49 protein-coding genes are annotated in these 47645 nt (G+C 72.7%); 23 read left to right on the top strand and 26 right to left on the bottom strand.

Annotated elements, in window-relative coordinates:
- Positions 1–649: 649 nt before the first annotated feature.
- Positions 650–2407 carry a cytochrome c oxidase subunit I gene (gene ctaD, locus AB0F68_RS32335; protein WP_357345161.1) on the bottom strand — a complete coding sequence of 586 codons (1758 nt, stop codon included), beginning with the start codon at positions 2405–2407 and terminating at the stop codon, positions 650–652.
- Between the two features lie 128 nt (positions 2408–2535).
- Positions 2536–3642 (bottom strand): FAD-dependent monooxygenase, encoded by a 1107-nt coding sequence (locus tag AB0F68_RS32340; RefSeq protein WP_357345163.1) that lies wholly within the window; start codon positions 3640–3642, stop codon positions 2536–2538.
- 339 nt (positions 3643–3981) lie between these two features.
- Here AB0F68_RS32340 and AB0F68_RS32345 point away from each other — a divergent pair, with 339 nt between their 5' ends.
- Entirely contained in the window at positions 3982–5130 is a 1149-nt protein-coding gene (locus AB0F68_RS32345; protein ID WP_357345165.1) for a cellulose binding domain-containing protein, read from the top strand.
- Positions 5131–5183: 53 nt separating this feature from the next.
- Here AB0F68_RS32345 and AB0F68_RS32350 read toward each other — a convergent pair whose 3' ends face one another.
- Together AB0F68_RS32350 and AB0F68_RS32355 are read right to left on the bottom strand one after the other, a co-directional pair.
- Positions 5184–5585 carry a hypothetical protein gene (locus tag AB0F68_RS32350; protein ID WP_357345168.1) on the bottom strand — a complete coding sequence of 134 codons (402 nt, stop codon included), beginning with the start codon at positions 5583–5585 and terminating at the stop codon, positions 5184–5186.
- A gap of 36 nt (positions 5586–5621) precedes the next feature.
- Positions 5622–6404, bottom strand: coding sequence for an aldo/keto reductase (locus AB0F68_RS32355; protein WP_357345170.1), 783 nt, complete (start codon positions 6402–6404; stop codon positions 5622–5624).
- Positions 6405–6522: 118 nt separating this feature from the next.
- Between AB0F68_RS32355 and AB0F68_RS32360 the strand changes: the two genes are divergently transcribed.
- Together AB0F68_RS32360 and AB0F68_RS32365 are read left to right on the top strand one after the other, a co-directional pair.
- A complete protein-coding gene (locus AB0F68_RS32360; protein ID WP_357345172.1) occupies positions 6523–7557 on the top strand; it encodes a DNA polymerase ligase N-terminal domain-containing protein in 1035 nt (344 codons plus the stop codon).
- 8 nt (positions 7558–7565) lie between these two features.
- The gene (locus tag AB0F68_RS32365; protein ID WP_357345174.1) at positions 7566–8753 is read left to right on the top strand and encodes a threonine synthase; all 1188 of its coding nucleotides are present in this window, start codon (positions 7566–7568) and stop codon (positions 8751–8753) included.
- Positions 8754–8793: 40 nt separating this feature from the next.
- On the opposite strand, the gene AB0F68_RS32370 is transcribed toward AB0F68_RS32365, so the two are convergent.
- The 4 genes from AB0F68_RS32370 to AB0F68_RS32385 form a co-directional block, all read right to left on the bottom strand.
- On the bottom strand, positions 8794–10161 hold the full coding sequence (locus AB0F68_RS32370; RefSeq protein WP_357345176.1) for a pectate lyase: 1368 nt from the start codon (positions 10159–10161) through the stop codon (positions 8794–8796).
- A gap of 277 nt (positions 10162–10438) precedes the next feature.
- A complete protein-coding gene (locus AB0F68_RS32375) occupies positions 10439–10831 on the bottom strand; it encodes a cupin domain-containing protein (RefSeq protein ID WP_357345177.1) in 393 nt (130 codons plus the stop codon).
- A 324-nt stretch (positions 10832–11155) separates the two neighbouring features.
- Positions 11156–11431 (bottom strand): hypothetical protein, encoded by a 276-nt coding sequence (locus AB0F68_RS32380; protein ID WP_357345179.1) that lies wholly within the window; start codon positions 11429–11431, stop codon positions 11156–11158.
- Positions 11432–11461: 30 nt separating this feature from the next.
- Positions 11462–11932 (bottom strand): septum formation initiator, encoded by a 471-nt coding sequence (locus tag AB0F68_RS32385; RefSeq protein WP_357345181.1) that lies wholly within the window; start codon positions 11930–11932, stop codon positions 11462–11464.
- Positions 11933–12035: 103 nt separating this feature from the next.
- Here AB0F68_RS32385 and AB0F68_RS32390 point away from each other — a divergent pair, with 103 nt between their 5' ends.
- The 4 genes from AB0F68_RS32390 (at position 12036) to AB0F68_RS32405 (ending at position 15927) form a co-directional block, all read left to right on the top strand.
- Positions 12036–12728, top strand: coding sequence for a response regulator transcription factor (locus AB0F68_RS32390; RefSeq protein WP_357345182.1), 693 nt, complete (start codon positions 12036–12038; stop codon positions 12726–12728).
- Complete coding sequence (locus AB0F68_RS32395; protein WP_357345183.1) at positions 12725–14011, top strand: HAMP domain-containing sensor histidine kinase; 1287 nt, start codon at positions 12725–12727, stop codon at positions 14009–14011. The genes AB0F68_RS32390 and AB0F68_RS32395 overlap by 4 nt, the downstream gene beginning before the upstream one ends.
- A 58-nt stretch (positions 14012–14069) precedes the next feature.
- Positions 14070–14666: a PepSY domain-containing protein gene (locus AB0F68_RS32400; RefSeq protein ID WP_357345185.1), complete on the top strand. Its 597-nt coding sequence runs from the start codon at positions 14070–14072 to the stop codon at positions 14664–14666.
- A gap of 157 nt (positions 14667–14823) precedes the next feature.
- The gene (locus AB0F68_RS32405) at positions 14824–15927 is read left to right on the top strand and encodes a hypothetical protein (RefSeq protein ID WP_357345187.1); all 1104 of its coding nucleotides are present in this window, start codon (positions 14824–14826) and stop codon (positions 15925–15927) included.
- A 1-nt stretch (position 15928) separates the two neighbouring features.
- On the opposite strand, the gene AB0F68_RS32410 is transcribed toward AB0F68_RS32405, so the two are convergent.
- The gene (locus tag AB0F68_RS32410; protein WP_357345189.1) at positions 15929–16210 is read right to left on the bottom strand and encodes an iron-sulfur cluster biosynthesis family protein; all 282 of its coding nucleotides are present in this window, start codon (positions 16208–16210) and stop codon (positions 15929–15931) included.
- A 322-nt stretch (positions 16211–16532) separates the two neighbouring features.
- On the opposite strand from AB0F68_RS32410, the gene dacB reads away from it, so the two are divergent.
- Positions 16533–18116 carry a D-alanyl-D-alanine carboxypeptidase/D-alanyl-D-alanine-endopeptidase gene (gene dacB / locus AB0F68_RS32415; protein WP_357345192.1) on the top strand — a complete coding sequence of 528 codons (1584 nt, stop codon included), beginning with the start codon at positions 16533–16535 and terminating at the stop codon, positions 18114–18116.
- A 6-nt stretch (positions 18117–18122) separates the two neighbouring features.
- Here the strand turns inward: dacB and AB0F68_RS32420 are convergent, their stop codons facing one another.
- From AB0F68_RS32420 to AB0F68_RS32445, 6 genes are all read right to left on the bottom strand, one after another.
- A complete protein-coding gene (locus tag AB0F68_RS32420; RefSeq protein ID WP_357345194.1) occupies positions 18123–18434 on the bottom strand; it encodes a hypothetical protein in 312 nt (103 codons plus the stop codon).
- A 169-nt stretch (positions 18435–18603) separates the two neighbouring features.
- Positions 18604–19041: a nitroreductase family deazaflavin-dependent oxidoreductase gene (locus AB0F68_RS32425; RefSeq protein ID WP_357345196.1), complete on the bottom strand. Its 438-nt coding sequence runs from the start codon at positions 19039–19041 to the stop codon at positions 18604–18606.
- Between the two features lie 79 nt (positions 19042–19120).
- Positions 19121–19999 (bottom strand): hypothetical protein, encoded by an 879-nt coding sequence (locus AB0F68_RS32430; RefSeq protein WP_357345198.1) that lies wholly within the window; start codon positions 19997–19999, stop codon positions 19121–19123.
- A gap of 119 nt (positions 20000–20118) precedes the next feature.
- Positions 20119–21282 (bottom strand): hypothetical protein, encoded by a 1164-nt coding sequence (locus AB0F68_RS32435; protein ID WP_357345200.1) that lies wholly within the window; start codon positions 21280–21282, stop codon positions 20119–20121.
- A 120-nt stretch (positions 21283–21402) separates the two neighbouring features.
- Positions 21403–21855, bottom strand: coding sequence for a pyridoxamine 5'-phosphate oxidase family protein (locus AB0F68_RS32440; protein WP_357345201.1), 453 nt, complete (start codon positions 21853–21855; stop codon positions 21403–21405).
- A gap of 53 nt (positions 21856–21908) precedes the next feature.
- Positions 21909–22502, bottom strand: coding sequence for a pentapeptide repeat-containing protein (locus AB0F68_RS32445; RefSeq protein ID WP_357345203.1), 594 nt, complete (start codon positions 22500–22502; stop codon positions 21909–21911).
- Between the two features lie 66 nt (positions 22503–22568).
- Between AB0F68_RS32445 and AB0F68_RS32450 the strand changes: the two genes are divergently transcribed.
- Together AB0F68_RS32450 and AB0F68_RS32455 are read left to right on the top strand one after the other, a co-directional pair.
- Complete coding sequence (locus AB0F68_RS32450) at positions 22569–23801, top strand: serine hydrolase domain-containing protein (protein ID WP_357345205.1); 1233 nt, start codon at positions 22569–22571, stop codon at positions 23799–23801.
- A 61-nt stretch (positions 23802–23862) separates the two neighbouring features.
- Positions 23863–24504: an NAD(P)H-binding protein gene (locus AB0F68_RS32455; protein WP_357345207.1), complete on the top strand. Its 642-nt coding sequence runs from the start codon at positions 23863–23865 to the stop codon at positions 24502–24504.
- 2 nt (positions 24505–24506) lie between these two features.
- On the opposite strand, the gene AB0F68_RS32460 is transcribed toward AB0F68_RS32455, so the two are convergent.
- Positions 24507–24971: a PPOX class F420-dependent oxidoreductase gene (locus AB0F68_RS32460; RefSeq protein WP_357345208.1), complete on the bottom strand. Its 465-nt coding sequence runs from the start codon at positions 24969–24971 to the stop codon at positions 24507–24509.
- A gap of 32 nt (positions 24972–25003) precedes the next feature.
- Positions 25004–25645 (bottom strand): hypothetical protein, encoded by a 642-nt coding sequence (locus AB0F68_RS32465; RefSeq protein WP_357345210.1) that lies wholly within the window; start codon positions 25643–25645, stop codon positions 25004–25006.
- Between the two features lie 342 nt (positions 25646–25987).
- Between AB0F68_RS32465 and AB0F68_RS32470 the strand changes: the two genes are divergently transcribed.
- Positions 25988–26764, top strand: a complete 777-nt coding sequence (locus AB0F68_RS32470) for a D-Ala-D-Ala carboxypeptidase family metallohydrolase (protein WP_357345212.1) — start codon at positions 25988–25990, stop codon at positions 26762–26764.
- Between the two features lie 126 nt (positions 26765–26890).
- Here AB0F68_RS32470 and AB0F68_RS32475 read toward each other — a convergent pair whose 3' ends face one another.
- The gene (locus tag AB0F68_RS32475) at positions 26891–27343 is read right to left on the bottom strand and encodes a hypothetical protein (protein WP_357345213.1); all 453 of its coding nucleotides are present in this window, start codon (positions 27341–27343) and stop codon (positions 26891–26893) included.
- A 228-nt stretch (positions 27344–27571) separates the two neighbouring features.
- Between AB0F68_RS32475 and AB0F68_RS32480 the strand changes: the two genes are divergently transcribed.
- Both AB0F68_RS32480 and AB0F68_RS32485 read left to right on the top strand, forming a co-directional pair.
- Positions 27572–28126 (top strand): heme-binding protein, encoded by a 555-nt coding sequence (locus tag AB0F68_RS32480; protein WP_357345215.1) that lies wholly within the window; start codon positions 27572–27574, stop codon positions 28124–28126.
- 68 nt (positions 28127–28194) lie between these two features.
- On the top strand, positions 28195–28689 hold the full coding sequence (locus tag AB0F68_RS32485) for a hypothetical protein (protein WP_357345217.1): 495 nt from the start codon (positions 28195–28197) through the stop codon (positions 28687–28689).
- 56 nt (positions 28690–28745) lie between these two features.
- Here AB0F68_RS32485 and AB0F68_RS32490 read toward each other — a convergent pair whose 3' ends face one another.
- Positions 28746–30869, bottom strand: coding sequence for a hypothetical protein (locus tag AB0F68_RS32490; protein WP_357345252.1), 2124 nt, complete (start codon positions 30867–30869; stop codon positions 28746–28748).
- 365 nt (positions 30870–31234) lie between these two features.
- Here AB0F68_RS32490 and AB0F68_RS32495 point away from each other — a divergent pair, with 365 nt between their 5' ends.
- Entirely contained in the window at positions 31235–31774 is a 540-nt protein-coding gene (locus AB0F68_RS32495; protein WP_357345218.1) for a DUF1697 domain-containing protein, read from the top strand.
- 24 nt (positions 31775–31798) lie between these two features.
- Here the strand turns inward: AB0F68_RS32495 and tnpB are convergent, their stop codons facing one another.
- The 4 genes from tnpB to AB0F68_RS32515 form a co-directional block, all read right to left on the bottom strand.
- Positions 31799–33178: an IS607 family element RNA-guided endonuclease TnpB gene (gene tnpB / locus AB0F68_RS32500; protein WP_357345219.1), complete on the bottom strand. Its 1380-nt coding sequence runs from the start codon at positions 33176–33178 to the stop codon at positions 31799–31801.
- The gene (locus AB0F68_RS32505; protein WP_357345221.1) at positions 33175–33753 is read right to left on the bottom strand and encodes an IS607 family transposase; all 579 of its coding nucleotides are present in this window, start codon (positions 33751–33753) and stop codon (positions 33175–33177) included. Before AB0F68_RS32505 ends, tnpB begins: the two co-directional genes overlap by 4 nt.
- Positions 33754–33823: 70 nt before the next feature.
- Positions 33824–34807 carry an MBL fold metallo-hydrolase gene (locus AB0F68_RS32510; protein ID WP_357345224.1) on the bottom strand — a complete coding sequence of 328 codons (984 nt, stop codon included), beginning with the start codon at positions 34805–34807 and terminating at the stop codon, positions 33824–33826.
- A 152-nt stretch (positions 34808–34959) separates the two neighbouring features.
- A complete protein-coding gene (locus tag AB0F68_RS32515) occupies positions 34960–35841 on the bottom strand; it encodes a serine hydrolase (RefSeq protein ID WP_357345226.1) in 882 nt (293 codons plus the stop codon).
- A 48-nt stretch (positions 35842–35889) separates the two neighbouring features.
- Between AB0F68_RS32515 and AB0F68_RS32520 the strand changes: the two genes are divergently transcribed.
- From AB0F68_RS32520 to AB0F68_RS32530, 3 genes are all read left to right on the top strand, one after another.
- Positions 35890–36885: a LysR substrate-binding domain-containing protein gene (locus AB0F68_RS32520; RefSeq protein ID WP_357345228.1), complete on the top strand. Its 996-nt coding sequence runs from the start codon at positions 35890–35892 to the stop codon at positions 36883–36885.
- A 147-nt stretch (positions 36886–37032) separates the two neighbouring features.
- Entirely contained in the window at positions 37033–37887 is an 855-nt protein-coding gene (locus AB0F68_RS32525) for an aldo/keto reductase (protein ID WP_357345230.1), read from the top strand.
- 418 nt (positions 37888–38305) lie between these two features.
- Positions 38306–39469, top strand: a complete 1164-nt coding sequence (locus AB0F68_RS32530) for a glycosyltransferase family 2 protein (protein ID WP_357345232.1) — start codon at positions 38306–38308, stop codon at positions 39467–39469.
- 441 nt (positions 39470–39910) lie between these two features.
- Here AB0F68_RS32530 and AB0F68_RS32535 read toward each other — a convergent pair whose 3' ends face one another.
- On the bottom strand, positions 39911–41128 hold the full coding sequence (locus AB0F68_RS32535; RefSeq protein ID WP_357345234.1) for a transposase: 1218 nt from the start codon (positions 41126–41128) through the stop codon (positions 39911–39913).
- The gene (gene tnpA / locus AB0F68_RS32540) at positions 41129–41527 is read right to left on the bottom strand and encodes an IS200/IS605 family transposase (RefSeq protein WP_357345236.1); all 399 of its coding nucleotides are present in this window, start codon (positions 41525–41527) and stop codon (positions 41129–41131) included.
- A gap of 348 nt (positions 41528–41875) precedes the next feature.
- Between tnpA and AB0F68_RS32545 the strand changes: the two genes are divergently transcribed.
- The 3 genes from AB0F68_RS32545 to AB0F68_RS32555 all read left to right on the top strand — a co-directional run bounded on the left by AB0F68_RS32545 (position 41876) and on the right by AB0F68_RS32555 (position 44383).
- Positions 41876–42859, top strand: a complete 984-nt coding sequence (locus tag AB0F68_RS32545) for an aldo/keto reductase (protein WP_357345238.1) — start codon at positions 41876–41878, stop codon at positions 42857–42859.
- A 256-nt stretch (positions 42860–43115) separates the two neighbouring features.
- Positions 43116–44195, top strand: a complete 1080-nt coding sequence (locus tag AB0F68_RS32550; protein ID WP_357345240.1) for a glycosyltransferase family 2 protein — start codon at positions 43116–43118, stop codon at positions 44193–44195.
- 17 nt (positions 44196–44212) lie between these two features.
- Positions 44213–44383, top strand: coding sequence for a hypothetical protein (locus AB0F68_RS32555; RefSeq protein ID WP_357345242.1), 171 nt, complete (start codon positions 44213–44215; stop codon positions 44381–44383).
- 56 nt (positions 44384–44439) lie between these two features.
- Here the strand turns inward: AB0F68_RS32555 and AB0F68_RS32560 are convergent, their stop codons facing one another.
- Positions 44440–44940: a GNAT family N-acetyltransferase gene (locus AB0F68_RS32560; RefSeq protein WP_357345244.1), complete on the bottom strand. Its 501-nt coding sequence runs from the start codon at positions 44938–44940 to the stop codon at positions 44440–44442.
- A 132-nt stretch (positions 44941–45072) separates the two neighbouring features.
- Here AB0F68_RS32560 and AB0F68_RS32565 point away from each other — a divergent pair, with 132 nt between their 5' ends.
- The 3 genes from AB0F68_RS32565 to AB0F68_RS32575 are packed head-to-tail and all read left to right on the top strand — an operon-like array spanning position 45073 to position 47519.
- The gene (locus AB0F68_RS32565) at positions 45073–45627 is read left to right on the top strand and encodes an NAD(P)H-dependent oxidoreductase (protein WP_357345246.1); all 555 of its coding nucleotides are present in this window, start codon (positions 45073–45075) and stop codon (positions 45625–45627) included.
- 27 nt (positions 45628–45654) lie between these two features.
- Positions 45655–46668 carry an ATP-binding cassette domain-containing protein gene (locus tag AB0F68_RS32570; protein WP_357345248.1) on the top strand — a complete coding sequence of 338 codons (1014 nt, stop codon included), beginning with the start codon at positions 45655–45657 and terminating at the stop codon, positions 46666–46668.
- Entirely contained in the window at positions 46665–47519 is an 855-nt protein-coding gene (locus AB0F68_RS32575) for an ABC transporter permease (protein ID WP_357345250.1), read from the top strand. Before AB0F68_RS32570 ends, AB0F68_RS32575 begins: the two co-directional genes overlap by 4 nt.
- Positions 47520–47645 lie beyond the last annotated feature (126 nt).

The following is a 47645-nucleotide window of genomic DNA, read 5'->3' on the forward strand; positions in this document are numbered from 1 at the left end:
CGTCCTGTTCGCCATGCTCCGCGACAAGAACCCCTACCAACCCCGCCCCACAGCACCGATCGCCGCTTGACGAAACCCATAGGGACACCCCCCCTTGAGACCGGACACCCGCCCGCAGGACCCCACACCTCGCGAGCGGGGGTGCGGACGCCGGCGGAGCTGAGCCGAGGTTTCCGCCGCACCTTCCTCGCCCCGGACGTCCGCGTAGCGCGAGCCGGGCGCCAGCTCGGCGAGGTGAGGGTGTCAGGCGGGCCCGGATGCGCCCACCTCGCCGAGCTGGCGTGGAGGCGCCGCTCGCGCGAGGACCCAACCACGGCCCGCGCGAACTTGCACCCCCCGCAGGCCGGGCGTCAACGCCCCGCGGAGCCGAGCCCGCCGCCTCCGCCCGCCTCCCTCACCGCCAGCCGACCCCCGCACCCCACCCCGCCCGCGTCGCGCAGGCGCTGCCCACCACCTCGGCGAGGTGGGGGTCTCCGGCGGGTCGGGATACACCCACCTCGCCGAGCTGGTGCGGCGCCACGCGGTGCGCGCCGAGCGGGCGGCGCCACGCGGCGCGCGCCGCGCCGGGGAGCGGGCGGAGCCGGGCCGGAAAAGGCGACGGGCGCCGCACCCCCGGCAGGGGGTACAGCGCCCGTACGGGTCGCCTGGGTCAGCGCTTGTCGAGCCGGCCCTCGGTGTCCTCCTGGTAGCTGGCGCCACCGTCGGACTCGCTGGTCAGCGGCTTCGCGCCGCCCTCGGGCGGGCCGGCCAGGGAGTGGCCGGCGGCCAGCTCGGGGAACTTGTGGTCGAACGCCGGCCGCTCGGAGCGGATCCGCGGCATCCGGTCGAAGTTCCGCAGCGGCGGCGGGGAGCTGGTGGCCCACTCGAGCGAGTTGCCGTGGCCCCACGGGTCGTCGACCTCGACCACCGGGCCGGTCTTGTACGACTTCCAGCAGTTCCAGATGAACGGCAGGGTCGAGATGCCGGTGATGAAGGCGCCGACCGTGGAGAGCGTGTTCAGGAACGTGAAGCCGTCACCGGGCAGGTAGTCGGCGTAGCGGCGGGGCATGCCCTCGGCGCCGAGCCAGTGCTGCACCAGGAAGGTGGTGTGGAAGCCGATCATGGTCAGCCAGAAGTGAATCTTGCCGAGCCGCTCGTCGAGCATCCGGCCGAACATCTTCGGGAACCAGAAGTAGATGCCGCCGAAGACGGCGAACACGATGGTGCCGAAGAGCACGTAGTGGAAGTGCGCCACCACGAAGTACGAGTCGGAGACGTGGAAGTCGAGCGGCGGGCTGGCCAGCAGCACACCGGTCAGGCCACCGAAGAGGAAGGTCACCAGGAAGCCGACCGCCCAGAGCATCGGCGTCTCGAAGCTGATCTGGCCCCGCCACATGGTGCCGATCCAGTTGAAGAACTTCATGCCGGTCGGCACGGCGATCAGGAAGCTGAGGAAGCTGAAGAACGGCAGCAGCACCTGGCCGGTGGCGAACATGTGGTGTGCCCACACGCTCATCGACAGGGCGGCGATGGCGATGGTCGCGGCGACCAGGCCCTTGTAACCGAAGATCGGCTTCCGGGAGAAGACCGGGATGATCTCGCTGATGATGCCGAAGAACGGCAGCGCGATGATGTAGACCTCGGGGTGGCCGAAGAACCAGAACAGGTGCTGCCACAACATCGGGCCGCCGGTGGCCGGGTCGTACACGTGGGCGCCGATCAGGCGGTCGGCGGCGAGCGCGAAGAGCGCGGCGGCCAGCAGCGGGAAGACCAGGATGGCCAGCAGGCTGGTGACCAGCAGGTTCCAGGTGAAGATCGGCATCCGGAACATGGTCATGCCGGGGGCACGCAGGGTCAGGATCGTGGTGATCATGTTGACCGCGCCCAGGATCGTGCCCAGACCGGAGATCGCCAGCCCGACGATCCACATGTTCCCGCCGACGCCCGGCGAGTGCTCGGCGGTGCTCAACGGCGTGTACGCCGTCCAGCCGAAGTCGGCCGCGCCGCCTGGGGCGATGAAGCCGGCCGTGGCCATGGTGCCGCCGAACAGGTACAGCCAGTAGGCGAAGGCGTTCAGCCGGGGGAACGACACGTCGGGCGCGCCGATCTGCAGCGGCACCACGTAGTTGCCGAACGCGAACACGATCGGCGTCGCGAAGAACAGCAGCATGATCGTGCCGTGCATGGTGAAGAGCTGGTTGTACTGCTCGGGCGACAGGAACTGCAGGCCCGGCCGCGCCAGCTCGGCGCGCATGATCAGGGCCATCAGGCCACCGATCATGAAGAACGCGAACGCGGTGACCATGTACATGATCCCGATCTGCTTCGCGTCCGTGGTGCGCAGCAGCCGCGCGATTGCCGACCCCTTGACCGGCTCGCGGACCGGCCAGGGCCGGGTCACGACCGGCTTGGGTGCGACGGTGGTCACGAGTGGCCTCCGGTTCTGGGTTGTCCCGCTCGGCGCGCTGTTCATCTGCGCGGCCGTCATCCGCAAGGAGGATAGTCCCCGGTAGGTGGCCCCGCCGCGTGGGGTGGGCGGCTACGATCACCGGCCCGCTAGAGCGGGCCGGTCAGGAGCCGGTAGTGCTCCCGGAAGATCCGTCCGCCACGTCCGCGCAGCAACGGGTCGCGCAGCGCCGGCGGCACGTCGCGGGTGCGGTTGCGGTCCCGGGTCCGGTCCCGGACCCAGCGGGTACGCGGGCGGCGGCGACTCTCGTACGCGATGAGTGCCGCCTCGACGCTGCCGGCGGCCTTCAGCGACTCGGCGAGCACCACGGCGTCCTCCAGGGCCATGGCGGCGCCCTGGGAGAGCGTCGGTGCGGTGGCGTGAGCCGCGTCACCGACGAGCAGCACCCGGCCGTGGAACCACCGCCCCAGCTCGACCTCCTCGGTGAGCTCGACGTCCACCGTCTCTAGGGCGGCGAGCACCTCGGGCACCGGTCCGCCGTAGGCGGCGAACAGGTCGTGCAGCCGGGCGAGCGGGTCGGCCGGCAGGCTGGTGCCGGCCTCGTCGGCGTAGCAGTACAGCCGGCCGGCGCCGAGCGGCACCACCAGGAAGCCGGCGCGCTGGCCGAGCAGGGCGGTCCAGTCGGCCACCCGGGGGCCGCCGCGCACCACACTGCGGTAGACCACCTGGCCGGCGGGGCGGGGCGGGCCGCCGAGCGCGGCGAGGGTACGCACCGCCGAGCGGGGGCCGTCGGCGCCGATGACCAGGTCGTACTCGCCGCTGGTGCCGTCGGTGAAGCCGACCGCGACGCCGCCGGCGAGTGGCTCGACGGTGCTGACCTCGGCCCCGTGCCGGACGGCGCCGCCGGCCCCGGTGAGCAGCACCCGGTGCAACTCGGCGCGGGGCAGCGCGCGGCACTCCCCCACTCCGGCCCAGAGCGCGTCGAGGTCGACCTCGCAGAGCGGCGCGCCGGTCGCCTCCAGGAAGCGCTGCCGGTGGATGACCTGGCCGAGGGGGCGTACCGGGCCGTCCAGGTCGAGCCGGCGCAGCGCCCGGGCCGCGTTGCCCGGGAGGTAGAGGCCCGTGTCGGCGCGCTCGGTCGGGGGCAGCTTCTCGGTCACGTCGGGACGGAACCCCGCCAGGCGCAGCGCTCGGGCCACGGCGAGCCCGGCGATGCCCGCGCCGACGACGAGGATGCGCAGGGGGGAACCACCCATCGTGGGGTACGCCTCCGGAGGGGTTCGGAACGCGTTGGAGGCAAGACATTACTCGCCGCAACCAACCGGCGGAAGTGTCCATCAGCCCTGGCGTGAACGCCCGGTCAGCGACCGGGAGCCCTCCCACCGGCGGGAATCCCGCCCCGACCGGGTGATCCGGCCGTCGCCGCCGTAGCGCCCGGCCACCGACCACTCACGGACGGTCATCGAAACGATCGACTCGACCGGTACGGTTGCGCGACGGTTTCAGACATGTAAATGTGTTGCTCTAAGTTTGGGAGCGCTCCCGGCGTACCCCCGACCCGAATCGGCGCCCCCCGCGCCGAGCCAAGGAGCATCATGAAGCGTCCATTGAGGGCCCTCGCCGCGGCCGGTCTGCTGGCCGTCGGCTCGATCGTCGCCGTCGCCCTCGGCGGCACCGCCTCCGCCGACACCCAGATCTGCGAGCAGTACGGGTCGACCACCATCGGCGGCAAGTACGTCGTGCAGAACAACCGCTGGGGCACCACCGCCCAGCAGTGCATCAACGTCACCTCGACCGGCTTCTCCATCACCCGCCAGGACGGAGTGGGGAACACCAGCGGCGCGCCGGTCTCGTATCCGTCGATCTTCGTGGGCTGCCACTACACGAACTGCTCGCCCGGCACCAACCTGCCGATCCAGGTGAAGAACATCAGCAGCGCGCCGAGCAGCATCAGCTACAACTACGTCAGCGGCGCGGTCTACGACGCCGCGTACGACATCTGGCTCGACCCCACGCCGAAGAAGGACGGGGTGAGCCAGATGGAGATCATGATCTGGTTCAACCGGCAGGGCCCGATCCAGCCCATCGGCTCCGTGGTCGGCACCGCCAGCATCGCCGGCCGGACCTGGGAGGTCTGGCGGGGCAGCAACGGCTCCAACAACGTCATCTCGTACGTGGCGCCGTCCCCCATCACGAGCATGAGTTTCGACGCCATGGCGTTCATCAACGACACCCGAAGCCGGGGCGCGATCACCAGCGACTGGTACCTGACCAGCATCCAGGCCGGCTTCGAGCCGTGGCAGGGCGGTGTCGGCCTGGCGGTGAACTCGTTCTCGCAGAGCGTCAACACCGGCGGCACCACGCCGACCACGCCGCCGGCCACCACCCCGCCGCCGCAGACCAGCACCCCGCCGCCGCCCGGCAACGCCGCCTGCTCGGTGAAGTACACCACCAACGTCTGGAACAACGGCTTCACCGCCGACGTGACGATCACCAACACCGGCTCCAGCACCGTCAACGGCTGGACCCTGAACTACAACCTGCCCTCGGGGCAGACCATCACCGGCTCGTGGAACGCCACCGTGACGCAGAGCGGGTCCGCGGTGACCGCGCGGAACCTGAGCTACAACGGCACGCTGGCACCGGGAGCCTCGACCAGCTTCGGCTACCAGGCGACGCTGAGCGGCGGATTCTCCGCGCCGAGCAGCTTCACCCTCAACGGCGCCACCTGCACCCGCCTCTGATCGGGCGGAGCGACCAGGGGGTGCGGTCCGAACCGGACCGCACCCCTCCGCGCTCAGCGCCGGCGCCAGGCCGCCTCATATGCCAGCCAGTGCAGCATTTCGTCCCGCCGTCGCCGGCTCGCGCGCGGCAGCCGGCGCAGTTCCTCGACCGAGACGTCCAGGTGGCCGTACCGGATCTTCCGGCCGGAGCCGCGCACCAGCACGCCCCCGGCGGGAAGCACGATCACGACACACTTCCAGGACGGCACCGGGGACATCTCGGGCGAATGCGGGAACAGCAGGTACTCCAGGTCCGACTCGACCGGCAGGTCTCTGACCCGCCGCCCGAAGCCGCTTGCCAGCTCGGTCTCGACCAGCTCGCGGAGCTGGGCGGCGGTGAGGACGCGGGCGACCGCCGGCACGGGCAACCCCCACCGAGACCGCACGGTGACGAGATCGCGGAGCCGGTCGAACACGGCAGCACTGTAGCGGGTGCCCCACCGGCAGGTGGCTCAGTGGCCGAGGGCGTCGATGTCGCGCATCTCCTCGGCGGTCAGCGAGAAGCCGAACACGTCGGCGTTGGCCCGGATCCGGTCGGGGGTGACCGACTTCGGGATGACCACGATCTCGTGGTCGATGTGCCAGCGCAGCACCACCTGCGCCGGCGAGACGTCGTGCGCCTGGGCTATCCGGATCAGCACCGGGTCGGTGAGGTCGCTGGTCTTGAACGGGCTGTAGCCCTCCAGCACCACCCCCCGGTCCCGGTGGGCGGCGTGCACCTGCCGGTCGTACAGGGACGGGCTCCAGCGGATCTGGTTGACCGCCGGGGTCTCCTCGGTGGCCTGGATCAGCTCGTCGATCTCGCTGATGCTGTAGTTGCTCACCCCGACGGCCCGGGCCAGGTTCTCGTCCCGGGCGGCGAGCATCTCGCGCCAGACCGGGATGCTGTCGCCGGGTGCCGACGGCGGCCAGTGGATCAGCCACAGGTCGACGTGGTCGATGTCCAGGGCGGCCAGGCTCGCCTCGATGGTCTCCCGTTCCCGGCCCACCCGGTCCGGCGGCAGCTTGGTGGTGATGAAGAGGTCCTCGCGGCGCAGCCCGCTCTCCTTGACCGCTCGGCCGACCTCCTTCTCGTTGCCGTACATCGTCGCGGTGTCGATGTGCCGGTAACCGGCGTCGAGGGCGGCGAGCACGGCGTCGTACCCGGCCTCGCCGGTGGCCTGCCAGGTGCCGAAGCCGAGCAGCGGCATCCGGACGTCGCCGGTGAGCGGGACGGTGGGCTGGTCGAGGTCCATACCGACGCTTCTACCCGTGATCGGCGGCGGCATGCCGGCGACCCGCCGAGCGGCGGCCGAACGGGACAGAAGCGGCGGGAACCGGGCGATCGACCCGGACCTGCCGGAGAATGCGAGGGTGGCTGACCGGCTGGAGGAGTACCGGCGGAAACGGGACGCGGCGCGTACCCCGGAGCCGGTGCCGGAACGGACCCCGCAGGGGAGGCGGGCCGCGCGGCGCAAGCCCCGGTTCGTGGTTCAGCAGCACCACGCCCGCAGCCTGCACTGGGACCTGCGCCTCGAGCACGACGGCGTGCTGGCCTCCTGGGCGGTGCCGCGCGGCCTGCCCCGCGATCCGGGCCGCAACCACCTCGCCGTGCACACCGAGGACCATCCGATGGAATACCTGACCTTCCACGGTGAGATCCCGGCCGGCGAGTACGGCGGCGGGCGGATGACCGTCCACGACACCGGCACCTATCGCGTGGAGAAATGGCGCGACGACGAGGTGATCGTGGTCCTGGACGGCCGGCGGACGAAGGGGCGGTACGTCCTCTTCGCCACCGGCGGCCGGGGCCGGGACTGGATGGTCCGCCGCACCGACCCGGCCCCCGAGGGCTGGACCCCGATGCCGGAGCTGGTCCGTCCGATGCACACCACCGCCGGCAAGGGCCTGCCGAAGGACGAGGCCGCCTGGGGGTACGAGCTGCGCTGGGACGGCGTGCGGGCGATGGCGTACGTCTCCGGCGGCCGGCTCCGGCTGCTGGGCTCCTCGGACGAGGAGATCACCGGGGCGTACCCCTGGCTGCGGGCGATGGCCGAGGAGCTGGCCCCGGTCGAGACCGTGCTCGACGGCGTGCTGGTCCGGATCGACCCGGGCGGGCGGGTCAAGCCGCCCACCAAGCGGGACGGCCAGTTCCTCGCCGTCGACCTGCTCTGGCTGGAGGGCGTGACCAGCCTCGACGTGCCGTACGCGCAGCGCCGGGAGCTGCTCGACGGTCTGGCGCTGACCGGCCCGCACTGGCAGACTCCGCCGTGGTTCCCGGGGGTCGGCGCGGACGCCCTGCGGACCGCCCGCGAACAGGGGCTCCCGGGGGTGGTGGCCAAGCGGCTCGACTCCCCGTACGAGCCGGGTCGGCGCAGCCGGCACTGGCTGAGCCTCGACCCGAGCTGAGGAGCACCGTGCACCTGACGCACCTGGACTGCCCGCGCTGCGGCGAGCAGCATCCGGCCGACAAGTTGCAGAACCTGTGCGAGTGCGGCTCCCCGCTGCTGGCCCGCTACGACCTGGCCGCGGTGGCCGCCGCGGTGACCCCGGAGCAGTTCGGGCTCCGCCCGGCCGACCTGTGGCGCTACCGGGAGCTGCTGCCGGTGGCCGATCCCCGCTTCGTCACCACGCTGGGCGAGGGCTGGACGCCGCTGCTGCGCGCGCCGGCGTACGGGCACGAGATCGGGATCCCGGACCTGATCGTGAAGGACGAGGGACTGACCCCGACCGGTTCGTTCAAGGCCCGGGGCGCGGCGGTCGGGGTGAGCCGGGCCCGGGAGCTGGGCGTCGAGCGGATCGCCATGCCGACCAACGGCAACGCCGGGGCGGCCTGGGCGACGTACGCGGCCCGGGCCGGGATGGGCGCGACCATCGCCATGCCGCTCGACGCGCCCACCATCTGCCGACGGGAGTGCGTCGCCGCCGGGGCGGACCTGCGGCTCGTGGACGGCCTGATCAGCGACGCCGGCCGGTGGGTGGCCAGCCTGGTCGCCGAGTCGGGCGGGCGGATCTTCGACGCCGGCACGCTGCGCGAGCCGTACCGCCTCGAGGGCAAGAAGACCATGGGGTACGAGATCGTCGAGCAGCTCGGCTGGCAGGTGCCCGATGTGATCATCTATCCGACCGGGGGCGGGGTCGGGCTGATCGGCATCCACAAGGCGCTGCACGAGCTGCGGGAGCTGGGCTGGGTGGAGGACCGGCTCCCCCGCCTGGTCGCCGTGCAGTCCACCGGCTGCGCGCCGATCGTCCGCGCGTTCGCGGCCGGCGAGCCGCGGGCCACCCCGTGGGCGGAAGCGCACACCCTGGCGTTCGGCATCACCGTGCCCGCCCCGCTCGGCGACGAGCTGATCCTGGCCGCGCTGCGGGAGAGCGGCGGCACCGCGATCGCCGTGGAGGACGCGGAGATCCTCGCCGACCTGCGCGACTTCGCCGCCCGGGAGGGGCTGCTGCTCTGCCCCGAGGGGGCGGCCTGCCTGACCGCCGCCCGGCAGCTGCGGGCCGGGGGTTGGATCCGCGCCGGCGAGCGGGTGGTGGTGCTGAACACCGGCGCGGGCCTCAAGTACCCGGAGACGGTGGACGTCTCCGGCGTGCCGACGGTGTGACGCGGGCTCCCCGGGACCGGGGAGCCCGCGTCGGAACGTCCTACCGGTAGGTGATGTCGGAGGCGGAGTAGAAGCAGTTCACCCCGTCGGCGCCCTCACCGATCTCCTTCGGTTCGCTGCCCTTCGGCACGCCCTGGTACTTGACGCAGATCCGGGTGGACCGGCTCGGGTCGTTGAGGATGGTGATCCGGCTGAACCGGGCCGTGTCGCCCCAGTTGGTGTTGATGCCGGCCAGCACCTTGGTGCCGGTGGCGGTGACGTTGTCCATCACCACGTGCCGCTGGTAGGAGGTGGAGCAGTTGCCGCAGGCCCGGTAGAGCTTGCCGGAGCTCTCCACCCGGAAGTTGCGGATGTGGACGGTGCCCGGGCCGTTGTGCTGGAACACCTTGTCGCTGGCCGACCGGGCGCCTCCGCCGTCCACCGTGTAGGTGGTGCCGCCGCGGAAGGTGGCGGCGTCCTCGCCGACGTCCTCCCACCAGACGTTGAGCAGCGTGCAGTCGCCCTCGCAGTGCACGCCGTCGCCGGCCGGCGCACCGATGATCACGTTCTTCAGGGTGGCCCCGGCGGCCAGCTCGAACATCGGGTCCTGGCTCTCACTCTGCCCACCGTCGCCGATGCCGTAGTAGCGCTTCATCCCGCCGTCGAAGGTGCCGGAGACCGGGATGGTGGCGTCCACCTTGACGCTGGCGGTGGGCGTCGGCCACGAGGCCGGCGGCGGTGTGGTGCCGGTGGGGGTCGGGGTGGGCGAGCTGGGCGGGGTGCTGGTCGGCGGCGTGGTGGGGGTGGTGACCGAGGAGTCCACGGCGACGTCGTCGAAGCTGCCGCCGGCGTACGCGGTGACCAGGCCGATCCGGCCGGCGCCCACCAGGCTGTTGCTGCCGCCGCCCACCTGGGCGCCGTTGACGTAGCCGCGGATGGTGCTGCCGCTGGCCTCGATCCTCAGCGTGTACCAGGTGCCGGTGGTCGCCCCGACCGACGCCGAGCCGAGCGAGGTGATCTGGCTGCCGTTGACCGCCTGGAGTTCGGCCCGGCCGGAGCCGAGCAGGGCCAGCCGGTACATCTTCGTGCTGCTGCTGGCCCGGGCGGCGAGCCCGACCAGGGCGCTGGACGAGCCGAAGGCGGTGGGGCGTACCCGGGCCTGCACCTGGTAGTCGGTCCAGCCGCTCTGGCCGGCGAACTGGCGGGCCAGCTCGCTTGCGGTGCTGGACTGGGTGAACGCGCCGTCGGCGACCGCCCAGGTCCCGCCGGACTTGGACCAGCCGGCGGCGTCGCCGTCGGAGAAGGTGTCGGAGAAGACGGTGGCGGCGAACGCCGACGTCCCCATCCCGGCGGCGAGTGCCGCCACTGTCGCTCCGGCGCCCACCGCCAGAAGCAGCGGGCGGCGGAGTCTGGCACGTGAGGTCTGCACGATTGTCCTCCTTGAGGCACGTGGTGGCGGACCGCCGCGGCGGAGGGTCGACGCCTGGCCACGGTCGCGACGGTCGGTGCCGCCCCGTCGGAGGCCCGGTCTCCGGAAGGGGGCGGCGAGGAAGCGAAGCCCAGGAAAGGGCTTTCCCGTACCAGCAGGCTAGGCCCGTGCAGTTATCAACGTCAATGGCTGCGATGTGCAGGATTGTTGCAGGTCGGGGGCACGCCTACGCGCTCCACCACGGCGATGGTGGAGCGCGTGAGCGGGTCGCCTCCGGTCAGGAGGTGGGCGGCTCGTCCTCGCCGGCGGCCTCGGCCGCGTCGGCCTCCTCCTTGGTCCGGTGCACCGCCCCGTCGGCGTGCTCCGGCGGACCGTAGACGGTGTAGAGGACGAGCGGGTTGGGGCCGGTGTTGACAAAGTTGTGCTTCGTGCCGGCCGGTACGACCACGAGGTCGCCGGCCACGACCTCCTTCTTCTCCCCCGCCACCCGCGCCTCGCCGGTGCCGCTGACGAAGGTCAGGATCTGGTCGATGTCCTCATGGACCTCCTCGCCGATCTCCCCGCCCGCCGGGATCGTCATGATCACCAGTTGGCTGTGCTCCCCGGTCCAGAGCACACGGCGGAAGTCGGGACTCTTCTCGGCGACGGTCGCGATCGTGAAATGCTCCATGACCCGCTCATACCCGGTCCCCGCGCCGCTCACGCCGCGACTCGCAAATGGTGGAATTCCCCACCCGCTCGGGGTTTGCATCCCCTCTGGACGGGCATCTGCTGCCAACAAGGCCGGTGCATGCCGGGCCGGCCGGAGCCAGGTCCCCGCTTTCGTACCGCCGTACGGCTGCGATGGTGGGAGACGGCCAGAGCGCGGCGACGTTACGACCTCGGGTCGGACGGCGCCGTGCGCTCGTCTACGGGCCTCTTCCGTCCACCGGCAGCCGGCCAGCACGAGCCCCGTGCCGCCACAGGGCGTACGCCGGCCGCCGCCCCGCGCGGGTCAGGCGAGGACGGCCAGGTGGAACGGGCGGTCGGTGTGGCCGCTCGCGGCGTACGTCTCGACGAAGACCGCGTTGGGGATGCCGGTTCGCGGCGCGACGGTGATGGTCCCCTGCGGGGCGAGACCGCCGCTGGCGGGGCCCACGGTGCCGACGTAGGCGGCGCCGGCGACGTCCTGCTCGAAGGCGACCTGGTACATCCCGGCGGCCAGCCGGGTGACCGAGGTGGCGCCGAGCCCGCCACCGCCCGCCAACCAGCGGGAGCACTGTCCGATCAAGGACAGATGACGCCGCTGAGCTGGGAAAACTCAGTCGCGTGGGGTGGCCACCGGCTCGCTGCCGCGGCACCGCACCCGGAGTTCGTGTTCCCCCTCGGCGCCGACGAAGCGGACCTCGACGTGGTCGTCCGGCCCCCGGTCGGCGTCCTTCACCCGGTAGCCCTGGGCCGGGGACCAGGACACCAGGCGTACGCCGGCCGGCCCGCACTCCGCGACCGCGCTGCCCCCGTCCGTGACGAAGGTTCGCCGGGACCCACCCGCGGCCGGCGGGCGGCTCGTCGCGGCGGTCGGCGTCGCGGCCGTGGCGGATTCCGCCGGCGTCGCGGTCACCGGCGCGGGCGAGGCGAGCGCACGGGCGACGTCCCGCTCGTCGCGTACGCCGCCCGGGGTGCCGGTGATGCCCACGCCGACCAGTTGGATCGCGGCCAGCCCGACGAGGGTGGCGGCGATGGTGGTGGCCAGCCAACCGGCGGCGGCGGCGAGGAGCGGACGACGGCCCATGTCCCGAGTCTCCCCGACGCCGGGTTGAGCCGGGCTCGGGGCAACGCTAAGGCTGGGTTAACGAGGGCGGGGCCGGGCGGCGAGAGGGGCTAGCCTGCCAAGCGTGGCCCGGCTGCTGCTCATCGAGGACGACCTGACGATCCGTACGCCGTTGCTCCGGGCCCTGCGGGAGCGGGGGCACGCGGTGGCCGCGGCCTCGACCGCGCTGGACGGGCTGCGCGACGCGCTCGACGACCGGCCCGATCTGGTCGTGCTCGACCTCGGACTACCCGATCTGGACGGCGGTGAGCTGCTGCGGATGCTGCGCGCGGTCAGCTCGGTGCCGGTCATCGTGGCCACCGCCCGTGACGACGAGGCCGAGATCGTCCGGATGCTCGACGCCGGCGCGGACGACTATCTGGTGAAGCCGTTCACCGCCGCCCAGTTGGACGCCCGGGCACGGGCGGTGCTGCGCCGCTCGACCGGCGACGCCGCGACGGACCCGGTGCTCGTGGTGGGTGGGCTGCGCGTCGACCCGCGGGCCCGGCAGGTCACCCTGGACGGCGCGCCGGTCGAGTTGACCCCCCGCGAGTTCGACCTGCTGCACCACCTCGCCGGCCGGCCGGGCCAGGTGGTCACCAAGCGGGAGCTGCTCACCGAGGTCTGGCGGATCCCGTACGGCGGGGCCGACAAGACCGTGGACGTGCACCTGTCCTGGCTGCGCCGCAAGCTCGGCGAGAGCGCCCAGGAGCCGCGCTACCTGCACACCGTCCGGGGGGTCGGGGTGCGGCTGGACGTTCCGGGCGACGCCCGGTGAGGGGCCGGCTGGCGCTGCTGGTCGCCGCGGTCGGGGTGCTCGTCATGGTCGCGTTCCTGGTGCCGCTGGCCGTGCTGGTGCGCACCGTCGCCGCGGACCGGGCGACCGTCCGGGCCGCCGCCGACGCGCAGGGCCTGGTCCCGGTGGTCGGCACGGCCGAGCCGGACACCGTCCGGCTGACCGTCGATCAGCTCGCCGCCGAGTCGGGGCGCGAGGTGAGCGTGTTCCTGCCGGACGGCACCGTGCTCGGCGCGCGGGTGCCGCGTACCCCGGCGGTGGTCCTTGCCGCGCGGGGGCAGAGCCTCACCGTCGAGTCCGCCACCGGCCGGGAGGTCGTCATCGCGGTCCAGGGCCGACCGGACGGGACGGCGGTGATCCGCACCGTCGTCCCGCGGGCCGAGCTGACCGCCGGGGTGACCCGGGCATGGCTCGTGCTGGCGCTGCTCGGCGTGCTCCTGGTGCTGGTCGGGCTGGGCGTCGCCGACCGGCTGGCCCGCACCCTGGTCCGGCCGATCGCCGACCTCGGCGCGGTCTCCCAGCGGCTCGCCAACGCCGAACTGGACGCCCGGGTACAGCCGGCCGGACCGCCCGAGCTGCGGGAGGTCGCGGGCGCGCTGAACCATCTGGCCGAGCGGATCCAGGTGCTGCTGTGCGAGGAACGCGAGCAGGTGGCCGACCTGTCGCACCGGCTGCGCACCCCGCTGACCGTGCTGCGGCTGGAGGCCGAGTCGCTGCGCGACCCGGACGACGTGGCCCGGCTGACCACCGCCGTGGACGGCCTTGAACGGGCGGTCACCGGCGTGATCCGGCAGGCCCGCTGGCGCAGTGCGGCGGCGGAGGGCGGTGGCTGCGACGCGGCCGCGGTGGTCGGCGAGCGGGTGGCGTTCTGGTCGGTCCTGGCCGAGGACACCGGGCGGAGCGTCACGCGCGACCTCGCGCCCGGACCGTTGCCGGTGCGGGTGGCCGGCGACGAGTTGGCGGCCGCCGTCGACGCGTTGCTCGGCAATGTCTTCGCGCACACGCCGGACGGCACGCCGTTCACCGTCCGGCTCGCTCGGGAGGCCGGGCAGGTGGCGCTGACCGTGGCGGACGCCGGCCCGGGCCTGCCAACCGGGTCGGTCCGGCGGGGCGCCAGCCGGGCCGGGTCGACCGGGCTGGGCCTGGACATCGCCGACCGGGCCGCCCGGGCCGCCGGCGGCCGGTTGGAGCTGGACAGCGGTCCCGACGGCGGGGCGGCGGTGACGCTCCGGCTCGGCCTTAACCCGGGATTAGACCTCGGGTAGCGCGCCGCTAGCCGTCCCCGGCCGATCCTCGACGCACAACCGAGGAGAGGTGGAGACGATGCGACGAACGTCCCTGGTACTGGCGGCGATGGGTGGGGCCGCGGTGCTGGCGGTCACCGGCGCGGCGATGGGCGTGACCGCGGCCGACCGGCCGGGTCCGGGCACCGCGCCGGCCGCCGTGGCCGCCGACGACAGCCCGGAAACGGTGAGTGCGAGCACCGACGACAACCCCGGGACGGACGACAACCCCGGACCGGACGACTCCGCGACCGCCGGCACGGCCCGGCCGGGTGGCGCCCCGAGCGCCTCCGGGGCGTCGGACGGCGCGGCCACCCGGCAGCAGGCCGGCAAGGTCGCGCTGGCCCGGCTCGGCGGCGGTCGGATCGTGGAGATCGAGGCCGAGACGGAGCACAACCGCCCAGTGTGGAGCGTCAAGGTCGCCCGCGCCGGCAGCACGTACGAGGTGAAGGTCGACCGGGGTGACGGCGCGGTGGTCGAGGTGGAGCGGCGGCGGGCCGACGACGCCCGCCGCACGGACGACGGACGCGGCGGCGACGACCGGTACGACGACCGCGGCGGCGACCGCGGCGGCGACCGCCACGACGACGACCGGTACGACGACCACGGCGGGGACCGGTCCGGCAGCGACGACTGAACGCCGGGTCACGGGTCCGGGCGGACGGGGTGCCCCCCGGACCCGACGGCGTCGGTGTGCGCCGCGCTCATGCGCCGCACCGACACCCGGACGAATGGATCGGCGGCGATGCCCGGAAAGCCTGTGGCGGAACGCGATCGGGTCGCTACATTGAAGTATGGTGCCCGCCCACGGCGGTCGGGCGGCGGAACCGGTCTACCGCCCTGTGCTGGCCGGTCGCCGGGGTGAGCTGGAGGCGCTGGCCCATCTCGACGACGCCACCGCTCCGCTGCTCGCCCCGGTCATCGACGTCCACGCGGTGGATCCGTGCACCGTGGACCTGCTCGGCCGGCTGCCGGCCGGGCTCCTCCCCGCCGTCGACGTGTCGGTGCTGCCCGACGCGCCGGAGAGCGAGCTGGTCCGCTGGGGCGTACCGCTGGTGCCGGTGATCGGGCTCGCGGAGGGCAACCGGCGGTTGGTGGCACACGGCGCGGCCGCCCGGGCCTACGCGCGGCGCGCGGTGCTCCGGCTGCGGACCGGGCAGGACCGGACGGGTCCGGACGCGACCACCGCCGCGGTGGAACGGGTGTGGCGGCTGGCCCGGCTGGTGCCGGAGCAGTGCGACCTGCTCATCGACGCGGGGGACGTGTGCTGCCCGGCCGACGTCCGGCTGGCCGAGCCGCGGGTCCGGCGGCTGGCGGAGTGGGCCCGGCGGCACGCCTGGCGCTCGGTGACCGTGGCGGCCGGCGGGATGCCGCCGACGCTGGCCCGGCTTCCCACCGACGAGCCGGTACGCCTGGACCGCTTCGACTGGCAGCTCTGGCAGCGCCTGGCCGACCTGGGCCTCGGCTACGGCGACTACGGCGTGGGCTGCGCCGCGCCTGGGGCGGACGGGCCGGGCGACCGGCTGCCGACGCTGCGCTACACCACGACCGGGGCGTGGTGGGTCTACCGGTGGTCGCGCCGCGGCGGCCGGGGCGACGACCGCTTCGCCGACCTGTGCCGCACGCTCGTCGCCGCGCCGCACTGGCCGGTGGCGGGCGCGAGCTTCTCCTGGGGAGACCACGAGATCCTGCGCCGGGCGCGACGCGGCGCGGGCGCCGGCTCGTCGGCGAACTGGATCGCCTGGAGCACGTCGCACCACCTGGCGCACGTGCTGGGCACGCTGCTCCGCCCCGAGCGTGAGCAGCGCGGCGGGCCGTGGCGGGTCGACCACGACGTCCCCGAGCGGGGGCGAGCCGGCCGGCCGCAGCGCGGCGGTGAGACCCGCCGCGCCGGGTGAGTCACTCCTTCTCGGTGAAGCCGAACTGCACGACGCCCTCGTCGTCGACCACCGCGTCCACCGAGGTGTCATCGAGCAGCTCGGCGGCGTCGGCGTCGAGGAAGATCCGGGCCCCCTGGTTGTCCACCACCTTGTCGCCCTGGATCGGCTCCTCGACCAGTTCGATGGAGAGCGAACCGGCGTCGGTGTCGGCGGCGATGCGCAGGCCACCCGCCTCGGCGACGTCCTGCTGGTTGGCGAGGTCGCGGATCACCATTACGGCGTTGTCGGTCATGGTCAGCATGGCGGAACTCCTCGTGGCTTGGCTGGTTCGGGAATCGCGGGCGGGTCGACGCGGCCCACGCGGCCGGTCGGGGCCCCGGGAAGGCGAATCAGGCTTCGCCGTGCAAACCAGGGCAGGTCGAACGCCCCTCATGGCCTACGGTGCCCCCTGCCCGGGCATCCGTCAAATAGAGCAGGGTCAGTCGACACCGGACCGGTGACGTCGCGGCGAGGAATGTTTTTCCCGCCGCATTCGGGGTATTCCGGCGGGTTCCACCCACGTCCGGCAATAACTTTCGCGGTGCAGTCTTCTCTGGAGGAAATCTCCGTGACAGCATCGGCACATGCATCGTCGTCTCTTCCCCCGGGCGCTCGCGGTGCTGGCGCTGGTCGCCACCGCGGCCACCGCCGGTGCCCCCACCGCCACGGCCGAAGCGCCCACCCCAGCGCAGACCCGGCTGCACGCGACCATCGACGCGATCCTCGCCGACTCCCGGCTCAACGGAGCACAGGCGGGCGTGGTCGTCGTCGACACCACCACCGGGCAGACCCTCTACGACCGCAACGGGGACCGGCGGCTGATCCCCGCCTCGAACACCAAGCTGCTCACCTCGACGGCGGCCATGGAACTGCTCGGCCCCGGGCACCGCTTCACCACCGACGTGGCCGGCGACGGGGTGCGCCGGGCCGGGCTGCTCTCCGGCAACCTCTACCTGCGCGGCGGGGGCGACCCGACCATGCTGGCCGAGGACTACGACCGGCTGGCCGCCGAGGTGGCCGCCGCCGGCGTACGGGTGGTGACCGGGAACCTGGTCGCCGACGACACGCGGTACGACCGCACCCGGCTGGGCCCGGACTGGACCTGGGACGACGAGTCCTACTACTACGCCGCGCAGGTCTCCGCGCTGACCGTCGCCCCGAACACCGACTACGACGCCGGCACGGTCATCGTGCACGCCGCTCCGGCCGGGCAGGCCGGCGCGCGGCCGACGGTCACCATGACGCCCGCCAACGGCTGGCTGCGGATCGACAACCGGGCCGAGACGGTCGCCACCGGCGAGACGACGATCTCCTTCGAGCGCGAGCACGGTGGCAACACCATCGTGGTGACCGGCCAGATCGCGGTCGGCCAGGCCGAGACGAGCGACTGGATGACGGTCTGGGAACCGACCGGCTACGCCGCCGACGTCTTCCGGTCGGCGCTGCAGCGGCACGGGGTGCGGGTGCTCGGCCGGACCGTGCTCGGCCGGGCCACCCCGGACGACGCCAAGCCGGTCGCCCGGCACGACTCGATGCCGCTGGCCGACCTGATGGTGCCGTTCCTCAAGCTCTCCAACAACGGCCACGCCGAGGTGCTCACCAAGGAACTGGGCCGGGTGCTCTCCGGCTCCGGCACCTGGTCCGCCGGACTGAGCGCGATCGGCGAGTACGTCGGCGACTCCGGAATGGACACCGGCACGCTGCGCCAGCGCGACGGCTCCGGGCTGTCCCGGCGCAACATGATCCCGCCCGCCCAGTTCGTCGCGCTGCTGTCGGCGGTCCGCGCCGAGCCCTGGTTCGACACCTGGTACGCCGCCCTGCCGGTGGCCGGCAACCCGGATCGGTTCGTCGGCGGCACGCTGCGCAGCCGGATGCGCGGCACCGCCGCGGCCGACAACGTGCACGCCAAGACCGGCAGCCTCACCGGCGCGTCCAGCCTCTCCGGCTACGCCACCGACGCCGACGGGCACGTGCTGGCCTTCTCCGTCGTGCTCAACAACTACCTGACCTCGTCGGTCAAGGGGCTGGAGGACCAGATCGCGATCGCGCTGGCCTCGTACACCGAGAAGGGGACGACCACGGCGCGGCTGGCGGTCCCGACGGCGCCGGAGTCGCCGCGGGTGCCAGAGGGTCTGGAGTGCTCCTGGGTGAAGCCGGCGGTCTGCTGAGCCGGCTCAGGCGCCGGGCCGGGGCGGGCACGGCTCGGCGGCGGGGTCGCCGCGCTCGATCAGCGCGTCGATCTCGGCCGGCGGCAGGCCCCGCAGCGTGAGCACCCGCCGCCCCCACCGGTGCAGCCGGCACGGGTGAGGGCTGGCGTCGTTGCGGCAGATCGTCCCGCCCGACCAGCGCCGTGGCGCGTGCACCACCACCGCGCGCACCGCGAACTGGGCGTCCTCACCGGTCACGTACGGCGGCAGCGGGATGTCCCGCAGCACGTCGCCGTCGGACGGCGGGAGAGAACGGACGACGCGGGCACTGCTGCTCATCGGTCGAGCCTCCACAGCGGATGGTCGGACGGGGACATCGGAAACCTATGGCGTCCCCCGCCGGCCGCGACGGACAAACTGTCCCGGTGGTTCATCCGGGCCGCGGTGCGCGCGGCGTCGCATTCCGGAGCTAGGCCGTCGATGATGACCGTCGAGCCCTGTAAGGCGGTCAGATTCGTTCCAGCACCACCACCGGGATCTCCCGGTCGGTCTTCGTCTGGTAGTCGTCGTACGCCGGCCAGGCGGCCGTCATGGTGCGCCACATCCGCGGCTTCTCCGCCGCCGTCGCGGTGCGGGCCCGGACCGGGAAGGTGTCCGGCCCGACCTGGACCTGCGCCTCCGGGTCGGCGAGCAGGTTGAGATACCAGGCGGGATGCTGCGGGGCGCCGCCCTGGGAGGCCACCACCAGGTAGGCGTCGCCGTCCCGGCCGTAGATCAGCGCGGTGCGCCGCAGCTTGCCCGAGCGCCGGCCACGGGTGGTCAGCAGCAGGGTGAAGACGCCGGGCCGCCACTCGTGGCCCTCGGCGCCGCCGGTCTCCACGTATCGCCGGATGTGCTCGGCGACCCAACCCTCGGGGCTGTCCAGCACCTGCTCGCTCGTGGCCATGGTGTCCCTCCCGGATCATCGGTCGGCCCGCCCGGCCCACGCTACCCGCGGCCTGCGCCGGGCACCGGACGATCGGCGGTCAGCGCAGCGCGACCGCTTGGAGGCTGACGTTGCCGCAGTCCCCCAGGGACTCCTCCACCGTCCAGGTCATCAGCAGCTTCGCGCCGGGCGGGGCACGGAACCGGATGGTGAAGTCGGCGGTACGTGCGGTGTGCGGGTCCTCCAGGCGCAGGGTGCGAGCCGGCCCGCCGCCGGAGATCCGCACGTCGAGGCGGCCGCGGGCCATCCACAGCCCGGCGTAGAGGTGCACGGTGCGGAGCTGCCCGTCGGCGACCACGGCCAGGGTGAACCCGTTGCCCTGGTCGCAGGTGTAGACCCCGGACATGGTTCCGTCGGCCGAGCCGACCGGCGCGCCGTCGCGCCAGGCGTACGCCTCCGGGTTGTTGCTGTAGCTCTGCCGCTCGCCGCGACCGCCCTCGTCCCGGATGTCGCCGGAGCCGTGCCGCTTGCGCACCGGCGTGCGGGGGCCGAGCAGTCCCCACTGGACCCAGTCGACCGTGCCCACCGCGCTGAGGTCGACCCGGGCCGGCACGTCGGCCTGGCTCACGGTCAGCGTCGGCGGCACGGCGGGCGTGGACGGCGACGGGCTGGGCGAGGGTGGGCGCTGGCGGGGGCGCAGCCCCGGCGTGACGGCCCCGGCCTGCGCGCCGCCCGGGGGCGGCAGCACGGGGCGGCCGGTCGGCGGGGCGGGCAGCACCGCGCTCTCCTCGCGGGGCGCGTCGTGCCGCTCGCTGCCGAGGTAGGCCACCAGCGCGGCCAGGCAGGCGAACGCGACCAGCGCCTCCAGCAGCCAGCGCCGCCGTCGCTGAGTCCGCGCCAGCCGGCGCAGCGCCGACCGCGTCTGCCCGCGCGGGTACGACGTGCGGCCGCTGACCCGACCGTGGTCCTCCTGCCCCACCGAACCTCCGCTCACCGCCGCGCTCCGGCCGCCGGTTCACGTTTCCATCATGGGCGGCGGTGCGCCATATGTCGGCGCGGGGCATTTCCACTTCGTTACCAAGCGGTAGCGACGGTGCCTCAACTCACCGTGATCGCCTCCAGCGTCACCCCGTCGTTCTCCCCGCCCACCACGGTAAGCGCCCGCCAGGTGATCAGCAGCCGCTCCCCGCGGGGTGCGCGGAAGTGGACGACGTACTGGAAGAAGCGGTCCCCGGCGGCGAGGGCGACCTCGCGGACGGCCGGGTCGCCGCCGCCGGAGAGCCGCACGTCGAGCCGGGCGCCGGCCGAGAACGCGCCGACGAAGAGTCGGACGGTCCGCAGGTCATCGCTGCCGGCCACGCTCAGCGTGAAGCTCTTCCCCGCGCCGGGCTGGAAGACCCCCGACCGGGCCCCCTCCTGCCGGGCCGTCGGTGTGCCATCCGTCCAGGTGAGAGCGACGGCGCCGGCGTTGTGCTCCACGCGGTCGCCGCCCGGGTCGCCGATCTCGCCGGTGCCGCGCTGCTTGCGCTGGACGCTGGCGGCGCCCGCGCCACCCCAGTGCAGCCAGTCCCGGTCGCCGAGCACGGTCAGCGACACCGACGGCGGCACCGGCTCCTGGTCCAGGTTGAGCAGCGGTCCGCCGGGAAGGGCCGGGTCCGCGGTTACCGGCACGACGGTGGGCGGCGCGGCGGTCGGCGCCGGGGCCGGGACGGTGGACGCCGCCGCGGGCACGGTCGGGCCGCCGTCCGGTGCCGCGCCGCGGCCGGCGTACGCCAGCACCAGCACCAGCGCGGTCAGCGCTGCCGCACCCAGGACGGCCCGCCGGCGGCGGCGCCGGGCCCGGGCCACGCCGACCCGGGTGACCGGCCGGTCGGCCGCGACGGCGGTGCGGACCCTGGCCGCGACCGGGCCGACTAGCCCGGCGAGCCGGGTGCCGACGCCCTCCGGGGCGGAGTGCCGCACCGGCGCGGCCGGCTTCGACCCTGCCGGCGGCTCGTCCGGACCGGGGGCCACCAGCGCGTCAGGCCAGGGTTCGGTCGGTGGCGCCGCGGTGCCGGGCACCACCGGTTCGGGTCCCGCCACCGGCGACGGGATCGCAGGCGCGGCCGGGGGCGGCGGGCCGAAGGGCTCGGCCGCCGGGGCGTCGGGGTCGCCCGGCAGCCGGTGCGGCGGCGGCTCGGGCGCGCGGGCCGGCTCGGCCGGTACGGCGGGCAGCCAGCCCCCGACCCGGATACCGGTCTGCGTGAGTTCGTCCTCAGCCACCGACCCCTCCCTCGGCCACCGGCGCCGGCGGCCGTGCCGTGGCCCGCCGCAGGGAGGATGACACACAGCCCGATCTTCGAGAAGCCGTCGGCCGGAGGCATCTTCGCGACAGTGCCCCGGTCAGCGCCGCTCGCGCCGCCGCAGCCCACGGTCCGGGTGCCAACTCTCGATCACCAGATGGTCCGGCGGGTCGCCGACCCGGGTCAGCACCACCTCGGTCAACTCGATCCGGAACCGGTGCGAGCCGTCCTCGCCCGCCGGCTCCTCGTGCGCCCGGCCGGCGATCTTCGCGTCCCCGCCCCAGGAGGTCGGGTCGTCCTCCGGGGCGTCCTCGGACGGGCTGTGCAGCGCCACCCGCGGGTCGCGGCGCAGGTCGAGCGCCTTCAGCGCGCCGGCCATGCTGCCCAGCCGGAGTTGCCCGTCGTCGGCGAAGTCGAACTCCGTGCCGCTGATCCGCGGCGAGCCGTCCCGTCGCAGGGTCGCCATCGTGCCGTGCCTGCGGACGGCGAAGCGGGCGCGCACGCGCGCCGCGAAGTCGGGTTCGGACGCCACCAGGTCGGACCACCATGTCATGCGGCCAGCGTGGCAGGGAAAGCTGACATCCCGCGGCGCCTTTTCCCGTGGGGTCAGCGGATCTCGAAGCCCAGCGCCTGCGCCAGCACGACGGCCTGCTCGGCGTCGACGATGGCGCCGGCCCGCTCCACCGCCGTGGGGTCGAGCGCGGTCAGGTCGCTGCCGCGCAGGTCGGCCCGGATCAGCTTGACGGCGTGCAGCTGCGCGCCGGAGAGGTCGACGCCGGTGAGCACCGCGCCGGTCAGGTCGGCGCCGGTGAGATCCACCTCGCGCATGCGGGCGTCGGTGATCCGCACGCCGCGCAGGTCGGCGCCGGGCAGGGCGACGAAGGACCAGTCGCCGCCGTCGACCCGCAGCGGGCGCAGGTCGCACTGCTCGAAGCTGCTGCCGACCAGCTTGCAGCCGGTGAACTCCGCCTCGAAGAGGTTGCACCGCTTGAAGGTGCAGCGGTCGAACGCGGAGTCGGTGTGCCGGGAGGCGTTGAGGGCCACGTTGCCGAAGACGCACTCGGTGAAGGTGGCCCCCTGGCTGACCGCCTCGGTGAGGTCGACGTGGAAGAACTCGCACCGGACGAAGTGCCGGTCGACCAGCTCCTCGGCGTACCAGTCCTGGTGGCGGTAGGTGACGTCCTCGACGGCTTCCGGCATGCGGCCGAGACTAGTGTGACCGGCCGACACTTCCCGCTCCCCGTACCGGCCGGTAGGTTCGACGTCGTGAGCGTCGCAGTGAGCACGGACCCGGACCGTATCGGCTTCGACCCCGCCCGGCTGGCGCGGATCGACGAGCACTTCGGCAGGTACGTCGACGACGGCCGGCTCGCCGGCTGGCAGATCGTGGTGACCCGCCGGGGCGAGATCGGCCACTCCTCGACGTACGGGCTGCGGGACCGGGAGGCCGGCACGCCGGTCGAGTCGGACACCCTCTGGCGCATCTACTCGATGACCAAGCCGATCACCTCGGTCGCCGCCATGATGCTCTGGGAGGAGGGCCGGTTCGAGCTGAACGACCCGGTCAGCCGCTGGCTCCCGGAGTTCGCCGACGTCCGGGTCTACGACCGGGGCTCGGTGCTCAAGCCGTACACCGTGCCGGCGGTCGAGCCCGTCCGGATCTGGCACCTGCTCACCCACACCGCCGGCCTGACCTACGGCTTCGCGCAGGTCAGCGTGGTCGACGGCCTCTACCGGGCGGCGGGGTTCGACCTGGGCGTGCCGGCGGGCGCGGACCTGGCCGAGGCGACGCGCGGGATGGCCCGGCTGCCGCTGCTCTTCCAGCCGGGCACCAGCTGGAACTACGGCGTCTCCACCGACGTGCTGGGCCGGCTGGTCGAGGTGGTCTCCGGGCAGTCGCTGGACGCGTTCTTCGCCGAGCGGATCTTCCGGCCGCTGGGCATGACCGACACCCGCTGGTGGGTCGAGGAGCCGGACGCCAAGCGCCTCGCCGCGCTCTACGCTCCGCACCCGGCCACCGGCCAGGCGGTCCGCGCCGAGGCGATCGGCCGCTACGCGCTCACCGCGCCCGAGTGCCTCTCCGGCGGCGGCGGGCTGGTCTCCACGGCCGCCGACTACCACCGGTTCACCCAGTTCCTGCTGCGCGGCGGCGAGCTGGACGGGGTGCGGCTGCTCGGCCCCCGGACGGTGCGCTTCATGACCCGCAACCACCTGCCCGGCGGCCGGGACCTGGCCTCGTTCTCCCCCGATGGCTTCGCCGAGACGATCCTCGACGGGATCGGCTTCGGGCTGGGCTTCGCCGTGGTGCTCGACCCGGTGCCGTCCCGGGTGCCGAGCAGCGTGGGCGAGTACTACTGGGGCGGCCTGGCCAGCACCGCGTTCTGGGTGGACCCGGCGGAGGAGGTCACCGCGCTGCTCTTCACCCAGCTCATGCCGTCGAGCACGTACCCCCTCCGCTCCCAGCTCCGCCAGCTCGTCTACTCGGCCCTGGTCGACTGACGCCCGGCCGGTTCGTCGGAACGGCACCGGTCGGGCGGGCCCGCTCCCTAGCCTGGGGAGCATGAGCGACATCGTCGTGTTCGGCGCCGGCGGGACGGCGGGCTCGCGGATCGCCGCCGAGGCGGCCGAGCGGGGGCACCGGGTCACCGCGGCGGTGCGCCGCCCGGAGGCGACCAGCTACCTGCCGCCCGGGGTCCGCACGGTGACCGGTGACGTGACCTCGGCGCGGAGCGTACGCGAGCTGGCCGGGGACGCCGACGTGTTCGTGGTGGCCATCGGCGGCGGCGAGCGGGAGCTGTGGCGCGACGCCGCGCGGACCCTGGTCGACACGCTGCGTGAGCTGCCCGACCCGCCCCGGGTGATCCACGTGGGGGGCGGGGCGACGTTGCTGACCCCGAAGGGCACCCGCTACCTGGACGAGCCGGACTTTCCCGAGGAGTACCGGGACTCGGCCGAGGGCCAGGCCGACGCCCTGGACATCTACCGCTCCGCGGCCGACGGGGTGACCTGGACGTATGTCTCACCGCCGCCGTTGGAGTTCCACCCGGGCGAGCGGACCGGGCACTACCGCACCGGCACCGACCACCCGGTCACCGACGCGCAGGGCCGCTCGGTGCTCACCTACGAGGACCTGGCGGTGGCGATCGTCGACGAGATCGAGAACCCGCGGTTCGGCAACGCCCGGTTCACCGCGGCGTACTGAGGTCAGTCGGCCAGCCGGGCCGGGAAACCGCCGGTGGCGATCGGCCCCCAGCTGTCGATGGTCACCCGGATCAGCGACTTGCCCTGGTCGACCATGGCCTGGCGGTACTCGTCCCAGTCCGGGTGCTCGCCGGAGATGCTGCGGAAGTATTCGACCAGCGGTTCGAGCGCCGCGGGCAGGTCGAGCACCTCGGCGGTGCCGTCGACCTGCACCCACGGCCCGTTCCAGTCGTCGGAGAGCACGCACGCGGAGACCCGGGGGTCGCGGCGGATGTTGGTGACCTTGGCCCGCTCCGGGTAGGTGGAGATCACCAACCGCCCCTCGGCGTCGACCCCGCAGGAGACCGGGGAGGACTGTGGCCGGCCGTCGGCGCGGGTCGTCATGAGCACGACCCGGTGCCGGGGGCGGAGGAAATCGATCAGGGCGTCCCGGTCGACCCGGGTGTTGGTCGCGATGCTGCGTGCCATCCCTCGGTTCTACCAGGTGGGCCGGACGGGCCTCAGCGGGGACGGCCGGCGACCCGGCGCGGGGAGGTCTGCTCCGGCACGCGCGGGCGCACGCTCGGCCGCCAGGCGCGCCCGTTGGCGTAGATCACCCGGAAGCCGAGGTAGGAGGCGAGCGGCGCCCAGTGCGCCGAGCCCATCCGCAGTTCGGCGGCGTTGTGCCGCTGCCCGTTGGCCAGCACGTCGAGCAGCACCGTCTCGAAGGCGGCCGACTCGACCCAGTCGACCTCGCGGGTGAAGCCGCAGACCAGCGCGGCCCCGGTGACGTCGAGGAACTCGCGCAGCATGGCGTCGGAGGCGCGCAGCACCGAGCAGCTGCCGAAATAGAGGCGGCGCCCCTCGCAGCGGCCGGCCATCCGCTCGGCGACGTCGGCCAGCTCGACGGAGTCCCAGTCGGTGAGGCAGAGCCGGCTCGGCTCGCCGTGCATGGCGAAGAAGCCGACCCGGTAGTCGGCGTACTGCTTGAGCAGCCAGCGGTCGAGGAAGTAGAAGAGCTCGTCGCGGGTGGCGGCGTCCTTGTGGATGAAACGGATCCGGCCCAGCCGTTCGAGCAGTTCGAGGGTGGGCAGGACGGAGCCGCGCTCGTTGAGGTCCCGGTGCCACTGCCCTTCGATGCAGAAGACGCCACCACGCGCCAACGCCCACCTCCCCCGCCCGCGAAGGTCGCCCGGAAGGCCGTACCCGGCCTCGGAGGCAGACGTTACCGGGCCGGGGTGACGAGGGGACATCACCCTGGGTGTGGTCGGTTGGGCGAGTCCGTCACCGTCGCACGGTTCCGCCGTCATCGGCACCGGCCGGGCCGGAGTGGGCGATTCGCCATTCACCGCGATTCACAGGTAATGCCCAGCAAGGGCGTAATGCGAGAGCAATTCCGGTTATCCGCCACGAATCGGCAGGACGGCTGTCACGGTGGAAGGGACGGGATCTTCCGGTCGATGTCCCGCCCCAACCCCACATCACTCTCTAACGGGAGGAATTCTGTGCGCGTCAACACGCTCAAGCGGGTGGCCGTCGCGTTCGCGCTGGCCCTGCCCGGGGCCGCGATCGCCACGGTCGTCGCCGCACCGCCGGCCCATGCCGACGGCTGCTACACCTGGCCGAGGAACCTCTACCAGGGGCGGTCCGGCGAGGATGTCCGACAACTCCAGATCCGGGTGGCCGGCTGGGCCGCGTACCGGGACATCGTCCGGGTCGACGGCATTTACGGCCCCGAGACGGCGGCCGCGGTCCGGCGCTTCCAGTCCGCGTACGGGCTGCGCGCCGACGGCGTCGCCGGCCCGCAGACCTTCGCCAAGATCTACGACCTTCAGGACGACGACTGCACGCCGAAGCACTTCAGCTACACCGAACTCGACAACGGTTGCGGCAAGGGCGGGTGGAGCGGGGGCCCGCTCTCGTCGACCGCGACCCGGGGCATGGCGCTGCGCACCATGTGGAAGCTGGAGGCGCTGCGGCGCAGTCTCGGTGACACGCCGCTCTACGTCACCAGCGGATTCCGCAGCATCGCCTGCAACCAGCAGGTCGGCGGCGCCTCGGACAGCCAGCACCTCTACGGCGACGCGGCCGACCTGACCTCCCGCAACAGGACGCTCTGCCAGGTGGCCCAGTCGGCCCGCAACCACGGCTTCAGCGGCCTCTACGGCCCTGGCTACCCCGACCACAGCGACCACGTCCACGTGGACTCGCGTCGGGAGAACAACCAGGACCGGTCGTCGAACACCACCAGCTGGTCCGCCCCGAACTGCGGGATCGGCTGACCGGTGTCGACGGCGGCCCGACGCAGGGGTGGGGGGTCCCTGCGGCCGGGCCGCCGTCGGTGGTCCCGGGCGGGCGACCACTCCGGCTCGGCGTGGCTGATGCCACGCCGCGATCCGGAGCGGTCGTCAGCTCGCCCGGGGCCAGCGCGGCCGGGTGGCGGGGGGTGCCACCGGCCGACCGGTACCGCCGGGCCGGAGGCCGGGCCGCACCGGAGGTGGGGCAACCCGGCCGACCGGGCCGCGCGGGGACTGGGACGCGGCCGGCCGCCCGGCCGACGGGCCGGTCAGTACGAACGGGAAGGGCACGTGCACGAACGGGTTCCCGTGCCGGACCAGGGCGTCGATCTGACGCTCGTTGAGGCCGTGGGCCTCCAGCACGCGCCGCCCCCACCGGTGCAGCCGGCAGGGGTACGCGGCACCGTCGTTGCGGCACTTCGGTCCGGCGGGCCACTCCTCGGCGGCGTGCACCACCACCGCCCGGACCGCGAGCCGGACATCCTCGGGGGTCAGCGGCGCCGGCACCGGCACCTCGCCCAGGATCTGATCGATGGGATCCGTCGACTGCTCACCAACTCGCACGGCAGGCCTCCCGCAGCTCGGCAGCGGTGCGGCGGACCGGCCGCACCACATCCTCGACCACTGGTACGGCCGCACACCGGCAGTAGTTCAATCCCGCCCGGCGGTCAGACCGACCCGGAGTCCCGCACCGGCAGCGCCACCTGCACCCGGTTGGTCCCCGGTCCGCCGGACCGGGACGGCCCGCGACGGTAGCGTCGGCGGTGGGACCACCGGGGGCGGGAGGGCGCGATGACCGAGCGGCAGCCGTACCGCGTAGTGGCCCGTCACCCGAGGTTCGAGCTGCGCCGCTACCCGGCCCATCTGGTCGCCGAGGTCAGCGTGGAGGGGTCGTTCGAGTCCGCCGGCAACGCGGGGTTCCGGCCGCTGGCCCGGTACATCTCCGGTGCCAACCGGTCGCGGCGGGCGGTCCCGGTGACCGGGCCGGAGCCGGCCGGCGCGGAGCGGATCGCGATGACCTCCCCCGTGCTTCAGGAGGAGGGCGACCGGCCGGGGAGCTGGCTGGTGCGGTTCGTGATGCCCGCGAGCTTCACCCCGGCCACCCTGCCCGAGCCGGTGGACCCGCTGGTCACCATCCGGGAGGTCCCCGGGCAGCTCGCGGCGGCGATGCGGTTCTCCGGGCGGTGGACCGCGCGGGCGTTCGAGCGACGGGCCACCGCGCTGGGCCGCGCGGTCACCGGCGCGGGCCTGCGTCCGACCGGCGCCGTCCGGTACGCCCGCTTCGACCCGCCGTGGCAGCCCTGGTTCCTGCGCCGTAACGAGGTCGTGCTCCCGGTCGCCGAATAGTCGGCGGCCGGTGCGGTCGCCGGGTCACCCCTAGACTCGTGACCCCGCCCGCCAGATCGGAGATCCCCGTGCGTCCGTGGCCTGCCGCCCTCGCCCTGGTGCTGCTGCTCGCCGGTTGCGGCGGCGGCGCCGAGTCGACGGTCCTTCCCGCCTGGGAGGCCCCCGCGCCGAGCGCGCCGGCCCCATTGACGGTGAAGGAGGCGAAGGGCCGCTACCTGGCCATCGTGGCGCCGTACAACACCGCGTTGGAGGAGCTGGAGGAGGCGCTGAAGGCCGGCCGTCCGTGGCGCACCGTGCGGGACCTGGCGCGCACGGTCGCCAGCACCAACGCCGCCCACGCCGAGCAGCTCCGGGCCACCGCCTGGCCGGCCGTGGCGCAGGCCCCGGTCGCCGCGCTACTCAAGGAGAACGACGTGGCGCTGCGGCACTGGCAGCTCGCGGCCGAGGCCGCCAGCGCCGCGGTGCTGATGCGGGAGATCCGCGCCGCCGCCGCGCACGACGGCGGCAAGCAGGCCGACAAGGTACGCACCACCCTCGGCCTCCCGCTCTACCGGGACTCCTGACGAACCGCCGTCGGGCCCGCGCCGAGGTGCGGCGCGGGCCCGACGGGGTGCGAGACCTACTTCTTGTTGCCCGTGTTGCTCACCCGGAACGTGTAGTCCGCGTCCAGGTAGGTGAGGTCACCGGTCGGCAGGTTGGAGATCAGGACGGCGAAGTCGTCCTGGTTGCCGTTGGCGCACCTGGTCCGCAGGCCGCTGGCCGTGAACTGGTCGCCGGTGGACCGGTAGACCCAGTTGCCCGCGCCGTCGGTGGTCTCACCCGGCGAGGTGACGCCCGGCGTGAGGTCGCAGTGGCTGACCACCTGGACGGTCCAGTTGTTGTCCTGCACGCCGCTGGTGGCGAACCAGTTGCCCGCCGCCGAGGTGAGGGTCGCGTCGGCGCCGTTGACCCGGACGTCGTCGACGAACCAGCCGGTGTCCATGTACGCGGCGTCCGTGGAGTACCGGAAACGCACGTCCGTGGTGCCGGCCGGCAGGTCGGCGGTGAGGTGCTGGTAGACCGGGTCGTCGACGAAGTACTGGCCGCCGGAGGTGCCGGTCAGGCCGTTGCCCTCCTCGTTGTTGCCGTGCGGGTCGTCGTCGGTGGTGACGACCTGGCCGGCGTCGGTGCGCACCGGCACCGTCACCCAGTTGCCGCCGACGAGCGCCTCGACGAAGCCGTAGTCCCAGCCCTCCTCGATGAAGTACCAGCTCCAGAAGTCCAGCGAGGTGACCGCACCGGAGGTGGACACGTCGAGGATGTTGTCGTTCTGGCTCTCGTAGCCGGCGTACCAGTGGGTGGTGCCGGTGTGCGGCGCGATCACCGTCTCGTCGTCGCCGTCGAAGGCCAACGCCACGGTCGGGCCGGGGTTGCGGAACCGCTCGACCGACATGCCGAACGGCACGGCGGTGGTGTCCTGGCGGTTCTTCAGCCGCGCCCACTTGGCCTCGGGCGTGGCGCCCTGGTAGCTGCCCCGGCCCGACCAGAAGACGTCGTCGGCGATGTCGATGGTCCACGAGGTGTCGGCGGGGTCGCCGAAGTCGAAGGCCTTGATGTCGTAGATCGGCGAGTCCTCGTCGTCCAGGTAGACCGCCACCGACCAGTCCCGGAACAGGTCGGCCGCGCTGCGCAGGTGCGCGCCGGTGTCCGCGTTGAAGTCGTCGATGGCGTTCTGCACGCCGGCCATGCCGTCGGCCTGCTCCTCGAAGATCGTCTTGATGAGCAGGTCACCGGCCCTGCCGTCGTACTGCTTGTCCGGGGTGTAGGTGCCGTCGCCGTTGCCGCCGGCCTGCTCCCACAGGTACTGGAAGTAGGTGAACGAGGCGCCGTAGTTGGCCAGGGTGCTGCCCCACCGGGTCAGCGAGGTCTCCTCGTAGAAGACCTGCTGGTTGGTCAGGTGCGAGCCGCCGGCGTCCAGGCCGTTGAGGAAGATGGCGAAGTCCGCCAGGCCCTCGTCCACCCAGGAGAGCTCGCCCGGGTCGCTGTAGTTGTGCAGCAGGTGCTGCAGCTCGTGCGCGACCGTGCCCTCGTACAGCTCGGGGCGGTCGTTGGCCGGGTTGGCGTCGCGCCACGGCGAGTCGTTCGGGCCGACCCGGTTGGCCCAGTCCAGGGCGTCGACCACGATGACGTTCATGCCGACGCTGTCGATGAAGTCCGGCGCGAAGTAGCCGGCCGTGTACGAGGTCTGCGCGCAGTCGTAGTAGGCGTCGTCCTGGATGTTGTAGAGCACCATGACCAGCGAGTCGCTGGCCGGCTCGTCCGGGTCGGCCGCGTCCATCGGGCCGAAGTGCTCCTCGTCGACGGCGACGATCTGGTTGGCGAGCTTGTCGCCGACGTAGTTGATCTGCGCCTGGGTGAGGGCGAACTGCGCGGCCGTGGCGGTGGCGCAGGGGGTGAAAGCGTCGCCCGGGTTGTGGTCGAACTGCGGGTCGAGGCTGGCCACGCCGACCGGCGCGGTGCCGTCGAGCGGGGTGCCCTTGGGGACGTAGATGTAGACCGGGGTGCCGTCGGGGGTCTTGTTGGCGTACACCCGGGTGAAGTCCTGGTTGTAGGTGCCGCCCGCCGCGCTGTCGTTGATCGGCAACGTGATGGTCGGCTCGCCGGGAAGGTTCTCGTGGTCGTTGGCCTGGGCCGGGGCCGAGACCGTGAAGGCGAGCGCCGTCACGCCCGCCACCGTGGCCGCGATCCGGCTCGGTCGTCTCATTCGCACGCGGATGCCTCCTGCTGTGAGGCGGTGATCAGCTCCGGCCACCGCCGTCGGGTGAGCAGTTGCCCCGTCGTCGCCGCCGAAGGCAGCAGCTGAGCAGGGGAATTTTGTCTTCAGGCAACCACTTTCGACGGTGCCAGGGAGGCGCCCGCAGGTCACAAATTCGTCACGAACATGAGTCACCTGACCGCACGTGCGACCCCGGTCGGCCGCCGGTCGATCCGGCTTTGGCGGATCGTCGGAGGGGCCCGCCCGCACGGCCGTCCATCTCGTCCCGACGGGGGAGCCGACCACCGTTCCGTCCGGCACCGGTGCCCGTTCTAGGCTTGGTGGTCGAGTGACGCCCAGGCGAGGAGGCCCGGATGACCCGCTACGCCGCCCTGCTGCGGGGCGTCAACGTCGGCACCACCCGGCTCGCCATGGCCGACCTGCGCCGCCTCGTCACCGACCTCGGGCACGAGGACGTCAAGACCTACCTGCAGAGTGGCAACGTCGTCTTCAGCAGCCCGCCCGCGAAGGACGACATCCTGGCCGAGGGCATCGCCCGCCGGCTCGCCGACGAGTTGGGCCTGCGCGTGCCGGTGCTGGTGCGCAGCGGCGACGAACTCGCGGCGGTCGCGGCGGCCAGCCCGTACGCCGGGAAGCAGGACGACCCGACGCGGGTCCTGGTGGCCTTCCTCTCGGCCGCGCCGAGCCCGGCCAAGGTCAGGGACCTGGTCGCGCCGGACGGGGAGAACCTGGAGTTTGCGGTCGACGGGCGCGAGGTGCACCTGCACTTCCCCGACGGCGGCTACGGGCGGAGCAAGTTCACCAACACCCACCTGGAGAAGAAGCTGGGCGTGGTGGCGACCACCCGCAACTGGAAGTCGGTGCTGGCCCTGCGCGACCTGACCGCCGGCTGAGCGGAGGGGCCGACCCGTTACCTCTCAGTGCACTTTGGTGAATGCACAGTTGGTAGTCCCGCCTTGCGGTGGGACGGTCCCGGTCTGACCGGCGGATGCCGTGCCGGGTTGACGCTTCACAGCCACCGGCCCACCGGGGCGGGTCTTATGGTCGGCTCCACGTCCAGCCACCGGGCCACTCCCGGCGGTTGCTTCCTCAGCCGCGAGGGCGGCCAGGTTGCGGGCGGCGTTGGCGTCCCGGTCGGTGACCAGGCCGCACGCCTCACATTCGTACTCACGCTCGTGCAGGGCCAGCTTGGCTTTCACCGCGCCGCAACCAGAGCAGGTCTTGGAGGACGGAAACCAGCGGTCGGCGACGATCAGCCGGCCACCGTTCCACGAGGTCTTGTATGTGAGCTGTCGGCGGATCTCGGCGAACCCGGCGTCAGCGACGTGCCGGGCCAGCCGCCGGTTGCGCAGCATCCCGGCCACGTTGAGGTCTTCCACCACGACCGTGCCGTGCTCGCGGGCGAGGCGGGTGGTGAGTTTGTGCAGGCCATCGCGGCGTAGGTTCGCCACCCGGGCGTGTGCTCGGCCGAGTCGCGCCGAAGCGCGTTGCCACCGGTTCGACGGGCACTGGCCGGTACGCCGGTTAGGGCCGGTCTTGCGTGCCAGCGCCCGGCCGAGCCCCCGCAGGCGGCGTTGAGCGTGGCCGAGGTAGCGCGGGTTGGGCACCAGCTCACCGGTGGACAGCACGGCAAGGTGTGTGATCCCGACGTCGACACCGACCGTGCAGGCGCGGCGGACCGGTGCCCGGTCGGCGCGCTCAACCTCGACGGTGAACGCGACGTGCCAGCGTCCGCCGTCGCGCCGCACGCTCGCGGACATGATCCGGGCGGTGTCGTTGTCGAGGCGGCGGGCGAGTTTCCGGGCGGACTCGTGCAGTTTCAACCGGCCCAGCCGGGGCAGCACGACATGCTTACGGTCCGCATCGACGCGGATCGTGCCGGTGGTGAACCGCACGCATGGTGTGGTGCGGCGGCGGGACTTGAATCGCGGGAACCCGACCGGATGGCCCTTGCGCTTGCCGCCTCGGGAGTCGGCCCAGTTCTTCAGCCCTCGGGCGAGGGCGTCCAAGCCAGTGTTGAACGCCTCCTTGGAGCACTCCCGCCACCACGGCGCGACCTCGGCCTTGGCCGCGTTCCACTCCCGGCGTAACGCCGGCAATGACCATCCGATCGTCGGGGTGAGCTGGTCGTCCGGGACGCCGTAGGTGCGCTCGGCAGCCCGCTGACCCATGACCGCCTTCACTCGGGCCAGCGCCCAGTTGTGCGCGACCCGGGCCGCTCCGGCGTGCGCCAGCACCGCACGCTCCTGCGCCGGGGTGAGATCGAGGGCGAACCGGTACGCCTGGACCGTCTTCACGTCGGGTTGTCTCCCGTGGCGGCTTCGACCGCGCGCCGGGCGCGGTTCGCGGCGGCGCGGCGACCGTACAGACGGGCGCACAGCGACGTGAGGATCTCGGTAACGTCGCGGACCAGATCGTCGTCCACCTCAGCCGAGTCGACTACCAGCAGCCGGCGGCCCTGTGCGGCGAGTGCGGCTTCGACGTACTCGGCTCCGAAGCGGGCGAACCGGTCGCGGTGTTCGACCACGATGGTCGTCACGGTCGGGTCGCGCAGCAGAGCGAGGAACTTCTTGCGGTGCCCGTTGAGCGCCGATCCGACCTCGGTCACTACCCGCGACACGGCAAGGTTCTGCCCGGTCGCCCACGCGGCCACCCGGGCGACCTGCCGATCCAGGTCCGCTCTCTGATCGGCCGAGGACACCCGGGCGTAAACCACCGCCGTCGTCGCCTGCGGCGACGAGTCGGCGGCCCGCTCCACAAGGATCAGGCCGCCGACTCGTCGAGCGGGCACCGGCAGCTTGCCCTCCCGGAACCAGCGATACGCCGTTACCGGATGGACGCCCTCCTGCCTCGCCCACTCTTTCAAGTTCACGACAGCATACTATCGCTTACTACCCTGGCAACTGCCGACACCCCGTGGCCCGGCCCCTCCGCGCCCGGTCTCAGAAGTGGTACGCCGTGTGGTACTCCGGGACCAGCACGCGGCTGCGCGGCGACGCCTTCCGCACCGCGGCGATCAGGTCGTCGAGGCGCTTGCGGTCGCTCGGCGCCACCGCCGGCGGGTTGGTCAGCGGGGTCTCGAAGTTGTCCCAGTGCACCGGCACCACGACCTTCGGATAGTCGAGGGCGGCCATCAGCCGGGGAACGTAGTCGGCGGTCGCGGTGGTCGCGGCGGAGGCCACCATCGCCACGTCGGGGGCCAGCCCGACCAGGTTGCGCTCGGCGAAGTCGCTCGCCCCCATGAAGAACACCGACGGGCCGCCGTCGACGCGGATCTGGTACGCCAGGGTGTCCCCCTCGGGCAGGTCGGAGATCTTCTGCGGCTTCGGCGGCGGGCTGACCCGTACGCCGGGGAAGGCCATCGACCAGGCGCCGTTGCGGCTGTGCAGGGAGCTGACCACCTCGACGGTGTAGCCGCCGAAGTCGAGCACCTCGCCGCCCTTGACCGGGGCGAGCTGGCCGGCCGGCACCCCGTAGGCCAGCCCGAGGTGGTAGGCGGTCAGGGTGCCGAAGACCCGGGCGCCGGTGCGGCCGGCGATGTGGGGCACGTCGTTGAAGTGGTCCCAGTGGGTGTGCGTGACCAGGATGTTCTCGGCGCGCTCCACCAGCGGGTCGATGACGGCGGTGTCCACCGTCAGCGCGGTGTCCGGGTCGAACGCGCCCCGGAACAGGCCGGTGTCGTAGCGGCTCAGGTACGGGTCGACCAGCACCGTCCGGTCGCCGATGTCGATCCGCCAGCCGGACGTGCCCCACCAGCGGAAGCTGACCGCGCCGGTGCGCCGGGCCCCGGCGGCGGTGGCCGGGGCGGCGGTGGTGGCGGCCCGGGCCGGCGCGCCGGCGGCAAGGCCGGCGGTGGACACCGCGGCGGCGCCGACCGCGGCGTCGCGCAGGAAGCGGCGGCGGTCGTACGACCGTTCGTCGAACATGGAGCATCCTCCCCGTGGAGCAGGTTGATCGGTTCGCCCACCCCACCACCGGCCGCCCGCCGATGTCCAAGATCAGCCGACGGCACGATCGATACGCGTTCGCATATCGGTGCAGCTCACGGCCCTGAACCCGGGCCGGCCCGGCCGGGAAATCAATCGGCGCGCAGGGCCTCGACGGCGGCCCGGGCGGCCTCGCCCATGGCCAGGTCCACGTCGATCCGGCGGGTGCTGAGCCGCTCGGTACGGGCGAAGACCGCGACCGCGTACCGGCCGCCGTCGGGATACTCGACGACCCCGGCCTCCAGGTGCAGGCCGGGCAGGGTGCCGGTCTTCCCGGCGACCCGGACGCCGGGCGGGAAGCCGGCGGCGAGCCGGGTCCAGAACAGCTGCCGGGCCATCAGCTCCCGGACCATCGCGCAGGCGGCCGGCGGCCCCGCCTCGTCCCGCCAGATCAGGCCGAGCAGCCGGGTCATCTCCCGGGCCGTGCTGGAGGTGGTGTGCGCCGGGTCGAAGACCCGCATGGCCCGGACCCGCTCCGGCGGCAGGGTCGGGAAGATCCGGGCGAAGTCGGCCTCGGTGCGGGCCCCCACGTCGGCGAGCATCGTCTCGACCAGCTGCCGAGGGCCGCCGACGATCCGGGTACGCGGCAGGTCCAGCTCGGCGGCGAGCATCGGCAGCACGTCCGGGCCGACCCGGCGCAGCAGCAGGTCGGCGGCCGTGTTGTCGCTGACCGACATGGCGAAGTAGGCCAGGTCGCGCAGGGACACCTCGACGTCGTCGGCGCAGCCGGCGACGCCCCAGCCGCCGAGCCGGTCGGCGGGGCCGACCAGCACCCGCTCGACCGGGTCGAGCTGGCCGGCGACGACCTGCCGGGCGAACTCCAGCGCCAGCAGGATCTTGAACACCGAGGCGATCACCACCTGCTCGTCGGCGCGCAGCGCCACCTCCCGCCCCGGCGCGTCGACATCCACGACGTGCAGGCAGCCGCCGATCCCGGCCCGCTGGAAGATCTCCCCGATCCGCTCCGCGCTCACCCCGACACGCTAACCAGCGGCGGTCGGGGCGGGCGTAGGGTGCCCGTCGTGGACCTGCTGCGACACCTGCGGCACTTCGTGGTCGTGGCCCGCGAGCTGCACTTCGGGCGGGCGGCCGAGGTGCTCGGCATCGCGCAGCCGCCGCTGAGCCAGTCGATCCAGCGGCTGGAGCGCGAGCTGGGCGCCACCCTCTTCGACCGGTCGCAGCGGCAGGTCCGGCTCACCACGGCCGGCCAGCTCCTGCTCGGCGAGGCCGACGAACTGCTCGCCGGGGAGCGCCGGCTGCGCAACCTGGTCGACCAGGTACGCCGGGGCGCGCTCGGCGTGCTCCGCGCCGGCGTACCCCCGGAGACCCCGGCCGTGACGCTGCGCGCGCTGCTCGACGGGCTCGCCGCCCGCGCGCCCGGGCTCGACCTGGACCTGCACGAGCTGACCAGCGCCGAGCAGCGGCGGATGCTGGCCGAGGGGCGGCTCGACGTCGGGCTGCTGCACCACCCGGTGGAGGAGGCCGGGCTGCGCTTCGGCCCGGCCGTGGACGCCCCGGTCGGGGTGCTGCTCCCCCGGTCCGCGCCGCCGGCCCGGGCCCGCGAGGTGGAGCTGGCCGACCTCGCCGGCCTGGACCTGATCACCGCGCCGCCGGCCACCGCGCCCGGCTGGCACGGGCACCTGCTGGCGGTCTGCCGCCGGCACGGCTTCGTGCCCGCCCGGGTCCGGCCGGCCCGCAACCCGGAGTTCCTGTTCGGACTGCTGCTGGCCGGTGGCGCGGTCGCCCTGGAGCCGGAGTCGGTGGCCCGCCGCGAGCCGCGGATCGCCTGGCGGCCGCTGGTCGACGCGCCGCTGGTCAAGCGCACCTCGGCGGCCTGGCCGGCCCGGGCGGGACACCCGGCGGCCCCGATGTTCGGGCAGCTCGCGGCGGAGGTGCTGGCCGTCGCGGAACCGCCACCGGCGACCGCGGCGCTCGCGTCCGCCGCCCGGCCCTGGCCGGTGCTCTTCGAGGCCGGCCAGAGCGGGCCGAGCGCCGGTCAGCAGCCGCCGGTGGGGTGAACCGCCACGGGTCGGCCGGTGGCGGCGCAGATCACCCGGCGGCGGCCGTGACGAGCCGGGTCGAGCGGGTAGAGAACCCGGGTGGCAGGCCCGGCGCCGCGCGTGGAAGCGTTCCCGGGCACCCGGACGATCGGAGATGAGGCTTCCATGGCCCCGAACAGCGTTCCCGACATCCCGCTCAACGACGGCAACACCATCCCGCAGCTCGGCTTCGGCGTCTTCCAGATCGACCCGAAGGAGACCGCGCAGGCCGTCGGCGCGGCGCTCGAGATCGGCTACCGGCACATCGACACCGCCGAGATGTACGGCAACGAGGCCGAGGTCGGGCAGGCCGTGCGCACCTCCGGGCTGGACCGCAGCGAGGTCTTCGTCACCAGCAAGCTGAGCAACGCCTTCCACCGCCCGGACGACGCCCGCCGGGCGTTCGAGTCCACCCTTGCGGAGCTGAAGTTCGACTACCTCGACCTGTTCCTGATCCACTGGCCGCTGCCGACGCTCTACGACGGCGACTTCGTCTCCACCTGGCGGGTGCTGGAGGAGTTCCAGCGCGACGGCCGGGCGAAGTCGATCGGCGTCTCCAACTTCCAGGTGGCCCACCTGGAGCGACTGGCCGCGGAGGCGGAGATCGTGCCGGCGGTCAACCAGATCGAGGTGCACCCGTACTTCTGCAACGAGGAGGTGCGGGCGTACGGGAAGGCGCACAACATCCTCACCGAGGCGTGGTCGCCGATCGCCCAGGGCAAGGTGCTGGACGACCCAACCATCGTCGACATCGCCGAGGAGGTCGGCCGGACCCCGGCGCAGGTGGTGCTGCGCTGGCACGTGCAGCGCGGCGACATCGTCTTCCCCAAGTCGACCACTCCGAGTCGGATCGACGAGAACCTCCGGATCTTCGACTTCGAGCTGGACGACACCACGGTGGAGCGGATCAGCGGCCTGGACCGGGGCGAGGCGGGCCGGCAGGGGCCGAACCCGGACACCTTCGACTACCTGCCGGCGTAACGCCTACCGGCAGCCCTCACTCCCGGTCGGTAGTGCTCCCTCGGTGACGGTTGAACGTCACCGCGGCCGACCTGCAGCCCTGCCCAGAGCAGCGGGCCCGGCTCGAAACGGCGCGCTGACCGTTCGACCGGGCCCGCGCTGACCATCCGCACGGACCCGGCCGGCTCTACCGGTGAACCCAGGGTCCGCGTCGGCAGATCTCACGGCCACCCGCACCCGGAAACGGGCAAAGCGGGTCTGACTGACGGAACAGTCAGCCGGAGAGATTGAGGCGTGTCGGCGTAGACCCGCAGGTCGGGACGCCTCCAGACTGGGAAGCGACCAGGCGGCCAGACATCTCACGGCCGCGATCGTCGTTCTTCGCCGGCCCGCACCTGGGCGGCTGGACGCCAGGCGACCAGTCCAGGAGGAAGTTCGTATGTCCGGCAAGCACTCGCGGTCCGGTCCGGGCGGCGGGCGGGCCCGGAGCGATGCAAGGCCTCCGAGGCGGAGAAGGGCGGGCACCTCCCGTGGCAGCGCCAAGGTGCCCGGGAAGCTCATCGTGCTCGTGCCGGCGCACGATGAGGCCCAGGGGATCAGCCAATCGGTCACCGCCCTGCGGCAGCAGACGTATCGGCCCACAATGGTCGTGGTGATCGCCGACAATTGTCGGGATGAAACGGCCCGACTCGCCGCACAGGCTGGTGCGTACGTCTTCACGACGTTCGGAAACCAGCGCAAGAAGGCGGGTGCACTGAACCAGGTACTCGCACAACTGCTACCGCGGCTGACTGCTGACGATTTCGTCGCGGTGGTCGACGCTGATTCGGTCCTGGATCCTCATTTCCTCAATCACGCGCTGGCGAAGCTGGGTGCCGACCGGAGGCTGGGAGCCGTCGGAGGCGTGTTCCGAGGCAGCAGCGGCAGTGGATTCGTCGGCCACCTCCAACGCAACGAGTACGTCCGGTACGCCCGGGACGTTGCGCGGTTGAACGGCAAGTGCCTGGTGGTCACCGGCACAGCGGCCGTGTTCCGGGCCGGCACCCTTCAGGAGGTCTCCAGGGCGAGACTCAGTGGCCGGCTCCCCGCGGGCGACGGAGCGGGTGGGGTGTACGACACCACCGTTCTGACCGAGGACAACGAGATGACCTTCGCACTGCGTCATCTCGGCTACACGGTTCTCTCGCCCAAGGAGTGTTCACTGGTCACGGAGGTCATGGGCACGTGGCGTGACCTCTGGAGACAGCGCCTCCGCTGGAAACGGGGGGCGGTGGAGAACTGCTTCCAGTACGGGATCACGCGCGTGACGTGGCGGTACTGGGGCAGGCAGTTGGTGACGCTGCTTGGCGTACTCACAACCTTCGCGTATCTGGGATCGCTCGGATACAGCGTAGGCGTGTACCGCGAGATCCATGTCCAGCCGTTCTGGCTGGCGGTTTCCAGCATTTTCGTCGTCGAGCGGGTGGTGACCATCCGCTATCGCGGCTGGAAGTACATGCTCGCCTCGGCGACAATGTACGAACTGGTACTAGACATTTTCCTCCAGTTCGTCCACGCAAAGGCATACACCGATTTCATTTTCCGCCGAGAGAGGAACTGGTAACAAGAGATGTACAACAATGTGACTGCCCCTGCGGCTGCTGGTGCGGCTACCTCTGGTGGCCTGGCCGTTACGGGAGCCAACACCCTCTGGGTCGTGCTGGCCGGGTTCGCCATGGTGGCTGCCGGATCTGCTCTGATGCGAATCGCCCCCAGGCTTCGCAGGTCCCGGTAACCGCGCGGGGTGCCCCGAGTGCTCCGCGCGGGGCACCCCAACCGCCTGTTGCCCAGTTGCAGGTCAGCCGTTACCGCTTCGACCATCTGCCCCGGTGAGCGGCCACCGTGGCCGGTGCTCGGCTGCCGGTCCCCGCGCGGGGGTTCAGGAGGCAACCCGCTCGGCGACCCGGCGGATCGCCGCCTCGGTCAATGACCCCGGCGCGGCGACGTAGACGTTGACTTCCTCCCCACGCCTGAAGGGCGGGGGATTCCCGTGGCTGAGGCGCGTTCACGCCGCGAGCCGTTCGGGTGGTTGGCGTTTCACAGACAGCCCTGCGGCTAGGTCTCCGCGCCCTGTTACCGCCAGCCCGGCGGCGAGGATGTTCTTGGCGGCGTTCACGTCGGCGTGGTCCTGATGCCCGCAGGCGACGCACCGGAAGACCGCTTGGCTCTCGCGGGAGTCCGGGGCGACATGCTTGCAGGCGTTGCAGGTCTGCGACGTATACGCCGGGTTGACCTTCTCGATCTTTGCCCCGTGGTAGCGGGCGGCGTGTTCCAGCTTGAGCAGGAATCCGCCCCACCCTTTGGCGAGGATGGCCCGGTTCAGGCCAGCCTTCTGGCGGACGTTACGGCCGGGCTGCTCAACGGTGCCCTTCGCGCTGGCCGTCATGTTCTTGATCCGCAGGTCCTCGACAGCGACCATGCCGTGCTCGCGGACCAGGCGCACGGCGGTCTGCGCGGCGAAGTCAGCTCTGCGGGCCCGGATACGGGCGTTGAGCCGGCCGAGTTGCGCGCGGGTAGCGTCGCGACGTTTCGATCCGCGGTTGCGGCCATGGACCCGCAGCGACCGGGACATGCGCTGCTGCAACCGCTTGAGCCGGGCCGCCTCGCCTGCAGTGACGAACTCCCGCTCGTCCAGCCCCCCGTCAGAGGTGGCCACAGCCACGGTGACACCCCGGTCCACACCGACCGGCGGCTTACCGTTCGGGGCAACCTCGGTCGCGCCGTCCTCGACGCAGAACGAGATGTACCAGCGTCCGCCGTCACGGGAGACGGTAGCGTTGCGGATGGGGCCACCCAACGGCCTGGTCCACCGAAACCTGACCGGCCCGAACTTCGGCAGGCGCACCTCACCCCACCTGCGGCTCAGCCGCTGCACCGCGATGTGCTTAGGGTCGGGAAACCGGAACGACGGGGCCGTGCGGGCCTTGGACCGCCAGCGCACCTTCCACGTGCCATGCGTCTTGCACGCCCGGTCCAGGTCCCGCAAGGTTTGCTGCAACGTGTGCGACGGCGCGTCGGCCAGCCACGCGCAGTCCGGGTCCTTCTTCGCCTCGGCCATCTGCCCGGCCTGCTCGTGGTAGCCGATGAACGCGCCGCGGCGGCGGTACTCACGGCGCTGCTCCAACGCCGTGTTCCACACCGCCCGACACACCGCACCGACCTGTTCGGCGTAGGCGGCCTGCTCGTCGGTGAAGACGAGCAGATAGCGGCGGCCGGTCAGCATTCAGCGGCCCTTCTGCTGCGCGACATACTCCTCCACCGCTGCCAGTGGGGCACCGCCGGTGGTCGCCACGAAGTACGAGTTCGTCCATAAGGTCGGCAGCCGGGAACGCAGCGATGGGAACTCCTCACGCAGCACCCGAGACGTCCGTGCCTTGATCGCCTTGACGAGCTTGTGAACACCGAACTGCGGGTCCACCTCGACCAGCAAGTGCACCTGATCGGGCATGACCTCCAGCGCCACCAGCCACGCCCCCTTCTCCTCCACCACCTCACCAATGAGGTGCTTCAACCGCTCCTCGATCCCGCCGGACAGCACGCGACGCCGATACTTCGGGCACCACACGACGTGGAAAGCGCACTGGAACACGACGCTGCTGTTCGACCGAAGGGCAACGGACACCCGTGCAATATACAGCCTCGTGCTATCTACTGCCCGTCTTAAATCGACGCGCCAACCCAACGGCTAAGGCCGGGGTCTGCGCGCTACGCACTTCGGTCGAGGTGAGCGCCGCCAACCCCGGCTACTGCGCGACGGACCTCAACCACCACAGCGGTTTCCGCACCCCGGAGGAGGGGCGCCGAGGTGAGCGCGCACCTGGCCACCCTGCGGACGGACGGGCCCAGCGGCCTGCTCTGGGGCTACCAGATGGACGCCGGCGGCGGCTACGGGGTGCTCCCCCGGTGAGGTTTGACTTCGCGCGCACTCGAAGGTGGAGGGTGGTGGCATCGTTCTGACGGGGAGGAACCCATGCGTTACCGCACCATCGGCACCGACCCGGCCACCCGCCGCGAGGTCAGCGTGCTCAGCCTCGGCGCCATGCTCTTCGGCACCGCCACCGACGAGGCCCTCTCGTACGCCATCCTCGACCGGTACGTCGAGGCCGGCGGCACGTTCATCGACACCTCGGACAACTACGCCTTCTGGCAGAACGGGGGCCAGGGCGGGGAGAGCGAGGAGCTGCTCGGCCGCTGGCGGCGCAGCCGTGGCGTCGGCAGCGAGGTGGTCATCGCCACCAAGCTCGGCGCCCGTCCCCTCGCCCCGGGCACCAGCTACGTGGACAACGCCGAGGGGCTGTCGGCCAAGGTGATCCGCGAGTCGGCCGAGCGCAGCCGGGAACGGCTCGGCGTGGACCGGCTCGACCTGCTCTACGCGCACATCGAGGACCGGACCGTGCCGCTGCGGGAGACCGTGGAGGGCTTCGCGGAGCTGGTCGCCGAGGGCACCGTCGGGCTGCTGGGCGCGAGCAACCACCGCTCCTGGCGGGTCGAGCGGGCCCGCGCCCTGGCCGCCGCGGCCGGCCTGCCCGGGTACGAGGTTCTCCAGTACCACCGCAGCTACCTGCCCCGGCGGCTGGACCTGCCGGGTGAGCTGGACCCGGACGGCGACGTCGGTGCGGTCGGGCCCGACCTGGCCAGCTATTTGCGGGCCGAGCCGCAGCTCACCCTGGTGGCGTACTCGCCGCTGCTCAAGGGCGCCTACGCGAAGCCGGAACGCCTCGGCGAGGCGTACGCCCTGCCGAGCACCCCGGCCCGGCTGGCGGCGCTGCGCGCGGTGGCCGACGAGGCCGGGGCCACGGTCAACCAAGTGGTGCTCGCCTGGCTGCTGGGCGGGGACGTGCCGGCCATCCCGCTGGTCGGCTTCTCCTCGGTGGCGCAACTGGATGAGAGCCTCGCCGCGGTGGACCTGGAGCTGACGCCGGAGCAGCGGGCCCGGCTGGACACGGCGCGGTAGGCACGGGGCGCCGGGCACCCGGTGCCGGCCGTGGGATGTAGCGAAACTCCACCGTTCGGCGCGTTCCCGTCGGCCGTCCGCCTGCCCGATACGACCAGAATTGAGAATCACTCCCGACATTGTCTCTCGTTAGGTGGATGTAGCGCGGTTGCTCGCGGCACGCTCTGCGGCCGGACCGGCCAGCAACCGACGTGACTTCCAGCGACGGGAACGGGGCCCACGCACTGATGTCGACGACTTCACGGGTGGCTGCCCCATGAGCACCTATCGCCACAGGCGCGTCATCGTGGTGGTGCCCGCCTACAACGAGGCGGGCACCATCGCCGAAACCATCCGGGCCCTCCAGGCGCAGACCCGGCCCGTGGACCGGCTGGTGGTCGTACCCAACAATTGCTCCGACGACACGGCCGCGGTCGCGTGGGCGGCCGGGGCCGAGGTGTGGGAGATGCCCGGCCCGAATCCGCACAAGAAGGCGGGCGCCCTGAACTGGGCCGTCAACCTGCTGCTGCCGCAACTGGCCGACCAGGACATGCTGCTGGTCACGGACGCGGACAGCATCCTCGCGCCCGGTGCGGTCGCCGCCGCCGTCCGCGCACTGGAACGCCGCCGGGGCGTCGGTGCGGTCTGCGCCGACTATCGGCTGGGCCGCCAGCCCCGGCTGCTGGACATCCTGCAGGGCAACGAGTACGCGCGCTTCTCGCGCTGGGTCTGGCGCAAGGGCGGCCATGCGGTCGTCCTGTCCGGGGTGGCCACCCTCTTCCCCGTCCCGGTGGTCCGGCGGATCCTGGCCGCCCGCGCCGCCGGTGACCTGCCCGGGTATCGGGGCGAGTTGTACCACCGCGATCCGGCCACTGAGGACATCGAGATGACGTTCGCGGTCCGGGCGCTGGGCTACCGCCCCCGGGTCGCCCCTGGATTCGAGGCCGTCACCGACTCCATGCCGACCGTCCAGGCCCTCATCACTCAGCGTGTCCGCTGGCAGCGCGGCATGCTCGACTCGCTGCGCCTGTACGGCGTCTGCCGGTGGAATGCCGGCAACTGGCTGCGGCAGCTCGGCATCTACACCACTTCGCTGCTCGTCCCGCTCTACCTGGCCAGCCTGATCGGGGGTTGGTTCCTGATCGGCTTTGTCCCGTGGGACCCCCGTTGGCTCGCGCTCACCGCCGTGTTCGTGCTGGAGCGCGCGCTGACCGTCCGCCGGCAGGGCTGGTGGGCATTGCTCACCGCCGCCGCGTTGCTTCCCGAGTGGTGCTACGAGCAGGTCAGGTCGTTCGCCTACTGGCGAGCACTGGCCCAGACCGTGCGCGGAACCGACCGCGTATGGATCAATTCCTGAGAAGAAAGGCACTCATCATGTACCAGCGTGGATGCGCCGCTGCTGCCGCCGGCTGCTCGGCCTCCCTGCCCGTCACCGGGGTCAGCATCACGTGGTCGCTGGTGGCCGGCGCGACGCTCCTGATCGCCGGCATGGCCCTGCTCCGGATCGCCCCGAGCATCCGGAGCCGTAAGGCCCGCGCCAGCTGATCGGTCCTGCCACGGCGCGGCGGCCCTGGGCAGCCGCGTCGTGGCGCCTGATCACCTCACCCGGCCAGCTCGATGCGCCAGTCGTTCGAGCGCATCAGGTGCCCCGGCGGGTATTCGAACTCGGTCTCGCCGAGCAGCGTGAAGCCGGCCTTGCGGCACACCGCGTTCGATGCCGGGTGGTCCACTGCCGGGTAGGCGTGCGCGAAGCGCCGGTCGCCGTGCGCCGCGGCCTCCGCGATCAGCGCGCGCACCGCCGCGCTCGCCAGCCCCCGTCCCTGGTACGCCGGCAGCACCGCCCAGCCCATCTCGTAGACCGGCTCGTTGCGCCATTCCCGCGCCCAGTAGCCGACGCTGCCCACCTTCGTCCCGTCGGGCAGCCCGACGGTGAACATGTGGCCGCTGCGCGGGCCGGGGCCGCGCAGGTAGCGCTCGTGCCGGGCGAGCACCTGCTCGTCGGTCTCCGGGCCGCCGGTGTGCGCCCGCACCTCCGGCGCGTTGAGCTGTTGCAGCAGCGCCAGGTCGTCGGCGCTCCACCGCGTGAGGCGTACCTCGGTCATGCCGGTCCCCCTTCGTTCCGGCGCCGATTCAAGCAGCCGCCCCCGACAGCCGCCTGCCAGATCCGATCTGGCGGGTTGCCGGTCGGCGTCTGGCGCCTGGGAGGTGAGGCCCGACACCAGTGGGAGGGGAGCATGACGCCGTTGCGGCTCGCTGTGATCATCGGCAGCACCCGGGAGGGGCGGATCGGCGACCGGATCGGTCGCTGGTTCGTCGCGCAGGCACGCCGGCGCGAAGCCTTGGCGGTGACCGTGCTCGACCTCGCCGGGTACGACTTCCCGGCCAGCCTGCCGGCCGAGCCCACGGCGGCCATGCGGTCGTTCGCCGGGGAGGTGAACAGCGCGGAGGCGTTCGTGGTGGTCACCCCGGAGTACAACCACAGCTTCCCGGCCTCGTTGAAACAGGCGATCGACTACGCCTACGACGAGTGGCAGGCCAAGCCCGTCGGTTTCGTCTCCTACGGCTGCCGGTCGGTCGGCCTGCACGCGGTCGACCAGCTGCGGACCGTGTTCACCGCCCTGCACGCGATGACCGTGCGCGACACCGTCGGCGTCGACCTGCTCGACGGCGAGCCCGCGGGGCGGGCCGAGGAGCAGCTCCGGCAGGACGCCCGGGTGCTCCTCGACGAGCTCTGCTGGTGGGGCCTGGCGCTGCGCGAGGGCCGCGCGGCGCGCCCGTACGTCTCCTGAGAACACCCACGACGAGAGGTAGTGATCATGAGTAACCGGAACACCGGCCCGGCCGTCGAGGCCGACGGCCTGGTCCGGTCGTTCGGCTCGACCCGAGCGCTCGACGGCCTGGACCTCCGGGTCCCCGCCGGCACCGTCTACGGGCTGCTCGGGCCGAACGGCGCCGGCAAGACCACCGCGGTGCGGGTGCTGGCCACGCTGTTGCGCCCGGACGGCGGGCGGGCCCGGGTGTTCGGGCACGACGTCGTCGCCGAGGCGGACGCGGTCCGCTCCCGGGTCAGCCTGACCGGCCAGTACGCCTCGCTCGACGAGGACCTGACCGGGGCGGAGAACCTGGTCCTGCTGGGCCGGCTGCTCGGCCTGGGCCGACCGGCGGCCCGGCAGCGGGCCGAGCGGCTGCTCGCCGCGTTCGGGCTGACCGAGGCGGCCGGCCGGCAGGTGAAGAAGTACTCCGGCGGGATGCGGCGGCGGATCGACATCGCCGCGAGCATCCTCAACACCCCGGATCTGCTCTTCCTGGACGAGCCGACGACCGGGCTGGACCCGCGCAGCCGCAACCAGGTGTGGGAGATTATCCGGGCGGTCGTCGCGCACGGCACCACGGTGCTGCTGACCACCCAGTACCTCGACGAGGCCGACCAGCTCGCCGGCCGCATCGCGGTGGTCGACCACGGCCGGGTGATCGCGGAGGGCACCCCGGGCGAGCTGAAGTCGTCGGTCGGCTCCGGCACCGTCCACGTACGGCTGCGCGACGCCGGGGAGCGGCCCCGGGCCGAGCAGGTGCTGCGGGTGGCGCTGGGCGTGCCGGTGCAGCTGGAGGCGGATCCGGTGGTGCTCACCGCCCGGGTCGGCGAGGACGGCACCGACCTGGAGGCCGGCGAGCAGGCCGCTAGGGCCCTCGGCGAGCTGGCCCGGGCCGGCATCGTGGTGGACGACTTCTCCCTCGGCCAGCCGACCCTGGACGAGGTGTTCCTGGCCCTGACCGACCACCCCGCCGTGTCGACGGACGAGCGGGACGACGAACTGGAGGCGGCCCGATGAGCGACACCGCGACCACTACCGGGCGGCCGCCGTCCGTCTACGTGCCGTCCGCCGAGGCGTTGGCGACGGTCCTCGCCCCGGGCGAGCGGCCGCCGAGGCCCAGCGCGCTGTCCGCGTCGCTGACCTTCGGCTGGCGGGCGATGCTGAAGATCAAGCACGTGCCGGAGCAGCTGTTCGACGTGACCGCGTTCCCGATCATCATGGTGCTGATGTTCACCTACCTGTTCGGCGGCGCGCTCGCCGACAGCCCGCAGGACTACCTGCAGTTCTTCCTGCCGGGCATCATGGTGACCAGCGTCGTGATGATCACGATGTACACCGGTGTCGGGCTGAACAACGACATCGAGAAGGGCGTCTTCGACCGGATCCGCACCCTGCCGGTCTGGCGGCCGGCCGCGCTGGTCGGCATGATCTTCGGCGATGTGCTGCGCTACGTGCTCGCCGCGGTGGTCATCCTCGGCGTGGGGCTGGCGCTCGGGTTCCGGCCCGCCGGCGGGCCGGTCGGGGTGCTCGCCGGCATCGGCCTGCTGGTGGTCTTCTCGTTCGCGTTCTCCTGGGTGTGGACGTTCTTCGGCCTGGTGCTGCGCAGCGAGAAGTCGGTGATGGGGGTCAGCATGATGGTGCTGTTCCCGCTGACCTTCCTGAGCAACGTCTTCGTCGACCCGGCCACCATGCCGGGCTGGCTCCAGGCGTTCGTCAAGGCCAACCCGGTCACCCACCTGGTGGCGGCCGTGCGCGCGGCGATGGGCGGATCCGCGGACGCGACGAACACCATGTGGCTGCTGTTGTGGAGCGCCGGGTTCGTGGTCGTCTTCGGCACGCTGACCATGTACCGCTACAACCGCCGTTGATCCGACGGGACGACGGGGGTGTCGCCGCGGCGACACCCCCCGCGGACCGCCCAAAAGCCCCCCCATACCCCCCCCCCCGTTTTTAAAGAAACCGAGCGAAACACCCCCCAAAAATAAAGACCACAA

It is taken from the genome of Micromonospora sp. NPDC023966 (genome assembly GCF_040639095.1).
In the GTDB taxonomy this organism is placed as follows: Bacteria; Actinomycetota; Actinomycetes; order Mycobacteriales; family Micromonosporaceae; genus Micromonospora.

Excerpts from the sequence above, each read along its gene's own strand:
- AB0F68_RS32570 (WP_357345248.1), top strand. The coding sequence starts at position 45,655 with ATGAGTAACCGGAACACCGGCCCGGCCGTCGAGGCCGACGGCCTGGTC.
- AB0F68_RS32495 (WP_357345218.1), top strand. The coding sequence starts at position 31,235 with ATGACCCGCTACGCCGCCCTGCTGCGGGGCGTCAACGTCGGCACCACC.
- AB0F68_RS32510 (WP_357345224.1), bottom strand. The coding sequence starts at position 34,807 with ATGTTCGACGAACGGTCGTACGACCGCCGCCGCTTCCTGCGCGACGCC.
- AB0F68_RS32355 (WP_357345170.1), bottom strand. The coding sequence starts at position 6,404 with ATGGACCTCGACCAGCCCACCGTCCCGCTCACCGGCGACGTCCGGATG.
- AB0F68_RS32375 (WP_357345177.1), bottom strand. The coding sequence starts at position 10,831 with ATGGAGCATTTCACGATCGCGACCGTCGCCGAGAAGAGTCCCGACTTC.
- AB0F68_RS32560 (WP_357345244.1), bottom strand. The coding sequence starts at position 44,940 with ATGACCGAGGTACGCCTCACGCGGTGGAGCGCCGACGACCTGGCGCTG.
- AB0F68_RS32545 (WP_357345238.1), top strand. The coding sequence starts at position 41,876 with ATGCGTTACCGCACCATCGGCACCGACCCGGCCACCCGCCGCGAGGTC.
- AB0F68_RS32575 (WP_357345250.1), top strand. The coding sequence starts at position 46,665 with ATGAGCGACACCGCGACCACTACCGGGCGGCCGCCGTCCGTCTACGTG.
- AB0F68_RS32445 (WP_357345203.1), bottom strand. The coding sequence starts at position 22,502 with ATGCCGGAAGCCGTCGAGGACGTCACCTACCGCCACCAGGACTGGTAC.
- AB0F68_RS32490 (WP_357345252.1), bottom strand. The coding sequence starts at position 30,869 with ATGAGACGACCGAGCCGGATCGCGGCCACGGTGGCGGGCGTGACGGCG.
- AB0F68_RS32400 (WP_357345185.1), top strand. The coding sequence starts at position 14,070 with ATGCGACGAACGTCCCTGGTACTGGCGGCGATGGGTGGGGCCGCGGTG.
- AB0F68_RS32385 (WP_357345181.1), bottom strand. The coding sequence starts at position 11,932 with ATGGGCCGTCGTCCGCTCCTCGCCGCCGCCGCCGGTTGGCTGGCCACC.
- AB0F68_RS32345 (WP_357345165.1), top strand. The coding sequence starts at position 3,982 with ATGAAGCGTCCATTGAGGGCCCTCGCCGCGGCCGGTCTGCTGGCCGTC.
- AB0F68_RS32550 (WP_357345240.1), top strand. The coding sequence starts at position 43,116 with ATGAGCACCTATCGCCACAGGCGCGTCATCGTGGTGGTGCCCGCCTAC.
- AB0F68_RS32530 (WP_357345232.1), top strand. The coding sequence starts at position 38,306 with ATGTCCGGCAAGCACTCGCGGTCCGGTCCGGGCGGCGGGCGGGCCCGG.
- AB0F68_RS32420 (WP_357345194.1), bottom strand. The coding sequence starts at position 18,434 with ATGAGCAGCAGTGCCCGCGTCGTCCGTTCTCTCCCGCCGTCCGACGGC.
- dacB (WP_357345192.1), top strand. The coding sequence starts at position 16,533 with ATGCATCGTCGTCTCTTCCCCCGGGCGCTCGCGGTGCTGGCGCTGGTC.
- AB0F68_RS32565 (WP_357345246.1), top strand. The coding sequence starts at position 45,073 with ATGACGCCGTTGCGGCTCGCTGTGATCATCGGCAGCACCCGGGAGGGG.
- AB0F68_RS32440 (WP_357345201.1), bottom strand. The coding sequence starts at position 21,855 with ATGACATGGTGGTCCGACCTGGTGGCGTCCGAACCCGACTTCGCGGCG.
- AB0F68_RS32455 (WP_357345207.1), top strand. The coding sequence starts at position 23,863 with ATGAGCGACATCGTCGTGTTCGGCGCCGGCGGGACGGCGGGCTCGCGG.
- AB0F68_RS32480 (WP_357345215.1), top strand. The coding sequence starts at position 27,572 with ATGACCGAGCGGCAGCCGTACCGCGTAGTGGCCCGTCACCCGAGGTTC.
- AB0F68_RS32425 (WP_357345196.1), bottom strand. The coding sequence starts at position 19,041 with ATGGCCACGAGCGAGCAGGTGCTGGACAGCCCCGAGGGTTGGGTCGCC.
- AB0F68_RS32555 (WP_357345242.1), top strand. The coding sequence starts at position 44,213 with ATGTACCAGCGTGGATGCGCCGCTGCTGCCGCCGGCTGCTCGGCCTCC.
- AB0F68_RS32460 (WP_357345208.1), bottom strand. The coding sequence starts at position 24,971 with ATGGCACGCAGCATCGCGACCAACACCCGGGTCGACCGGGACGCCCTG.
- AB0F68_RS32405 (WP_357345187.1), top strand. The coding sequence starts at position 14,824 with ATGGTGCCCGCCCACGGCGGTCGGGCGGCGGAACCGGTCTACCGCCCT.
- AB0F68_RS32410 (WP_357345189.1), bottom strand. The coding sequence starts at position 16,210 with ATGCTGACCATGACCGACAACGCCGTAATGGTGATCCGCGACCTCGCC.
- AB0F68_RS32535 (WP_357345234.1), bottom strand. The coding sequence starts at position 41,128 with ATGCTGACCGGCCGCCGCTATCTGCTCGTCTTCACCGACGAGCAGGCC.
- AB0F68_RS32525 (WP_357345230.1), top strand. The coding sequence starts at position 37,033 with ATGGCCCCGAACAGCGTTCCCGACATCCCGCTCAACGACGGCAACACC.
- AB0F68_RS32340 (WP_357345163.1), bottom strand. The coding sequence starts at position 3,642 with ATGGGTGGTTCCCCCCTGCGCATCCTCGTCGTCGGCGCGGGCATCGCC.